Source organism: Candidatus Saganbacteria bacterium (genome assembly GCA_026387835.1).
In the GTDB taxonomy this organism is placed as follows: Bacteria; Margulisbacteria; WOR-1; order JAKLHX01; family JAKLHX01; genus JAPLKZ01.
Window position 1 is genome coordinate 57,672 of record JAPLKZ010000013.1, and the last position, 57,535, is coordinate 115,206.

Annotated in this window: 55 protein-coding genes and 7 tRNA genes (2 of these 62 only partly in view); 43 read left to right on the forward strand and 19 right to left on the reverse strand. The window is 47.4% G+C overall.

Translation table 11 applies throughout. From position 1 onward, the window contains the following. From ppdK to yqeK, 7 genes are all read right to left on the reverse strand, one after another. A protein-coding gene (ppdK, locus tag NTZ10_06900; protein MCX5749948.1) for a pyruvate, phosphate dikinase crosses the window boundary here: on the reverse strand, nucleotides 1-1,674 show its 5' portion. 1,098 nt of this gene lie to the left of the window's left edge; only the first 1,674 of its 2,772 coding nucleotides appear in the window; the start codon lies at nucleotides 1,672-1,674; its stop codon lies off the left edge, out of view. A gap of 137 nt (nucleotides 1,675-1,811) precedes the next feature. Next, nucleotides 1,812-1,884, reverse strand: a tRNA-Ala gene (locus NTZ10_06905). 89 nt (nucleotides 1,885-1,973) lie between these two features. Continuing rightward, a complete protein-coding gene (locus NTZ10_06910; protein ID MCX5749949.1) occupies nucleotides 1,974-2,231 on the reverse strand; it encodes a hypothetical protein in 258 nt (85 codons plus the stop codon). Next, complete coding sequence (locus NTZ10_06915; protein MCX5749950.1) at nucleotides 2,228-2,380, reverse strand: hypothetical protein; 153 nt, start codon at nucleotides 2,378-2,380, stop codon at nucleotides 2,228-2,230. Before NTZ10_06915 ends, NTZ10_06910 begins: the two co-directional genes overlap by 4 nt. 88 nt (nucleotides 2,381-2,468) lie before the next feature. Beyond that, nucleotides 2,469-2,864, reverse strand: a complete 396-nt coding sequence (gene rsfS, locus NTZ10_06920) for a ribosome silencing factor (GenBank protein ID MCX5749951.1) — start codon at nucleotides 2,862-2,864, stop codon at nucleotides 2,469-2,471. Beyond that, nucleotides 2,833-3,810 (reverse strand): LCP family protein, encoded by a 978-nt coding sequence (locus NTZ10_06925; GenBank protein ID MCX5749952.1) that lies wholly within the window; start codon nucleotides 3,808-3,810, stop codon nucleotides 2,833-2,835. The genes rsfS and NTZ10_06925 overlap by 32 nt, the downstream gene beginning before the upstream one ends. Continuing rightward, the gene (gene yqeK, locus NTZ10_06930; protein ID MCX5749953.1) at nucleotides 3,811-4,371 is read right to left on the reverse strand and encodes a bis(5'-nucleosyl)-tetraphosphatase (symmetrical) YqeK; all 561 of its coding nucleotides are present in this window, start codon (nucleotides 4,369-4,371) and stop codon (nucleotides 3,811-3,813) included. A 64-nt stretch (nucleotides 4,372-4,435) separates the two neighbouring features. On the opposite strand from yqeK, the gene NTZ10_06935 reads away from it, so the two are divergent. Both NTZ10_06935 and NTZ10_06940 read left to right on the forward strand, forming a co-directional pair. After that, nucleotides 4,436-5,179 carry an NTP transferase domain-containing protein gene (locus tag NTZ10_06935; GenBank protein ID MCX5749954.1) on the forward strand — a complete coding sequence of 248 codons (744 nt, stop codon included), beginning with the start codon at nucleotides 4,436-4,438 and terminating at the stop codon, nucleotides 5,177-5,179. Between the two features lie 80 nt (nucleotides 5,180-5,259). Next, nucleotides 5,260-6,564, forward strand: coding sequence for a response regulator (locus tag NTZ10_06940; protein MCX5749955.1), 1,305 nt, complete (start codon nucleotides 5,260-5,262; stop codon nucleotides 6,562-6,564). Here NTZ10_06940 and glmM read toward each other — a convergent pair. Further along, nucleotides 6,561-7,916 carry a phosphoglucosamine mutase gene (glmM, locus tag NTZ10_06945; protein MCX5749956.1) on the reverse strand — a complete coding sequence of 452 codons (1,356 nt, stop codon included), beginning with the start codon at nucleotides 7,914-7,916 and terminating at the stop codon, nucleotides 6,561-6,563. The two genes, NTZ10_06940 and glmM, sit on opposite strands and share 4 nt — an antisense overlap. An 83-nt stretch (nucleotides 7,917-7,999) precedes the next feature. Here glmM and amrB point away from each other — a divergent pair, with 83 nt between their 5' ends. The 12 genes from amrB to ruvA all read left to right on the forward strand — a co-directional run bounded on the left by amrB (nucleotide 8,000) and on the right by ruvA (nucleotide 19,019). Next, nucleotides 8,000-8,800, forward strand: coding sequence for an AmmeMemoRadiSam system protein B (gene amrB, locus NTZ10_06950; GenBank protein ID MCX5749957.1), 801 nt, complete (start codon nucleotides 8,000-8,002; stop codon nucleotides 8,798-8,800). Next, nucleotides 8,800-9,312 (forward strand): AmmeMemoRadiSam system protein A, encoded by a 513-nt coding sequence (gene amrA / locus NTZ10_06955; GenBank protein MCX5749958.1) that lies wholly within the window; start codon nucleotides 8,800-8,802, stop codon nucleotides 9,310-9,312. Before amrB ends, amrA begins: the two co-directional genes overlap by 1 nt. A gap of 51 nt (nucleotides 9,313-9,363) precedes the next feature. Next, a complete protein-coding gene (gene argC / locus NTZ10_06960; protein ID MCX5749959.1) occupies nucleotides 9,364-10,416 on the forward strand; it encodes an N-acetyl-gamma-glutamyl-phosphate reductase in 1,053 nt (350 codons plus the stop codon). After that, nucleotides 10,416-11,654 (forward strand): bifunctional glutamate N-acetyltransferase/amino-acid acetyltransferase ArgJ, encoded by a 1,239-nt coding sequence (argJ, locus tag NTZ10_06965; GenBank protein MCX5749960.1) that lies wholly within the window; start codon nucleotides 10,416-10,418, stop codon nucleotides 11,652-11,654. The genes argC and argJ overlap by 1 nt, the downstream gene beginning before the upstream one ends. A 10-nt stretch (nucleotides 11,655-11,664) precedes the next feature. Continuing rightward, entirely contained in the window at nucleotides 11,665-12,528 is an 864-nt protein-coding gene (argB, locus tag NTZ10_06970; GenBank protein MCX5749961.1) for an acetylglutamate kinase, read from the forward strand. Nucleotides 12,529-12,603: 75 nt separating this feature from the next. After that, a complete protein-coding gene (locus NTZ10_06975) occupies nucleotides 12,604-13,440 on the forward strand; it encodes a hypothetical protein (GenBank protein ID MCX5749962.1) in 837 nt (278 codons plus the stop codon). Between the two features lie 51 nt (nucleotides 13,441-13,491). Further along, on the forward strand, nucleotides 13,492-14,931 hold the full coding sequence (locus NTZ10_06980) for an FAD-binding oxidoreductase (protein ID MCX5749963.1): 1,440 nt from the start codon (nucleotides 13,492-13,494) through the stop codon (nucleotides 14,929-14,931). A gap of 171 nt (nucleotides 14,932-15,102) precedes the next feature. Then, complete coding sequence (locus tag NTZ10_06985) at nucleotides 15,103-16,023, forward strand: RluA family pseudouridine synthase (GenBank protein ID MCX5749964.1); 921 nt, start codon at nucleotides 15,103-15,105, stop codon at nucleotides 16,021-16,023. A 141-nt stretch (nucleotides 16,024-16,164) separates the two neighbouring features. Further along, nucleotides 16,165-16,932 carry an SUMF1/EgtB/PvdO family nonheme iron enzyme gene (locus tag NTZ10_06990; protein MCX5749965.1) on the forward strand — a complete coding sequence of 256 codons (768 nt, stop codon included), beginning with the start codon at nucleotides 16,165-16,167 and terminating at the stop codon, nucleotides 16,930-16,932. 304 nt (nucleotides 16,933-17,236) lie between these two features. Next, nucleotides 17,237-17,830, forward strand: coding sequence for a hypothetical protein (locus NTZ10_06995; protein ID MCX5749966.1), 594 nt, complete (start codon nucleotides 17,237-17,239; stop codon nucleotides 17,828-17,830). Nucleotides 17,831-17,934: 104 nt separating this feature from the next. Next, complete coding sequence (ruvC, locus tag NTZ10_07000) at nucleotides 17,935-18,420, forward strand: crossover junction endodeoxyribonuclease RuvC (protein ID MCX5749967.1); 486 nt, start codon at nucleotides 17,935-17,937, stop codon at nucleotides 18,418-18,420. After that, on the forward strand, nucleotides 18,417-19,019 hold the full coding sequence (gene ruvA / locus NTZ10_07005) for a Holliday junction branch migration protein RuvA (protein ID MCX5749968.1): 603 nt from the start codon (nucleotides 18,417-18,419) through the stop codon (nucleotides 19,017-19,019). The genes ruvC and ruvA overlap by 4 nt, the downstream gene beginning before the upstream one ends. Here ruvA and NTZ10_07010 read toward each other — a convergent pair. Further along, the gene (locus tag NTZ10_07010; GenBank protein ID MCX5749969.1) at nucleotides 19,003-19,527 is read right to left on the reverse strand and encodes a YqeG family HAD IIIA-type phosphatase; all 525 of its coding nucleotides are present in this window, start codon (nucleotides 19,525-19,527) and stop codon (nucleotides 19,003-19,005) included. The two genes, ruvA and NTZ10_07010, sit on opposite strands and share 17 nt — an antisense overlap. A gap of 1 nt (nucleotide 19,528) precedes the next feature. Then, on the reverse strand, nucleotides 19,529-20,308 hold the full coding sequence (locus tag NTZ10_07015; GenBank protein MCX5749970.1) for an ABC transporter substrate-binding protein: 780 nt from the start codon (nucleotides 20,306-20,308) through the stop codon (nucleotides 19,529-19,531). A 113-nt stretch (nucleotides 20,309-20,421) separates the two neighbouring features. Between NTZ10_07015 and NTZ10_07020 the strand changes: the two genes are divergently transcribed. Next, nucleotides 20,422-21,543: a hypothetical protein gene (locus NTZ10_07020; GenBank protein MCX5749971.1), complete on the forward strand. Its 1,122-nt coding sequence runs from the start codon at nucleotides 20,422-20,424 to the stop codon at nucleotides 21,541-21,543. 5 nt (nucleotides 21,544-21,548) lie between these two features. On the opposite strand, the gene rsmA is transcribed toward NTZ10_07020, so the two are convergent. The 4 genes from rsmA to lipA are packed head-to-tail and all read right to left on the reverse strand — an operon-like array spanning nucleotide 21,549 to nucleotide 25,448. Further along, entirely contained in the window at nucleotides 21,549-22,382 is an 834-nt protein-coding gene (rsmA, locus tag NTZ10_07025) for a 16S rRNA (adenine(1518)-N(6)/adenine(1519)-N(6))-dimethyltransferase RsmA (protein MCX5749972.1), read from the reverse strand. Nucleotides 22,383-22,416: 34 nt separating this feature from the next. Next, nucleotides 22,417-23,445 carry a 4-hydroxythreonine-4-phosphate dehydrogenase PdxA gene (pdxA, locus tag NTZ10_07030; protein ID MCX5749973.1) on the reverse strand — a complete coding sequence of 343 codons (1,029 nt, stop codon included), beginning with the start codon at nucleotides 23,443-23,445 and terminating at the stop codon, nucleotides 22,417-22,419. Beyond that, complete coding sequence (locus NTZ10_07035; protein MCX5749974.1) at nucleotides 23,435-24,610, reverse strand: LL-diaminopimelate aminotransferase; 1,176 nt, start codon at nucleotides 24,608-24,610, stop codon at nucleotides 23,435-23,437. Before NTZ10_07035 ends, pdxA begins: the two co-directional genes overlap by 11 nt. Beyond that, nucleotides 24,603-25,448, reverse strand: a complete 846-nt coding sequence (gene lipA / locus NTZ10_07040; protein MCX5749975.1) for a lipoyl synthase — start codon at nucleotides 25,446-25,448, stop codon at nucleotides 24,603-24,605. Before lipA ends, NTZ10_07035 begins: the two co-directional genes overlap by 8 nt. A gap of 128 nt (nucleotides 25,449-25,576) precedes the next feature. On the opposite strand from lipA, the gene NTZ10_07045 reads away from it, so the two are divergent. From NTZ10_07045 to NTZ10_07085, 9 genes are all read left to right on the forward strand, one after another. After that, nucleotides 25,577-28,138: a hypothetical protein gene (locus tag NTZ10_07045; GenBank protein ID MCX5749976.1), complete on the forward strand. Its 2,562-nt coding sequence runs from the start codon at nucleotides 25,577-25,579 to the stop codon at nucleotides 28,136-28,138. 55 nt (nucleotides 28,139-28,193) lie between these two features. Further along, nucleotides 28,194-28,928, forward strand: a complete 735-nt coding sequence (locus tag NTZ10_07050; GenBank protein ID MCX5749977.1) for a ZIP family metal transporter — start codon at nucleotides 28,194-28,196, stop codon at nucleotides 28,926-28,928. A 65-nt stretch (nucleotides 28,929-28,993) separates the two neighbouring features. Next, a complete protein-coding gene (gene ilvB, locus NTZ10_07055; GenBank protein MCX5749978.1) occupies nucleotides 28,994-30,667 on the forward strand; it encodes a biosynthetic-type acetolactate synthase large subunit in 1,674 nt (557 codons plus the stop codon). Nucleotides 30,668-30,681: 14 nt separating this feature from the next. Further along, nucleotides 30,682-31,170 (forward strand): acetolactate synthase small subunit, encoded by a 489-nt coding sequence (ilvN, locus tag NTZ10_07060; protein ID MCX5749979.1) that lies wholly within the window; start codon nucleotides 30,682-30,684, stop codon nucleotides 31,168-31,170. 15 nt (nucleotides 31,171-31,185) lie between these two features. After that, nucleotides 31,186-32,187, forward strand: a complete 1,002-nt coding sequence (gene ilvC / locus NTZ10_07065; protein ID MCX5749980.1) for a ketol-acid reductoisomerase — start codon at nucleotides 31,186-31,188, stop codon at nucleotides 32,185-32,187. A gap of 14 nt (nucleotides 32,188-32,201) precedes the next feature. Then, complete coding sequence (gene dxr, locus NTZ10_07070; GenBank protein ID MCX5749981.1) at nucleotides 32,202-33,353, forward strand: 1-deoxy-D-xylulose-5-phosphate reductoisomerase; 1,152 nt, start codon at nucleotides 32,202-32,204, stop codon at nucleotides 33,351-33,353. 7 nt (nucleotides 33,354-33,360) lie between these two features. Further along, nucleotides 33,361-35,061: a threonine--tRNA ligase gene (gene thrS / locus NTZ10_07075; GenBank protein ID MCX5749982.1), complete on the forward strand. Its 1,701-nt coding sequence runs from the start codon at nucleotides 33,361-33,363 to the stop codon at nucleotides 35,059-35,061. Nucleotides 35,062-35,159: 98 nt separating this feature from the next. After that, complete coding sequence (locus NTZ10_07080; protein ID MCX5749983.1) at nucleotides 35,160-35,798, forward strand: hypothetical protein; 639 nt, start codon at nucleotides 35,160-35,162, stop codon at nucleotides 35,796-35,798. A gap of 163 nt (nucleotides 35,799-35,961) precedes the next feature. Beyond that, nucleotides 35,962-36,744: a family 16 glycosylhydrolase gene (locus tag NTZ10_07085; GenBank protein ID MCX5749984.1), complete on the forward strand. Its 783-nt coding sequence runs from the start codon at nucleotides 35,962-35,964 to the stop codon at nucleotides 36,742-36,744. 1 nt (nucleotide 36,745) lies between these two features. Here NTZ10_07085 and leuS read toward each other — a convergent pair whose 3' ends face one another. After that, nucleotides 36,746-39,166, reverse strand: coding sequence for a leucine--tRNA ligase (leuS, locus tag NTZ10_07090; GenBank protein MCX5749985.1), 2,421 nt, complete (start codon nucleotides 39,164-39,166; stop codon nucleotides 36,746-36,748). A 39-nt stretch (nucleotides 39,167-39,205) separates the two neighbouring features. On the opposite strand from leuS, the gene trpB reads away from it, so the two are divergent. After that, a complete protein-coding gene (trpB, locus tag NTZ10_07095; GenBank protein ID MCX5749986.1) occupies nucleotides 39,206-40,381 on the forward strand; it encodes a tryptophan synthase subunit beta in 1,176 nt (391 codons plus the stop codon). 10 nt (nucleotides 40,382-40,391) lie between these two features. On the opposite strand, the gene NTZ10_07100 is transcribed toward trpB, so the two are convergent. The 3 genes from NTZ10_07100 to NTZ10_07110 form a co-directional block, all read right to left on the reverse strand. Further along, nucleotides 40,392-41,840 carry a YcaO-like family protein gene (locus tag NTZ10_07100; GenBank protein MCX5749987.1) on the reverse strand — a complete coding sequence of 483 codons (1,449 nt, stop codon included), beginning with the start codon at nucleotides 41,838-41,840 and terminating at the stop codon, nucleotides 40,392-40,394. Nucleotides 41,841-41,887: 47 nt separating this feature from the next. Then, a complete protein-coding gene (locus NTZ10_07105; GenBank protein ID MCX5749988.1) occupies nucleotides 41,888-42,592 on the reverse strand; it encodes a DNA alkylation repair protein in 705 nt (234 codons plus the stop codon). Nucleotides 42,593-42,612: 20 nt separating this feature from the next. After that, nucleotides 42,613-42,699 (reverse strand) — tRNA-Ser (locus NTZ10_07110). A gap of 324 nt (nucleotides 42,700-43,023) precedes the next feature. Here NTZ10_07110 and NTZ10_07115 point away from each other — a divergent pair. From NTZ10_07115 to NTZ10_07135, 5 genes are all read left to right on the forward strand, one after another. Beyond that, nucleotides 43,024-44,097 (forward strand): TIM barrel protein, encoded by a 1,074-nt coding sequence (locus NTZ10_07115; GenBank protein MCX5749989.1) that lies wholly within the window; start codon nucleotides 43,024-43,026, stop codon nucleotides 44,095-44,097. Nucleotides 44,098-44,165: 68 nt separating this feature from the next. Continuing rightward, complete coding sequence (locus tag NTZ10_07120; protein ID MCX5749990.1) at nucleotides 44,166-45,356, forward strand: Gfo/Idh/MocA family oxidoreductase; 1,191 nt, start codon at nucleotides 44,166-44,168, stop codon at nucleotides 45,354-45,356. 139 nt (nucleotides 45,357-45,495) lie between these two features. Next, nucleotides 45,496-45,714 (forward strand): hypothetical protein, encoded by a 219-nt coding sequence (locus NTZ10_07125; GenBank protein MCX5749991.1) that lies wholly within the window; start codon nucleotides 45,496-45,498, stop codon nucleotides 45,712-45,714. Nucleotides 45,715-45,867: 153 nt separating this feature from the next. Next, on the forward strand, nucleotides 45,868-47,463 hold the full coding sequence (locus tag NTZ10_07130; GenBank protein ID MCX5749992.1) for a glycoside hydrolase family 130 protein: 1,596 nt from the start codon (nucleotides 45,868-45,870) through the stop codon (nucleotides 47,461-47,463). A gap of 212 nt (nucleotides 47,464-47,675) precedes the next feature. After that, on the forward strand, nucleotides 47,676-48,056 hold the full coding sequence (locus NTZ10_07135) for a GxxExxY protein (GenBank protein MCX5749993.1): 381 nt from the start codon (nucleotides 47,676-47,678) through the stop codon (nucleotides 48,054-48,056). A gap of 153 nt (nucleotides 48,057-48,209) precedes the next feature. Here the strand turns inward: NTZ10_07135 and NTZ10_07140 are convergent, their stop codons facing one another. Beyond that, entirely contained in the window at nucleotides 48,210-50,483 is a 2,274-nt protein-coding gene (locus NTZ10_07140) for a glycosyltransferase (protein MCX5749994.1), read from the reverse strand. Between the two features lie 72 nt (nucleotides 50,484-50,555). Between NTZ10_07140 and NTZ10_07145 the strand changes: the two genes are divergently transcribed. The 13 genes from NTZ10_07145 to NTZ10_07205 form a co-directional block, all read left to right on the forward strand. Next, nucleotides 50,556-50,628, forward strand: a tRNA-Lys gene (locus tag NTZ10_07145). Between the two features lie 6 nt (nucleotides 50,629-50,634). Next, nucleotides 50,635-50,710, forward strand: a tRNA-Asp gene (locus NTZ10_07150). A 6-nt stretch (nucleotides 50,711-50,716) separates the two neighbouring features. Further along, nucleotides 50,717-50,789: transfer RNA gene (locus tag NTZ10_07155), tRNA-Phe, on the forward strand. 52 nt (nucleotides 50,790-50,841) lie between these two features. Beyond that, nucleotides 50,842-50,914 (forward strand) — tRNA-Thr (locus tag NTZ10_07160). Between the two features lie 44 nt (nucleotides 50,915-50,958). Next, complete coding sequence (locus NTZ10_07165) at nucleotides 50,959-51,333, forward strand: response regulator (GenBank protein MCX5749995.1); 375 nt, start codon at nucleotides 50,959-50,961, stop codon at nucleotides 51,331-51,333. Nucleotides 51,334-51,345: 12 nt separating this feature from the next. Beyond that, nucleotides 51,346-51,418 (forward strand) — tRNA-Thr (locus NTZ10_07170). A gap of 37 nt (nucleotides 51,419-51,455) precedes the next feature. After that, the gene (locus NTZ10_07175; GenBank protein ID MCX5749996.1) at nucleotides 51,456-52,109 is read left to right on the forward strand and encodes an MBL fold metallo-hydrolase; all 654 of its coding nucleotides are present in this window, start codon (nucleotides 51,456-51,458) and stop codon (nucleotides 52,107-52,109) included. Further along, nucleotides 52,099-53,055: a DNA polymerase III subunit delta gene (holA, locus tag NTZ10_07180; protein MCX5749997.1), complete on the forward strand. Its 957-nt coding sequence runs from the start codon at nucleotides 52,099-52,101 to the stop codon at nucleotides 53,053-53,055. The genes NTZ10_07175 and holA overlap by 11 nt, the downstream gene beginning before the upstream one ends. Nucleotides 53,056-53,059: 4 nt before the next feature. Continuing rightward, a complete protein-coding gene (locus NTZ10_07185; protein MCX5749998.1) occupies nucleotides 53,060-54,748 on the forward strand; it encodes a penicillin-binding protein 2 in 1,689 nt (562 codons plus the stop codon). A 17-nt stretch (nucleotides 54,749-54,765) separates the two neighbouring features. Beyond that, nucleotides 54,766-55,743: a tryptophan--tRNA ligase gene (trpS, locus tag NTZ10_07190; GenBank protein ID MCX5749999.1), complete on the forward strand. Its 978-nt coding sequence runs from the start codon at nucleotides 54,766-54,768 to the stop codon at nucleotides 55,741-55,743. Then, a complete protein-coding gene (locus NTZ10_07195) occupies nucleotides 55,743-56,570 on the forward strand; it encodes a segregation/condensation protein A (protein ID MCX5750000.1) in 828 nt (275 codons plus the stop codon). The genes trpS and NTZ10_07195 overlap by 1 nt, the downstream gene beginning before the upstream one ends. Further along, a complete protein-coding gene (gene scpB / locus NTZ10_07200) occupies nucleotides 56,567-57,127 on the forward strand; it encodes an SMC-Scp complex subunit ScpB (GenBank protein MCX5750001.1) in 561 nt (186 codons plus the stop codon). Before NTZ10_07195 ends, scpB begins: the two co-directional genes overlap by 4 nt. A gap of 17 nt (nucleotides 57,128-57,144) precedes the next feature. Further along, nucleotides 57,145-57,535, forward strand: the 5' portion of a protein-coding gene (locus tag NTZ10_07205; GenBank protein ID MCX5750002.1) for a helix-turn-helix domain-containing protein. 302 nt of this gene lie beyond the right edge of the window; 391 of the gene's 693 nt are visible here — the first part of the coding sequence; it begins with the start codon at nucleotides 57,145-57,147; its stop codon lies beyond the right edge, outside the window.

The following is a 57,535-nucleotide window of genomic DNA, read 5'->3' on the forward strand; positions in this document are numbered from 1 at the left end:
ACTGGATTCTTCGGTCGCATCTATCATCGGCAGTTTGCCGGCATATACATTTCCCTTGGTGCCGTTAAGAGTGATCCAGTCGCCTTCTTTCAGGGTCATTCCGCTGACCGAGATCGTTTTTTTCTGATGATCGATATCCAAAGCGCTGCAGCCGACGATACAGCATTTTCCCCAGCCTCTTGCTACCAATGCGGCGTGAGAGGTCATCCCGCCTCTTGCAGTCAGGATCGCTTCTGCCGCTCTCATTCCTTCGACGTCCTCGGGATTGGTCTCTTCTCTGACCAGGATCACCTTGCTGCCTTTCTTCGCCCATTCGACGGCATCGTTCGCGCTGAAGACGATCACTCCTGCCGCGCCGCCGGGGCCCGCGGGCAGTCCTTTTGCGACAGGTTTGTTCGTCTTTTCGGCGGCAGGATCCACTATAGGATGCAGAAGCTCGTCAAGCTGGGCCGGGGTCACCCTTAAAACAGCCTCTTCCTTTGTTATAAGTTTTTCTTTTACCATATCGACGGCCATCTTCACTGCCGCGGGGCCGTTCCTTTTTCCGATTCGGCATTGCAGCATGAAAAGGGTCCCTTTTTCTATGGTGAACTCAATATCCTGCATATCCCTATAATGTTTTTCAAGCCTTTTCTGGATATCAAACAGTTCTTTGTAGATCCCGGGCATCGCTTTTTCGAGCGTTAAAAGATCTTTGTTATGTTCGCTCTGGCTCACTGTGTTGATAGGGGCGGGGGTCCTGGTCCCCGCGACTACATCCTCTCCCTGCGCGTTGATAAGATATTCTCCGTAGAAGTGCGCGTCTCCGTTGCCGGGGTTCCTTGTAAATGCGACGCCTGTCGCGCAGTCGCTGCCCATGTTGCCGAAAACCATTGTCTGGACACTGACGGCCGTTCCCCATTCATCGGGGATATTCTCGATCTTCCTGTAGGAGATCGCTCTTTTACCGTTCCATGAAGAAAATACCGCTCCTACGCCTCCCCAGAGCTGTTCCATGTGGTCGTCAGGAAATTCTTTTCCGAGAACCTCCTTGACTTTTTTCTTGAAAGATTCGCAGAGCTTTTTCAGGTCTTCCGCGGTCAAATCGGTATCGCTCTTGTAGCCGTTCTGGTTTTTGACCTTCCCCATCATGTGGTCCAGCTGTTTCCTGATACCCATATCGTCTTTAGGCTCGATGCCCGCCGCCTTTTCCATCACTACATCGCTATACATCATTATCAGCCTTCTGTAAGCGTCGTAAACGAACCTTTCGTTCCCGCCGGTCTGTTTGATAAGTCCCGGTATCGTCTTTGAAGTAAGCCCGACGTTAAGGACCGTCTCCATCATCCCCGGCATCGAACTCCTCGCGCCGGAGCGGACGGATACGAGCAGCGGATTTTGCGGATCACCGAATTTCTTTCCCATTATCTTTTCGATCTTTTCGACCGCGGTCTTTACCTGCGCTTCCAGTTTTTTAGGATATTTTTTGCGGTTCTCGTAATAATACGTGCAGACATCGGTCGTTATCGTGAAACCGGGAGGGACAGGAAGTTTAAGTTTAGGATGCCCCGCCATTTCGGCGAGGTTCGCTCCTTTTCCTCCCAGGAGGTTCTTCATCTTTTCATGGCCGTCAGCACGCCCTCCTCCGAAGAAGTAAACGAACTTTTTGGACCCGGACTTTTTTTTAGCAGCCATTGTTTTTCCTTTCCTGTTTTTCCCGCAAAAAAACGCGCAAAGTATCCTTGACCGTTTAAATAGGGGTTTGTTTATGTGCAGTTATTGACTGCGCTTACATTATTATAGCACAAAATTTTCACGGGGCTTGACAGAACTGGACCTGAGGGGGATCGAACCCCTTACCTCTTGCATGCCATACAAGCGCTCTACCAATTGAGCTACAGGCCCATGTAACTGATAACTTATTATTTAACCGGAGATAAGTATTATTAGGAACAAGAATATTTTAACATATTATAGAAAAGTTAGAAGTTTTACTAAATGGAGGCGGATAAAAAAGCGGCTTGTTTTTCCAGGCCAGACACTAGAGTGAAACTAACGATGTCTCCTTCTTTGGTTGTGACCTTAATTTTCAGCTGCTTATTTTCCGGGTCATTTAATTCATCCTCCAACCTTTGTAAACTGACCGCCTCGCCGTTCATTTCAAGCCGTTTGATATTGGATATAGAAGCTTTCTGTGAGGCCGCGAAGATGGCTGTCGGATCGATATTATTTAGGCCTGTAATAGGTATCATTTTATCAGGTTCACCTTTTTTAAATTAACCCTGTATTTCTCATCGACTTTTCCCTGAGAAATATCCTGTATCAGGAAAAACACTTTCCTGATGTCTTCTTTTTTTTGGTCTTCCCTGATCTCGAAAGTACCGAGATTTCTTCTGAACATATTTCACTCCTTTGCCGCTATTTACTTGCAGCAAAGGTCTCTATACCATTTATCGTTTATTAGGAGCACAGACTTGCATGTGATACGATCACACGTGGTAGATTATCCCGCTTTTGCCCCAGAGGTCTTCGAGTTTGTATCTTGAGCGCTCTTCCGTCCCCATGACATGCGCGATGACGCTGATCATGTCGAGTATCATCCAGTTCGAATCCGGCCGGCCCTGCCAGCGCGGAACCCTGACAGAGTTCTTTTCCAGGACTTCATCTATGCCGCCGGCGATTGCGCCTGTCTGGGCTTTTGAAGAAGAGGAGCAGATGACAAAATAATTGCAGACGGATGAACTTTTCCTTACATCTATTATCTCGATATCCTCAGCTTTTTTGTCAACAGCGCCTTTTGCGATGAGTTGCGCGAGCTTTTGAGAGGTGATCTCTTTGGGCCTGTCCGTTCTTTTAGTTGGCTGCCGTCTCTTTCGGGATCTCATTTACCCTCCTTCCTCTAAGGTATTGGTCGACTATAGGGATCACCTTGTCCATTTCAGGCTGCAGGTAATAGATCCCATCGATCCTTGTGGATGTGCCGGGAATAGAGACCACCGCGATATTTCCTATCTCGTAGGACTGCCTTACCATGGACGCAAGTCCCAGGATCTGCGATGTGGATAAATTGGTCTCGACGCACCCCAGCATATCCATCAGCAGCTGGTAGACCTGCACGATATTCTTTGTGCCGGCCATTTCGGTTACAACTTCCTGAAGGAATTTTTGCTGGCGCTTTATGCGCCCAAAATCACCTTTTGCGTCATGCCGGAAGCGCAGGTAGCCTATCGCCTGTTTCCCGTTCAATCTCTGTACTCCGGGCTTGAGGTCTATAAAAAGTCCTCCGGCGTAATCGACATAGTACATCCTCTGGTCCACATCGACCATCACTCCGCCGAGCCTGTCGATTATATTTGCAAGGCCGTCTACTTTTATCTTGATATAGTAGTTGATGGGTACGTTCAGAAAACTTGATGTTGTCGCGCAGGCCAGTTCGGGGCCTCCGAAGGCGTACGCGTGATTTATTTTATCTATCCTGATCCCCGGGATGACGACGAGAGTATCTCTGGGGATCGATACGATGCTTACTGTCTTGCTTTCGGGATCGATATGCATGACCATGATCGTGTCGGACCTGTTGACGCCTTCGGTGGCATCAATGCCAAGAAGCAGGATGTTCATCTCGGGGAACTGTACATTTGAAGGGGACAAAGTAAAAAGCATCTCGAATACCGATATCCGGCTGAGGATAAATGAGGCTGTAAACCCCAGAAAAGCGGAAAGAACTACAAGGATGACAGTGAAGAATATCAGAAGTTTTGTCCAAGCTTTTCCCGAAGAATTTAAGCCGGAACGGGCCGCAATCTCCGGAAAAAGTTGTTTATCTGACATTTATTTTAAGTAATAATTCCTTGTAATGACTGTCCGGCAATAGACGGGCAAATTGTTTTTCAAAAGATATTGTATCATCTCTCCTGCCACAAGCGCAATCGCTTTTTCCATGTTCTTTTTCGCGGCCCCCCTTATTTTTTTTACATGGTGTTGTTTTCTGCCGGGTTCGATATGGTCCGCCAGATAAATGATCTTTTCAAGCTTTGTCATGTTTTCTTTTCCGGCGGTGTGATGGCCGATCGCGGAAAGGACCTCCCTGTCTTTTATCCCAAAATGCTTTCTGGCGATGACCGCGCTCACTTTGTCATGTAAAAGCTTCGGGTTCTGCAGGACGAAGCTGTCCAGTCTCAGTTTTTCTTTTTTTGCGGTTTTCAGCAGTTCACCGGGAGAAAGGGATTTTGCGCAATCATGGAGCAGTCCCGCTATCGTGGCTTTTTTTATGTCCGCGCCGTGGATCCTGGCCAGGCGGACAGCCGTTTTTGAAACTGACAAGCTGTGATCGAAGCGCTCGGCATCCAGAAGACAGCGCAGTTTTTCTTTTAATGATTTTTCTTCAGCCATGCTTTTCAATATAAATATTATACCTCAAGTTGACGTGGATTTACCGAGATCCTATAATTGAAACATGAAAAATATAACGGCGGTGATCCTTGCCGCCGGCAAAGGCACAAGGATGAAGTCCGACATGCCCAAAGTGCTGCACAAGCTTTGCGGAAAACCCCTGTTGAGCTATGTGCTTGGATCAGTCAAAAAACTCGGGATAGCAGCGCCTTACGTAATAGTGGGCTACCAGGCCGGCAAAGTTAAAGCGTTGTACAAAGGCCGCAGCCTCCGTTTTGTCCTGCAGAAAAAGCAGCTGGGCACGGGGCACGCGCTGATGCAGACAAAGCCTTTTTTTGCCGGAAAAAATGTGACGATACTTGTGCTGAACGGGGATATGCCCCTTATCAATGCCGATGTGCTCACAAAGCTGATCAGGCATCACCGTAAAAAAAACGCTTCCGCGACGGTTTTAACCGCCCTGATCGACGATCCATCGGGATACGGGCGAGTGATCAGGGACAAGCGCCTTGACATCGAGAAGATCGTGGAGCAGAAAGACGCGGTCCCCGGGGAGCTTGAGGTGAAAGAAATAAACACCGGGACATACTGTTTTGAAAGCGGGGAAATATTCTCTTCTCTGGACGAGATCAGGCCCGAGAACAGCCAGCACGAATACTACCTCACGGACATAATACAGATACTGAAAAAACACCGTAAAAAAATCTCGGCCTGCTGCATGGATGACCCGTCACTTGCGATAGGCGTGAACACAAAAGAGCACCTTGAAGCCGCGGAAAAGATCATAAAAAGAAAAAGGACCGTTTGATATAAAAGGGCATTATGCGGTCCGCGTGGTATAATTGATGGATAAAAATCGGGTGTCCGCTAAGATCACGGAGATCATTGATGAATAAAATTCTTATCTTTTCAAAAGACCCGTCAGTCTGCCCCGGCATCGAAAATATGCTTAGCGGCAGTTACAACGTGCACAGCGTTTCAGACCTGAACGAAGCTCTCGAGCACATGAGGAACAAGCATTCCGACATCATAGTGATCGACGGCGACTGCGAGGGGATAAACGGCCTTGAAGCCTTTAAGACCATAAAAAGCGTGGTGCCGCACCTGAAGGCAGTGATGATCTCAAAGAAAGGCAATATCAACGAAGCTGTGGCAGCCGCAAAAAAGGGAGTACTCGAACTCATACCCAAACCGCTAAGCAAGGAATCGCTGGAGGGATCGATCGAAAAGATAATTTCAAGGTCGCAGTATCCCGGAAGGATGGTCATTCCTGATGACACGGTCCCATGGCTTGAAGGGACAAGCGCTGTTGTACAGGAGATGTTCGTTAAGATCGAGGAGGCGGCTTTAAGCGAGCAGGATGTGATGCTTATCGGCACTATAGGCGCTTCAAAAAAAATGGTCGGCCGCCTGATCCATGACAATTCCCCTAACAGGAAAAAGAAATTTATTGAACTGAACCTGACGGCTTTTGAAAAGGAGTCTTCAGAATCCATGTTCTGGACGGCCGTGAACGAGCTTCTTGCCGATCATTCATCTGATACAAGGTCCGAGAAAGAGGCCAGCGGCACTATATTCCTGGACGGGTTCGACCTCCTGCCGGTGCATTTTGAGCAGAGCATCCTGGAATTCCTGAAGAACAGGAGCGCTGCCAAGATCGACAAGTCTATCAAGATAATTCTTGGTACGGCCGGCGACATTGCCGTCAGTATGGAAGGCAAGGGAAAGTTGATCGAAGATTTTATAAAGATCCGCATCCCTGAAATAGAGGAAAGAAAAGAAGATATCCCTGCGATGCTCAAAGCATATACCGATAAATTTTGCGCAAGACATGACAAGAACATCAAGGGTTTTTCATCCGACGCGCTTCAACTCATGATGGACTACAGCTGGCCGGGGAACTGCGACGAGCTGAGTTCCGTGGCCGAAGCGGCCGTGCTGAGAGCCAAGGGCGATTACATAGATATTTCCGACCTGCCGGTGGACTCTTCAATGATACTGGGCGCGTCGCTTAAAAAGGCCATGGTCAAAGGGGATTGGGACCTTTCATCCTCAAAAGATATATTCCATAAAAGATTGATAAATACAGTGCTAAAGAGCAGCGGGAACGACACTGATGCCGCCTCAAGGATCCTGGACGTTCCGAAAACTACCATCCTGGACAGCGTCAAAAAGCTCGGGATACGTATCTAGACCAGATCTTTCACCTCATCGACAAGGCGTCTTGTGCTTTCAATATCTTTTCCTTCGGCGATCACGCGCACGACCGGCTCGGTATTCGAGGCCCTGACGTGTATCCAGCCGTCCGGCAGGTCTATCCTTATTCCGTCTGACATATCCATCTTGCATCCTTTGAATTTTTCCCTGACCTTTTCAAGCAATGCTTTTGTGAGGCCGCTGTCGTCAAGAGCGATCTTTTCCTTGATCATATAATACGCCGGTATCTCTTTGATAATAGAAGACAGTTTTTTGCCTCTGGCGGCAAGGCAGTTCAGTATCAGGCCCATCCCCGTGATGCTGTCGCGGCCGTAACCGACCTTGGGATATATTATCCCGCCGTTGCCTTCACCACCGGCAGATGCGTTCGTCTGCTTCATCTTTTCGGAGACATTGACTTCGCCGACCTTTGTCCTTTCGAGCGTTGCCCCGTATCTTTTTGCGGCATCTTCCGTCATCCTGCTTGTCGAAAGATTCGTCACGACGGTCTTTTTCTTGCCGTTCTTTTCCCTTGAAAGGATGAAATCGACAGCAAGCACGAGGGAATACTCTTCTCCAATGGCTTTTCCTTCGTCAGAAACGATCGAGAGCCGGTCCGCGTCGGGATCCTGCGCGAAACCGATATCAGCACCGAATTTTTTTACCATGTCGCACAGCGCTTTGAGATTACCCGGAACGGGCTCGAGGCCTCTTAAAGGATCTTTACCCGGCTGCGTGTTTATCGCGATGATCTCGCAGCCGAGTTTATTTAGAAGCTTTTTTGTAATGACCGATCCGGCGCCGTTGCAGCAGTCGATCGCGACCTTGAAGTTTTTATTCTTGATCAGCTCGACATCGATGCATTTGAGCACAAGCCCGACGTGGCGGTCAAGAGCGCCGACATCTTTATGAAAACAACTGGCCGCGAGATCTCCGGAGCTTACACGCGGGCCTTTTTTCAGGCCTTCATAGATGCCGATAAGTCTTTTTGCCTGCTCTTCGTTCAAAAAGATCCCGTCATCCCTTACGAATTTGAGGCCGTTCCATTCAAGCGGATTGTGGCTCGCGGTTATTATCATCGCGCCACCGGCTTTCTTGTCCCTGACAGTCACCTGCACGGTGGGTGTCGGCGCGATGCCGATATCGATGACCTCTATCCCGTTCCTGCAGAGCTCATTTATCACGATGTCCCTGATAAAACCCTCGGAACTTCTTCCGTCGCTCCCAAGTATCACCGTGCCGCCGCCGATATATGAAGAAAAAGCTTTCGTAAAACCAAGGATCACGTCTTCGGTCAATGATCCTCCTATGGTCCCGCGGACTCCGGATATGCTTACTTTCAGTGTCATGAAGGAATTATAGCAAAAAACCGAGTCCGACTCCAAAAATATCCTTGCAGTTTCCGGAATAGTTTGTATAATATTAAACATAAATGGGAAAAATAGTTTACGGGATGATATCCCCGCATCCCCCGATACTCGTCCCCCAGATAGGAGGACAAAGGATAAAGGATGCGGAAAAGACGAAAAAGGCGCTGGAAGCCGCTTCGAAAAAGCTGAAGACGTTAAATCCTGACACCGTGATCATCATCACTCCTCACGGGGAAATATCACAGACCACGGTGCACGTCTATTCAAGCCATATATTTGAAGGCGACTTCGGCCAGTTCGGGGCATCGCAGGTCAAGGTTTCATGCAAGGGCGACACGGAGCTTGGCCGCCGTATCGTTAAAGAAGCGTCCGCGACAAAGATCTTTTGCGCGGAGATAGCAGAATCATATCTTGACCACGGGATAATGGTCCCGCTCCATTATATTCAATCGGCGGGATTCAAGGGGCGCCTGCTGCCCGTGGCGATATCGTTTTCCTCTCTCAAAGAGCTTTTTGAGTTCGGCAGGATAATGCAGTCGGCGGTAAAAGCTTCCGGAGAAAACGTCGCGATCGTCGCTTCCGCCGACATGTCGCACAGACTTAAGAAAGACTCTCCGAACGGTTACAGCGAAAAAGGTGCGGTGTTCGATAATAAACTTGTCGAGCTCGTAAAAAACAACGATGTAAACGGCATACTTAATTTTGACCCTGTCCTTGCGGAACAGGCCGGCCAGGACGCTCTCTGGTCGATCGCCATTTTGCTCGGTGCTCTTGACGGATTGAGGTGCAGGCATGAACTGCTTTCATACGAAGGGCCGTACGGCGTAGGTTATATGGTCGCGAAATATGAGGTAGATCAGTAATGTTGCATCCTCTGGTTGTCCTTGCAAAAAATGCGATCGCTTCCTATGTCAAAGAAAAGAAGATCATCGATGTTCCCGACACTTTGATCCCCGAGATGAAAGGCCGTGCGGGGACATTCGTATCGGTGCACACTTTAAACGGAGCTCTGCGCGGCTGCATCGGCACGTTCGCTCCCACACGGGAAAATATTGCAAGGGAGATCATCTACAATGCGATATCGGCGGCGACGCAGGACCCGAGATTCCCTCCGATAGAGGCCGATGAACTTGACGGCCTTGATATCTCGGTCGATGTGCTGAGCGAGGCTGTGCCGGTCGGCAGCATTAAAGAGCTTGATGCAAAAAAATACGGCGTGATCGTGAAAGCGGGCAACAGGAAAGGCCTTTTGCTTCCCGATCTCGACGGCGTGGACACTCCCGAGCATCAGATCTCAATATGCAGGAGAAAAGGCGGTATCGGAGAGAGAGAACCGGCCGAGCTGTTCAAATTTACCGTAAAAAGATATCATTGACATAAGAACAGCATCGCGATACTCTCATATATATAAACAGAAAGGACATATATGAACAAAAAGATCAAAGCGGGTCTTATGGGGGCGGCAGGGTATGCCGGCATCGGGATAATCCAGATACTTAATGATCATCCGGAAGCGGAGATATCATGGTTGTCCAGCGAGGAAGCGCACTCGGGCAGGAAAATATCGGATATCCGGCCTTCGCTTGACGGGCTTTGCGACATGACCTGCAATCCTCCGGATATTTCAGGACTAATAGATAAAGCGGATGTCATTTTTTTGGCCGTGCCGAACGGGCTTGCGATGAAATGGGCGCCGAAGATCCTTGAAAAAGGCAGGAAAGTTATCGACATAAGCGCGGATTTCAGGATAAAGGACCTGAAGGAATATTCGAAATGGTACAAGATCGACCATGCAAGCCCCGGCCTTGTCGCTGAAGCGGTCTACGGCCTTCCGGAACTGTTCAAGGACAAGATAAAGACTGCCCGCCTTATCGCGAACCCGGGCTGCTACCCGACAGCTTCAATACTCGGCATAGCGCCGCTTGTGAAGAACAGGCTGGTAAAAACAGAGTCGATAATAATCGATGCGAAAAGCGGGATCTCGGGAGCAGGAGCGGCATTGACGGATATTACGCATTTTCCGGAGTGCAACGAAAATATCAGGGCATACGCGGTCGCTTCGCACCGCCACAATCCCGAGATAGACCGGATCGTCAGCGAAATAGCCGGCAAGAATATCATTACGACATTCACTCCGCACCTGGTGCCGATGAACAGGGGCATCCTTGCGACGATCTACGCGGACCTTGTATCTCCGATGTCCGTCGACGAGGTCATGGCGGCTTTCAGGGACCTGTACAAAGGCGCGGCATTCGTCAGGATACTTGAAAAAGGAAAGCTCCCGGCGACAAAGTATGTGAGCTGTTCAAATTACTGCGATATCAATGCGGTCGTCGACGAAAGGACGAACAGGGTCATTGTGATGAGCGCGATCGATAATCTTGTAAAAGGCGCCGCGGGACAGGCGGTGCAGAACATGAACATAATGTTCGGCTTGGATGAAAGATCCGGGTTAAGGAGGATGCCGGTATACCCGTAATGAAAAAAGGCAAAAGCACTAAAGTCAGGATCAACGAAAAATTTAAGTTGATTGAGGGAGGCATTTGCGCTCCGAAGATGTTCCTTTCCGCAGGAACGGCTTGCGGTATAAAAAAGTCAAATAAAAAAGACATTGCGCTTATCTATACCCCGCACATTGCTTCGGCCGCGGCGGTGTTCACGACAAATAAAGTCAAAGCAGCTCCGATACTTGTTTCTCAAAAAAATATCAAAGGGGGAAAAGCACATGCGGTAATAGTGAACTCCGGCAACGCGAACGCGTGCACGGGCAGGCAGGGAATGAAAGATGCCTGGGAGATGATAAATCAGACCGCCGCGGCGATGAAGATACTACCTTCCCATGTCCTGGTAGCGTCTACCGGAATAATAGGCGTTCCTCTTCCGACGAAGAACATCTCATCCGGTATCTGGACTGTATCAAGGATGATAAAAAGGCATGATCCTGGTGACGCGGCCGAGGCGATCATGACGACAGATACCAGGAAAAAAAGCGTGGCCGTAGAGCTCGTATTCGGAAAGAACAGGAGAGTAAGGATAGGAGGGATCGCGAAAGGCTCCGGAATGATATGCCCTGACATGGCGACGATGATAGCGGTACTGACAACGGACGCGCTCATCGGTCCAAAACCGCTTCAAAAAGCGCTGAAAGAAGCGGTCAGCGATTCTTTCAACATGCTGACCGTTGACAATGATATGAGCACCAACGACTGCGTATTCATTTTAGCCAACGGGCAGAGCGAGAAAGTGACCACGGGTAAAAAGTTCGAGCAATTTGTCAGCGCGTTGAAATATGTCTGCTGCTGCCTTGCAAAAGAGATCGCGCGGGACGGGGAAGGCGCGACAAAACTCATCACGATCAATGTCACGGGAGCACGATCAAAGGAGGACGCGAGAAAGACGGCAAAATCCATTGCGGGTTCCAGCCTTTTTAAATGTGCTGTGTTCGGCACGGACCCGAATTTCGGCAGGATCCTTGCGGCTGCAGGATACTCGGGTGCCGGAATTGATCCCGACAGGATAGAAGTGGACATTGAAGGCGTAAAACTTGTGAAAAATGGCGTGCCGCTCAGGTTTGACGCGCAAAAAGCTGTCGGATGCCTGAAAAAAGATAAAGTCATAATAAATGTGGACCTTAATCAGGGAAAATACAGCGCGACGGCATGGGGCTGCGACATGACGGAAGGTTATATAAAAATAAACGCGCACTATCATACATAGGGAGAGGATCATGTTTGAAAAGCTGATCAAAAGGGCCGAGGTCGTAATAGAAGCGCTTCCGTACCTTCGAAAGTTCTACGGGAAGACGATCGTGATAAAATACGGCGGCAACGCGATGCTTGAAAAGGAACTGAAGGCAAAAGTGGTGCAGGACGTCATCCTGCTCAGGTATGTCGGGATGAACCCTGTCCTGATACATGGCGGCGGTCCGGAAATAAGCAAAGAACTGAAGAAAAAAAAGATCGAGACAAAATTCCTCGAAGGGCTGCGCATCACTGACGAAAAGACCATGGAAGTGGTCGAAAAAGTACTCACGAGGGTGAATTCAAAGATCGTCGCTTTACTAAACAAGGGCGGCCGTATAGCAAGAGGCATCTCCGGGAAAAAAGGGAAAATAATCAGGGCAAGAAAGCATGTCTTTTTCAGGAACAAGCAGAAGATAGACATCGGGTTCGTGGGCGACGTCACGAAAATTGACGCAAAGGCCCTGCGGCAGATGATCACAAAAGGGGCGATCCCCGTCATCTCATCGATCGGATTTGACGGAAAAGGCAGGGTCTACAACATAAACGCGGATTCAGTCGCGGCGGAGATAGCCGCGGCTCTCGGAGCCTCAAAGCTTATACTTCTTACGAATGTTATGGGGGTACTTGATAAGAACGGCAGGCTGATATCACAGATAAACGCTTCAAGGACGAGAAGGCTGATAAAAAAGGGTGTCATCTCCGGCGGCATGATACCAAAGGTCAAGTGCGGGCTGTTCGCGCTTAAAAAAGGCGTCGAAAAAGTCCATATCCTTGACGGGCGCGTCCCGCATGCCATTCTTCTGGAACTCTTTACCGATTTCGGTATCGGGACCATGGTGGAAAGATAAATACGGCCACTGCCTACATTAATATACAAGTTATGTCGGCAATACCTCGATATATATAAATGAGTATATAAAATTATGGAAATATCACGCATAGGAGCAGTGGGCGCGAGCCCTGTATCGTCTGCCCTTCCGTTCAAGGTGGGAATGCCGGGAGAACATATACCCGTCCATACACCCGCGGGGATGGAGATCAGGCAGAGGATATTTCGTGGTTTCGGTATAGAGGTCCTTGACAGCGATGTCAGGTTCTCAAAAGCAGAACTCATTATGATCGAAAAGATCCTTTTGGACCTCAGAAAAAAGAAAAAAAACCATCTTCTTGGCGTCAAAGAGATCGTGAAGAACAAAGAAATGAGAGTAAGGCTTTTGAATAACGCTCTGATACATGCCGGCGGGGCTTATGTGGCCGAACAAAAGCGCATATATCTTTTTGACGAGCTTCCTCAGGAAGAGATCCAGGAAGTCCTTGTCCACGAGATCGGGCACGCGGTAAACCATTTCAATCTTTCTTTCGAAAGGTTCATGGACTTTGTAAGGCAGAGCGGCTGGAACATGACCGAGATGAGAAGGGTGTTCTTCAACAGCAACCGGATGTACCAGTTCGGCGTGAAACCCCTGGAGATACCGAAGGACAAATGGGGGAACGTCTGGAACCGCTTCAGCCTGAACTCTCTCTCGAAGGACCAGGATACTTTCGGAGAGATATTTTTGCAGCTGCCGAGGAACACCGGCGCTCCGTGGGACAAGAACCCCCTTGAAAAGTTCGCGTGGGCTTACGAGTGGTTCTACGATAAAAAGGACAGGTTCAAGCTGATCGCCGAAAAAGCAAAAGAAGAAGGAGACCCCACTTTGAGCGAAGCTTTCAAATTCATGGAAAAAGAAGTCTTTTCGGACGAAGAACAAAAAAATTAAGATCCATGCCGAATATCCTATCTCCAAAATCGGAAATGCTACAATATCCTCATGATAATCAAGACCGATCAGGACACGATAAGACCATTCCTCGAGGATGCTTCAGGCCTGACCGGAGCGCACACGGATAAAGTATTCCTTGCAGAAAATACCGGAGAAGTTTCCGAATTGTTAAAAGAATGCTCTTCAAAAAATATTACCGTTACTGTCTCCGGCGGGGGCACGGGCGTGACAGGAGGCAGGCTTCCGTTTGAAGGAGTCGTTCTCGCGACGGACAGATTGAACAGAATACTTGACCTTAAGCCTGGCTCGATAGTTGTCCAGTCCGGCGTGCCGATAACGGAAATTCATAAAGCAGCCGGTTCTATCGGATATTTTTACCCTCCGGACGCTACGGAATGGACGGCTTTTATCGGGGGGAATATTGCCACAAACGCTTCGGGAGCGAGGACGTTTAAATACGGGGCGACGAGAAAATATATAAAGAGGATAAAAGTTGTCCTGAGTAATGGAGATATTATCGATGTCGAAAGAGGCAGACTATTAGCAAAGAGTAATATTCTCGAAATCCGAAATACGAAATCCGAAATTCGAAACAAATTCGAAATCCCAAATTATAAAATCCCAAATATAAAAAATGCGGCGGGGTATTATTCCAGGAAGAACATGGACCTGATCGATCTGTTCATCGGAAGCGAAGGCACTCTCGGAGTGATCGCTGAAGCGGAATTAAGTTTGCTGAAAAAAGAGGGGTTTGTTTTCGCCTGTTTTTCATTCTTCAACAGATTGAACGACGCGCTCAACTTTGTGGCCGAAGCGAAAAAATGCGATGCGCTCGCGATAGAATTCTTTGATGCCAGGGCTCTGGACCTCTTGCGGACAAAATATCTTAACATGCCGAAAGCCGCTGCCTGCGTGTTCTTTGAGGAAGAGATCACTACGGAAAAAGAAAAAGATTATCTTGAAAGATGGGGAAACCTGCTGGAAAAACACAATGTATCTTTGGACGACGTCTGGACATCGGAGACTCCCGAAAAAGCGCAGGAGTTCAAGGATATGAGACATTCTGTCCCCGAGCTTGTGAACGAGATCGTAAAGAAAAGAGGCTTTCCGAAACTGGGGACGGATATTGCCGTGCCGGACAGGGCTTTTGCCGAAATGTTCGGTCTTTACGAAAAGACTTTGTTGTCCTCGAATATCGACAGCCTGATATTCGGGCATATCGGGGATAACCACCTTCACGTGAATATGCTTCCTAAAGACAGCGATGAGGCCGAAAAGGTCAAGGACATCTATATTTCTTTTGTGAGGAGAGCAATAAGCCTGGGAGGGACCGTTTCGGCCGAGCACGGGATAGGGAAGATCAAGCACAGGTTCCTGAAAGAGATGTATGGCGACAGAGGGATACTGGAAATGACAAGGGTCAAGAAAAGTCTGGACCCGGATCTTATCTTAGGTTTGGGGAATATCTTTCCGAAGGAACTGCTTTAAGCCTTGCCGAGCCTCTTGCGTTTCTTGAGGTTTTCTTTCCTGCGTTTTCTTCTGCGCTTGAGCTCTTTTTGTCTTTCTCTCATATATTACCATTATACATAATGCTTAGGTTATTGTAAAATATGCTTGTCGGGGCGCCCCGATCCGATCGGGGTGCCCGCCATAAAACTTATGCGTGAATATATCGTCCCGAAAGAATACGAACATTTAAGGCTTGATCTTTTTCTCGCGAAAAAGCTCCCGTCGATGAGCAGGTCGTTCGTTCAGAAACTTATAAAAAGCGGTCAGGTGAAGGTCAGGGGGAAGATCGACAGGAAGGCCTCCCGCGAACTTATCCATAACGACACAGTTGAAGTAGATATCCCTCCCATGAAAAGGAATGAATCTGTTCCGGAAGACATCCCTCTGGATATAGTCTATGAGGACGACCAGCTAATCGTGATAAACAAACCTTCCGGGATGGTGGTCCATCCCGCGCACGGCAATAGGACGGGGACCCTTGTTAACGCTTTGCTCCACCACTGCAAAGATCTATCGGGTATAGGTGGCGTAGAACGGCCGGGGATCGTTCACCGACTGGATAAAGACACATCAGGGGTCATGGTCATCGCAAAAACGGATCAAACTCACAGGTATCTTGCGAACCTTTTCAAAAACCGGCAGATCACAAAAAAATATCTCGCGCTGGTACACGGAAATGTTAAAGATGATTCGGGGACTATCATCGCTTCGATAGGCAGAAGCCCGTCCGACAGGAAAAAGATGGCGGTTATCGAGATAAGAAATGAAAAAGACAAGGCATTGAACGCTAATAAACCAAGAAAATGCAAGACAAGGCAGGCGATCACTCATTATCAGGTTCTTAAAAGGAATAAAAGCACTACTTTGCTCGAATTAAAACTTGAGACCGGAAGGACGCACCAGATAAGGGTCCATCTAGCGCACATTCATCATCCGATAGTTGGGGACAAGGTTTATGGTCTTAAGAAGGACAAGGCGGCGGAGATGGCACTTCACAGTTATTATCTAAGCTTTGTGCATCCGGTCACTGGGGAGCTTGTTGAGTTCAAGAGAGAGAAAGAGCTGAAGTAAAAAAACAACCTTGTTCCATCTCCCTGTAACTTCACATGTTCCCATGCTTTTCTAAACAAAACCGAAAATCCCTGAAATTTCGCAAAAGATATGACGATAGATATATAGACGGGAATTAACAAAAAAAAGGAGAAATGAAAAATGGCAATAGGAACGGTCATTGGCAGAATGAGAGTATCGAGTTTAACAGCAGGAAGGATGACATTAACGCCGATAGGAAGAAAGACGCATGTAAACCTTCCCGAAATGGTAAGGGTCGCCGGCGGGAAGTTCTCAATGGGCAGCACAAGATTTACTGATGCCCAGCCCCTAAGGCAGGTCACATTAAGGGATTTTGCGATAGGCAAATATCCTGTGACGAACGGTGAATACCTTGGTTTTCTTCAGGCAATGAATAGAGAAATACCTCAACTTGTAGCTAGCACAAAATTTGCGTTACATCCTGTAGTAGATGTTTCATGGAACAACGCAACCGAATACTGCAAATTTCTAATGGAAACAACGGGCAGGAAGTTTGGTTTGCTTACAGAAGCACAGTGGGAATATGCGGCAGGAGGGACAGGAGGAAGAACATATCCGTGGGGAAATGAATGGGACGCGAGCAAAGCCGTATTCAATACATCTGGAACGCAACCTGTTAGCACGCATCCTGAAGGAGCAAGCTGGTGCGGTGCTATGCACATGTCAGGGAATGTATGGGAATGGGTACAGGATTGGTATGCAAATGGATATGACGCAAAAGCTTTAACGAATCCTACAGGGCCGGACAGTGGTACTTATAAGGTGTTGCGCGGCGGTTCCTGGTATAACAGCGATTCTAATAGGCTGGATGCTGCGTACCGGATCTGCAACTTACCGGAGTTTCAGTACTACAATATCGGTTTCCGCCTCGCCGAGGACTTAAAATAATTAGTCCTTATGCCTTTGTCCCTTTACGCCTTTTCCGGCGTAAAAAAATTTGGGTGTGCAGAATAAATGATTGAATCGGCTAATTCGATCACAAAAACATATGACTTGATCAGATGGCTGATGCCTGTAGTTTCAAAATTCCCGAAATGCAAAAGGAAAAAAATGACACTACTTTGTATTCTATAGCCACATAGTTTATTCCAAAATCAAGTGAAATTCACTAATAAAAATGACGACAAATATATGAAGTCAAAAAGACCTAATACACTAATGACCTTTAATAAGATGAAAGGGAGAAAAAGAAATGAACGCTACTAATCCAAGTCTATTAGCAAAGATCGTTCCATGTAGAGCCGCGGCGATATCAAGGGCGATGAATTTCGCGGCCCAGGGAAAAATTCCAAATTTAGAACTGTCCGGGATAACAAGACTTAGACAAAGTGGATATCAATACCTTCATTTCACAAGTTTTTCACGTGTTGCTCAAGGAAATCCTCGTCCAGCTGTGTCGGTCTGCGCAAGAACTTTGGATCAAGGTAAAGACATCACTATTAATCAAATATCGTTCCAGCACGCATTGGCGGCCCTTGATGTTCTTGGGTTACTAGCATGGAGCCCGAGACGTGCTAAAGCCATTTCAGAAAGACTTTCTGCTTTTCCAGATCCTAATTATGTAATGTCACGAAGTGTCCCGAATATGTGGCTGGAAGATAATCATGATATCAAGATCATGCTTTTGGGCGGACAAGTTTCATTTAAGGCGACTTATCATCAGTGGGATTCAGGACATTATGATAAAAGATTTACACATACAAATCTTTTTAATGCAATAATAATAGCGGCCGGCCGGCAGCTCGTTCTAAATCTAGATAAGAACGAACTTTTCACTCCGGCGTAGCTACTCGCAGTTCTTTTCAACAGATTCTTTTTGGAGCGGTATAGCTGCTATTTGGACACAGGACTTATGCTTAATTACCACAGATAGCGTGTTATAATCTCTCCATGCGGACACTCGGAATAGACCCGGGAACGGCCACGACGGGATTCGGGGTCATCGATGAGAACGATAATAAACTTTCACTGGTAGATTATGGCTGTATAAAAACATCCCCTAAAAACACAGCTTCTGACAGGCTGAAATCAATTTCCTCCGAGTTAAAAAAGATCATCGATAAATTTAAACCCGAAAATGTGGCTGTGGAGCAGTTGTTCTTCGCGGCTAATTCCAAAACCGCGATAAAAGTAGGAGAGGCGAGGGGGGTCATTTTGCTGACTGCGGCTCAAGCCGGCGTGAAAATATCGGAGTATACGCCGCTTCAAGTCAAACAAGCCCTAACAGGGTACGGAAGGGCTGACAAAAAACAGATACAATATATGGTCAAAAATTTGCTAAAATGCAAGGAAATACCGAAGCCGGACGATGCGGCGGATGCTCTGGCAATAGCGATCTGCCACATTAATTCCAGAAAGCTGAAGGAGCTGAGATGATAGGACATATCGAGGGGATATTTGAAGGAGCTGAGAACGATAAGATCACTGTCGATGTCAACGGTATCGGTTATGAAATAACCGTCACAAATTCTGTGCTCCGTAAGCTCCCGAAGAAAGGCGAAAAGATAAAAGTCATTACATATCTTAACGTCAGAGAAGACCTGATGCAGCTTTTCGGATTCTCTTCCAAGGAGGAAAAAGGCCTGTTCGGCCATCTGCTTTCCGTATCCGGCATAGGGCCGAAGGGGGCGATGAACATGGTTTCTTCTTTCGACATCAACAGGCTCGTCGTCGCAATAACAAAAGGCGATGTCGGGCTTCTTACCTCCGCGCAGGGGGTTGGCAAGAAAACGGCCGAAAGGGTCATTGTCGAATTAAGGGAAAAGCTCGGAAAGATCTATATGCTTGAGACCGAGAGCGGTTCGTCCACGCAGGCCCTTGAAAACCCGGTCATAAAAGATGCCGCGTCAGCGCTGATGGTTCTGGGCTATTCCGCGAAAGAAGCAAAGCAGGCGATAATGGAAAGCGGAGCCGACCTTTCGGGGAACATGCAGATCGAAGAGATAATCAAGCGGTCGCTCAAGGCCTTGGCCTGAGCTTAAGAAGTCTTATCAAAAAATTATCCAGCAGCCTCATCGGCATCCTGAACAATGAAGTCTCTTCGGAAAGAGGGTTTACCAGTATCGTATACATCCCGAGGATATTGCCTCCCAGCATGTCGGTGATCAACTGGTCGCCGATCACGGCTGTATCGCCGGCTGACACATCCAGCACCTTCATAGCGTTATAGAACGCGAAAGGAAGTGGCTTAAATGACAGGGCGTTGCCATCGATCTGCAGGGTCTTTATTATGTATTTCACCCTGGGCAGCCTGCTCCCGTTCGAAGCAAGATATATTTTGAAACCTTTTTCTTTTGCCTTTTCCACCCAGGCGTATATTGTCATAGGGACACTGTAATCCCTGCGCGGGATCAGCGTGTCGTCAAGATCGATTATCAAAGCCCTTATGCCGCGCCTGTAAAGCCGGTCAAGGTCGATCCTGTATACCGAATCCACGTATTCTTTGGGACGGAAATAATCCGCCAGCCCCTTTTTTTCTTCCATTTCAGTTCTCAAGTCCCGGTATTTTCTTTATATAGAACAGATTAACAGTCAGGGAAAGTTCTTGCAAGTATTTGTTCAGGGACCTGAGGCGTTTTGTGATCTCTTTAGCCTCTGCCGTCGGCAGTGAGTCGATAGCATCGAGAGAAGAATCGACCTTCCCGTCCCTGAGAAAGAAAAAGTTCGCTTCCCCGGCTGAGCCGAACAGGTCAAACAGCAGTCTTTTTGACGAAACAGCTTCGGCTGTCGGCATGTCCGGTTTTGGGAGGAGTTTATATCCTATCAAGAACATGTGGTATTTTCCGGAAGACAGATAATCCTCCCACTTCTCGCCTTCGCTGTACTTTATCTGCTTGAGTTCGATCCTGACCCCGATCTTTTTAAGGTCGTTTTGAATGGAGTTTGCTATCTCTATTGTCTTTACCCCGTCGGTGTGGGCAAGCATAAGACCGGAAAGCCTTTTGTCTTTCTTTAAGTATCCCGCTTTTTTGAGCAGTGATGCCGATGCATTGAGGTTAAGAGGATATCCTTTTAAGACACCGTCATATCCGTCCATGCCTTTCGGGATCACGCCGGTCGGAACGTTGTCGTCCCTGATGATCTCTTTGCAAATATATTTACGGTCGACGGCGTATTGGAAAGCCTTCCTGACGGAGCTGCCATTCCTGTCGCCGAAAACATCTTTGTTCGTGTTAAATCCCAAGAACCAGACACCGTCATAGCCGGCAGCCAGGCAGCTGGAGCACATCAAGACAAATGTTAATGCTGTTAATATCTTTCTCATCGGTAAAATATTAACATATTATTGGAACAACTTTTGCCCGGTCCTTGCGGACCTCGGTAGAATCTCAAAAAAGGCCGGACGGGCGGCCAAGGTAAAAATAATGATAGAATAATATGGATTTGAAAGTAAGGGGAAATAAAATGAAGAACACCCGTTTTATTACAGTCATGACGATCTGCGGTCTCGCTTTTTTCAGCGCTGCGGCGTTTTCTCTTGAGAGCGCTGACGGGCTTATGGCCCTCAAGAGGATAGAATATAAACCACAGCAGTTAAAACAAGTGAGTTACGCGAAAGCAGCCGACAGCAGCGTAAAAATTGACGGTGAGATCTTTTTCTATTTCCAGAAATATCTGACACAGACGAGCACCGTTTCATATAATAAATTTGATATCTCCCGCGCGTACATCAATTTCAAAAAAGACCTTTCAGAAGGTGCGGCAGTCAGACTGACACTGGATGCCAGCCGGCTGAACCAGGCGACGGACCCGCAGTCTAAAGGCCAATCCCTGCTCGATTTTCTTAAATATGCTTACTTTGATCTCCCTCTGCTCAATAACCAGAACCTGACAATATCGACAAAGATGGGTCTTCAGCAGACCGCGTGGATACAGTGGGTGGAAAAAGCGTGGAACAACAGATACATCGCGAAAGTATTTACCGACGACGAGGAACTCATGCCTTCTGCCGATTTCGGAATAGGATTTCAGGGTGTGTTAAAGGCGGTCAATACTGAATACTGCATGACACTGACAAACGGTTCCGGCTACAAGGATCAGGAGACAACTGCCGGCAAAGATGTGTCCCTGAGGCTTAATAAAGATGTGTTCTCAGACCAGCAGAGAGGCAGCGTTTCGCTCGGAGGCTACGTCGTGCTGTCCGACAGGTTCTCTGCCTACTCGGATGAGATCAGGTATGGCGGCCTGCTCGGGTACAGGAGCGCTTCCAAGACAAATATCTACGCGGAATATGCCGGCGGTAAAAAGAGCGGGAAAGACATCTCGGGATGTTCCGTAGCGGGCTCCGTTTATTTTGTTCCCGAAGTCTCACTGATCGGCAGGTATGATTATTTCAAGCCTGATATCTCCGCGGCAAACAACGAGGTCCAAAAGACGATAGCAGGCCTCTCTTTTGAACTGATCAAAGAGATCAGGCTCGCCATTGACGTCCAGTCAACACAAACAGGAGCTTCAGCTCCTGAAAGGGCGATATATCTTAACAGCGAGATCAAATATTAGGTAACTCAGGTGAGAGAGTCTGATAGTCTCGCGAATTCCGCGATAGACAGCGTCTCGCCCCTTCTTTTGCCGTCGATGCCGGCTTGAGAGAGAGCCCTGTCGACTTTCTGAGGTTCAAATTTAGTAAGCAGACAATTTCTCAGTGTCTTTCGTCTTTGTGAAAATGAGGTCCTGACCACTTCAAAGAACGATCTCTCATCCTTTACATCAACAAAAGGTTTTTCTCTGATAGTTAAAAGTATTATCGCCGACCCTACTTCCGGTTGCGGCAGGAAAGAGGACTTTGGGATATACGAAACGATCTTCGGCTCGGTATGATAATTCACAAAAACGGTGAAACTTCCGTATTCCTTTGTCCCGGGTTTAGCCGTCATCCTTTGCGCAAATTCTCTTTGGACGGTCAGTATCGCGAGCGAGATCTGTTCTTTGTTCTCAAGTATTTTCTCGATCACGGGAGTTGTGATGTAATAAGGGACGTTGGCGACGATTTTAGTATTGGAAAAGGAAGACAGCAATGTTCCAAGGTCAGCTTTTAAGAAATCATCATTAATCAACTCCACATTTTCATGACCGGCAAGATATTCTTTCGCGGCTTCAATAATAGTTCTGTCAATTTCGAAGGTAATCACTTTCTTTGCGGTTTTTGCCAGCTCTTTTGTCAGAATGCCGGTGCCTGTTCCGATCTCGATCACCGTGTCAGACGATCGGATGTCGCCCGCTTTTACTATCCTGTCCAGAGCGGCTTTATCGACAAGAAGGTTCTGGCCAAGCGAACGTTTTAAACGGATGTCGTATTTATTAAGGAGATGCTTAGTTTGTCCGGAAAAAGATTGTTCCATGCATTTTGAATTTCGCGCTTCGAATTTCGAATTTTTACTCTTTCTTCTTCAACACCATCATTGTAGCGACTTTTATGGCCTGGACCATGCTCCCTGGATTTGCCCAGCCTTTGCCGGCGATGTCAAAACCGGTCCCGTGGTCCACGGAGGTCCTTATTATCGGAAGTCCTATGGTGACATTGACAGATCTGTTGAATGACAGGAGCTTTAAAGGTATCAGTCCCTGATCATGGTACATTGCAACAACTATATCGAACATTCCTATGTTTGCGAGATAAAATATAGCATCTGCGGATATCGGACCTTTTACGTCTATGCCAAGCTTCTTTGCTTCTTCCACCGCGGGCCGTATTATCTTTTCTTCTTCCTGGCCGAATATCCCGCCTTCACCTGCATGAGGGTTGAGTCCGGCAACTCCTATCTTGGGTGATTTACCCAGCAGCCTGTGAAGCTCTTTATCGACAAGCTTAATGAGGTTCAGTATCTTTTTCTTGTCCAGCTCTTTCGGGACCTGGGACAGGGGAATGTGCGTCGTCACAAGCGCGACCCGGATGGAATCCGAAAGGAACATCATGGCATAATTTGTCGTGCCGGTCTTTTTTGCCAGGAGTTCGGTGTGCCCGTCGAATTTATAGCCCGCTTTGTGCACTGCTTCTTTATTTATCGGGGCTGTCGCTATAGCGTGGACTTTTCCTTCAAGCGCAAGATCGACGGCTCTTTCCACATATTTTATAGCCGCTCTGCCGGCTTCCGCGGAGATCTTCCCGATCTTAAGCTTTGAGACCTCCACGTTGTCCATGTCGAGGATATTGATCATTCCGGCCTGGAAGTTCCCGTTGTCTATCCTTTTTATCTCGTTAAGCACGAGAGGTGATACCTTTGCAACTTTCATCGCGTTCTTCATCACCGACGCGTCCCCGATGACGACAGGCCTGCAGAGCCTGTTTATCTCTGCCGTCGAAAGGGCTTTGATGATTATCTCAGGGCCTATGCCCGCGGGGTCTCCCATCGTGACCGCGATTATCGGCCGTTTGTCCAGATCGGCTTTGTTCTTATTTGTCATATTTTATACCTGCCTTTTCCATTCTGTTTATTGCTTCGGTGATCCGTTCTTTTGTGTCGATAAGAGCGATCCTGACATAACCTTCTCCGAGATCGCCAAAACCTATCCCCGGAGACACCACCACACCGGCTTTTTTAAGAAGTTCCATAAAAAAACTTGTGGAATTATAACCTTTAGGCACTTCGATCCATACATACATAGAGCCCTTCGGGCTTTCGATCTTCCAGCCGAGTTTCTGAAGCCCTGCTATCAGGACATCTCTTCTTTCCTGGTATTTCTGTCTTGTCTCGTCAAGATAGGATTTTGGAAGCTGCATCGCGGCAATACCGGCTTTTTGGGTCGCGGCAAAAAGACCGTAATCAAGATTGGTCTTCATCTTCCGCAGACTCGCAATAAGTTCGCGATTGCCAACGACAAACCCGATCCTCCAGCCCGCCATGCTGAAAGTCTTTGAAAGAGTGTGGAACTCTATGGCGATGTCTTTTGCCCCGTGGACCTCAAGCAGACTATGCGGTTTGTTCCCGTTAAAATATATTTCGGCATACGCGAAGTCGTGGATCAAAATGATGCTGTGTTTTTTACAGAAAGCGACCGCTTTTTCAAAGAACTCAAGCGGAGCCACGGCGCCGGTCGGGTTTGTGGGATAACTCAGGAACATCATCCTTGCTTTGTTCGCGATGGCTTCGTCTATTACGGTCAGGTCCGGGACATAACCCGTCTTTTCGCTTGTCGGCATCACTATAAGTGTTCCGCCGGCAAGGAGCGTCCCCCTGAAATGCGCCGGATATGCCGGAAGAGGGACCAGTGTCGTATCGCCCTGTTCTATGAACGCGAAAGCAAGATGGACTAAACCTTCCTTTGAACCGATGAGAGGTATTATTTCCTTGTCAGCATCGATATCGATCTTGTATTGTTCGCGGCACCACTTTACAGACGCATGCCTGAACTCAGGAAGGCCGTCAAAACTTGGATACCTGTGATTTATTGGTTCATCGAGAGCATTTTTCATTGCCTCAACGACAGCCGGAGGTGTGGGGAAGTCCGGGCTTGCCATGCTGAGGTCTATGAGGTCTTTTCCCTTAGCGCGCTCTTCCTGTTTCAATTTATCGGTCGTGTCGAACACGTAAGTGGGGAGATCCCTTAATCTTTTTGCTTCTTCAAACATGTGCTTCGCTCGCTTTGTATGAACTTCTGACAAAAGGTCCGGAAAAAACTTTTTTGAAACCCATGCGTTCCCCTATATCTTTATAATCATCGAAATCAGATGGTTTTATATATTCCAAGACTTCGACCTGTTCTTTTGAAGGCTGAAGGTACTGACCTATGGTCAAAATATCACAATCAACTTCGCGCAAATCTTCCATCAGCGCGATAACTTCTTCCTTCGTTTCTCCTAATCCTAACATAATCCCGCTCTTTGTGTAAAGCGAGGGATCCCTGTCTTTTACAGCCCTCAGGAGTGAAAGCGACCTTCCGTAATCCGCCTGGGATCTTACAGCAGGGTAAAGTCTTTTAACAGTTTCGAGGTTATGGTTGATGATATTTGGCTTAATATCGATGATCTTGCCGATGCACCCTTCATTTCCTTTAAAATCAGGGACCAATACTTCTATTTTGGTCCCGGGGAGCAGGCTTCTGATCTCACGGATAGTTCTGACAAATTGATCCGCTCCTCCGTCTTCAAGATCGTCACGGGTGACAGAAGTTATTACTACATATTTTAGTCCGAGCCTTTTTGCCGCATCAGCAACCTTTTTAGGTTCATCTTCATCGGGCGGTGAAGCATGCCCGTGACTGACCGCGCAAAATCCGCAATTCCTTGTGCAGATATTTCCAAGGATCATAAAAGTGACCGTTCTGTTCAGATAACATTCCCCGATGTTCGGACACTTCGCGCTTTCACATACCGTATGTACGGAGTCATCGTCCAGAAGACTGTGGATCTCTCTGATGTTCTGTGATTTTGGAGTACGTTTAATGAGCCACTGCGGCAAGGTTTCCATACTGATATTATACCCAAAATGGATGCAAGTTTTGTTATATGCCTGCCGATATATTATAAAGTCGTTTGATATTAATTAATACCGAAAGTTTGCCTGTTGGGTTCGGCATTATTATTTATGGAGGGTATATGGACGGAGCAAAGCCTGCAGATCTGAATGTTAAACCGGAGTTGGCTCAATCACTCATTGGCAAGCCGCAGTTTACAAGAGAACCAATTACTGCACCTGTCCCCATAGAAAGACCGGACATGAAAGTGGTCGAACAGCCAGTGGTCCCCGAGTTCCGGTGGGCTCAGTATGTTCCGAGTATTCCAAAGGACAAGATAGATGAAATAGACAGTGTAGTAGCGGCAGAAGAAAAGAAAATGAAAGGTGCCGGGATAGATACAGAAAAACTTAAAAAGGAAATGGGGCTCGGCCCCCTTCAATGGAAAATGTTCTGTGAAAGCCTGGCGAGTCCGAAGTTACTTGCACAGGACAAAGAATTATTTCAGAAATACCTGAAAGCCCTGACAGGTGACGGTTCGGGACTAAGTGTTTTGACGGAAAAAATATCCGGGCGTATTGCAGACGTGTTTTTCGATGCTTTGGAGAAATATTCCGGCAAAGAGGACCCGGGAAAAAGGCTAAAGAATTTTGATGCCATGTTTGAACTGGTCACATATTTCACAAGCAGGGAACAGGCCCAGATGCTGAGCGGTTTAGACGAAAGGATATCAAAACTGCTTACTGAACAGAATAAGTCCTTGTTTAATTTTATTAATAACCGTGACCTGAAAAGAAAAGAAAAAGTCCGCGAGATTTTGGAAGCTTATAAAAACGCTTTTAACGGCGGAATATTCGGGACACGGGAAAGAGCCGACAATTTCAGGGCAATGTCGATGCTTAATATGTTCGCATTGCTTAAAGATGTTGATCAGACAGCTATGTCGTTTGATAAAGAATTCGGCAAGTATGAGGATATCAAAGAAATTGCGACAAGGATATTATCTCTTTCAAACGAAGCGAATTCTGCTTCAAAGTTAGACGACTATGCCGTGCGGGGTAAGTTCCTGGAAGATTACCAGGAGCTGATAGGGAAATATTATGCCGAACTATGCAAGGAAAAGCCGGATCATGAAAGGGTACGCAAGTTGGGGATGATAGCCGCGCAAAGCGACGAGTTGTTTTTTAATCTCAGCATACTGTTTAAAGAAAGAGACAAAATAATCAGTATAGTCGCGAAAAATTTCCCTTCTGTAAAATCCGATCAGAAACACTCCGTCTTTGTATGCGCGACTTCAGCACTTCCTGACAAGGTCATCGGGATCGATATCAAGGGGACCCTTGAAGGCATCAAGTTAGAAGACGGGACCACTCTCCTGGATTACGTAAAGAGCAACAGCAGGTTCATTGTCTTTTCGGATGATTACAAAGATGATGAAAGCCGTCTTGCTTTTATCGGCGGCGGCAGCGCAGGATGCTACGCCGGGGCAGGCGTGATAATGATCAACGCAAAAGCATTAAAAGCGTTGAAAGACACGGGGAAAATAAAAACAGAGCTTGTCATGATCTTAAGCCATGAAACCAGGCACGCGGCAGACGACAGGCGTTTAAGCGTAGATTCTGATGCGAGATTTTCAACGATCACGGAACTGAACGCATACAAATTCGAGCTCAAAATAATGCAGCAATTGATGACGGCAGACGAGAGGGAACATGTTGAAGCTTTGGTAAAAGGGGCCGGAGAAATAGTGGCGCTATTCAAACAGGGGCACGATATCGACCTGAACGTTTATCCGACGAAGACCCCTGCATTCATAGCATTCGAAATGACATCCCGGCTTTCCCTTGCAGGTATAATATCAAAGAAAGAAAGGAATGGTTTTCAGGCGATATTCGATGATGCCCTTCTGGGAAAGGTAAAGCTTGAGGATGTGGCGGATAAAAGATTTCAAGATGTAACGCTGAAAATCATCTATTTTCTAAGACCGGTACTCGCGGGGAAGGATTACAAGAGCGCAATAATCGCGTTAAAAACCCCCCCGGTCGACAGTAAAGCAGAACAAGGTAAAAATCAGATAGACGATAATGATGTCTTAAACTTTCTCGTCAAGGAAACGAATAAAATTATCGGTAATTGCGCTTCTTTGTGCTTAAGTGCCGGAGTCTTGACGGAAGCAGAGGCGGAAAAGACAATTGCTCCTATTTATGACGTGATCTTTAACGGTGCAAAACTGGAAAATATAAATAATGAGGGATTTTGCCGGATGTTCATGATGTTTTTGCCAATGTCTTATTCGGAGATCAAGACAAAAAATTATAAGGAAGCTATTGCAGGATTGATAAAAAACGGGAAAACCGACAAGTCGATAATGATAGACATAGTTAAACAGGCGGTGAAGAGAAATAATCTCACCAATGAGGTAATAGAGTTTCTCTCAAAAAGAGCGACCGGCGGAGAAAAGATCAATGAAGAAACGATAAAAATAATTTTGGGATTGAACCTGGGCTTGATAGACCTCTTTCAGATCAAAGATGAGAATTTCCGATCGTTGACATTGAGGCTGTTCAAGAGTTCAAGGATAAAAGGGGAAATAAAAAATTATAATGAAGCGGTAGAATTTTTACATGAAAAATATCCGAAAATTAAGGATGACTCAGAATTATTTATTGCTTTTTTAAGAGAAGTATATAAGTCGCATCAATAAGGCCATGCCGGAATTGTTGTCATTCTCTCGATTATATAATAGAATTAATCATCAGATGGCAACACTTCTCTGGATAATCGGGGCGACGGTCGTAGACAGCCTGATGGGGCTTGCGGGAATCGTAAGCCTCTGGATGCGGCCGGACACTCTGAACAGGTTCATTAAATTCTTCATAGCTTTTTCTGCGGGAGTGCTTATCGGCGGGGCATTTTTCCATCTTCTTGTGGAATCTCTTTCCCTGCTTTCACCAAATCTAACTTTTCTAACAACTGTCATCGGTTTTCTCCTATTCTTCGTCTTTGAAGAATATCTGCACTGGCACCTTTGCGAAGAATGCGAGATACACCCCTACAGTTATCTGATGATAGTGGGGGATAGCATACATAATATAATTGACGGTCTTGTCATAGCGGGAGCTTTCATCGTTAGCGTCCCTCTCGGAGTGGTGACGACAATAATGATCCTTGGTCATGAGATCCCGCAGGAGCTCGGAGTGTTCGCGATACTGGTTTCCGGTGGCATTAAGAACACAAAAGCAATAGCTTACAGCTTCTTCGCGCAGTGTTCATGCGTGCTGGGCGGTATCATCGGGTTCATGTTCATGCAGAGGATCACGGTCCTTTCTTCATTCCTTCTACCGTTCGCTGCAGGAGGATTTATTTACATTGCCGCTTCCGACCTTATTCCGGGTATGCACAAGACCGAAGGTTTTGGTAAAGTCACCTCGTTCATCTGGCTTTGTCTCGGCATTGCGTTCATGATCGCGGCAAAAGCCCTGTTCGGGGCATGATCTCCTCTAAGTTGAACTGAATATTCATATCTGATAAAATATATCAAATAAGCAAGGAAACTACTATGGAACTCACGGGCGCGCAGGCGCTGCTTGAATCGTTAAAGAAAGAGGGGGTCGAGGTCATCTTCGGACTTCCCGGAGGACAGGTACTGCCTCTTTATGACGCGCTGTACAGTGAAAAAGGTATCAGGCATATCCTTGTCAGGCACGAACAGGGTGCGGGGCATGCTGCGGACGGCTACGCCAGGGCAAGCGGAAAAGTCGGGGTCTGCCTGGCTACTTCAGGTCCCGGCGCGACGAATCTTGTCACGGCGATCGCGAATGCGCACATGGATTCTATCCCGATGGTCGCTATCACAGGGCAGGTCGGTACCGCTTTCCTCGGAAAAGATTCTTTCCAGGAAGCGGATATCACGGGAATAACGCTTCCCATTACAAAACATAGTTACCTTGTGAAGGATGCTTCTCAAATTCCTTATATCGTCAAGGAAGCGTTCCATATCGCATCTACAGGAAGACCGGGCCCGGTCCTGATAGATATACCCAAAGATATTCAGATAAAAAAGATAGAATTCAATTATCCGGAGAAATTAGATCTGGATTCATATAAGCCGACATATCACGGCCATCCGAAGCAGATATCCATCGCTTCAAAACTGATCGACTCGGCGCAAAAGCCGATGATATATGCGGGAGGCGGTGTCATCATGGCGGGAGCTGAAAAAGAACTGCTTGAGCTCGCGACAAAAATATCGGCGCCTGTCACGACAACTTTGATGGGAAAAGGCGCTTTCCCGGAGACTCATCCGCTCTCTCTCGGAATGCTTGGGATGCACGGGACGGTCTATGCCAACTACGCGGTCACGGAATGCGATGTTCTCATCGCGATCGGCGCGAGGTTCGATGACAGGGTCACCGGCCACATAGACCATTTTGCGCCGAATGCCAAGATCATCCATATCGATATCGATCCCGCTGAAATAGGGAAAAATGTTTCCGTTGACATCCCCATAGTCGGCGATGTCAAGAATGTCCTTACGGCTCTAAACAAGCACGTCAAGCAAAAAGAAGCGCATTCGCCATGGATCGCGCAGGTCATGGGATGGAAAGAAAAGCATCCGCTCTGCTATAAAGACGACGGAACGCTGAAGCCGCAGGCAGTCATAGAGAAAATATACGAAGTCACAAAGGGCGAAGCGATAATCTGCACTGAAGTCGGGCAGAACCAGATGTGGGCGGCGCAATATTATAAATATACCAAGCCGAGGACATTTATTTCTTCCGGCGGTCTTGGTACGATGGGATTTGGGTTCCCTGCTGCTATAGGAGCGCAGGTCGCGTGTCCTGACAAGATAGTCATCGATATAGCGGGCGACGGAAGCATACAGATGAACATACAGGAGTTAAATACAGCGGTAAATAATAAATTGCCGGTCATTATCGCTATTTTGAATAACCGTTATCTGGGGATGGTCCGCCAGTGGCAGGAACTTTTGCACGGCAGAAGATATTCGCACACGGATCTGGAAGACAATCCCGATTTTGTCAAGATCGCGCAGGCTTACGGAGCGAACGCGATAAGGGTCGAAAAGCTCGAAGACGTCGGGCCGGCCCTGAAAAAAGCCATTGCTTCAAGAGACAAGCCGACCGTCATCGAGTTTGTTGTTACCAGGGAAGAGAATGTTTTTCCGTTCGTTCCCGCGGGACAGCCGATAAATGAAATGATAGTCGATTAACACGGAAGAAAATGATGAAAAAACATACAATAGCGGTGATCGTCAACAATAGAGCCGGGGTCCTGTCAAGGGTTTCCGGGCTTTTCAGCAGGCGCGGATACAACATCCACAGTCTTGCGGTGGGAACTACGGAGGATGAGGACCTTTCAAGGATGACGATCGTTGTCGAGGGCGACGATGAAGTCCTGGAACAGATCACAAAACAGCTTTATAAGATAATAGAAGTGGTAAGGGTTTACGAGCTTTCAAACATAAATGCCGTCGACAGGGAACTTGTCATGATAAAAGTCGCGGCCAGTGATATCACGAGACCGGAGATCCAGCAGATAGTCGATATCTTCAGGGCAAAGGTAGTCGATCTAGGGGAGACCGCGCTTATCATAGAGGCGACCGGAGATTCGAAGAAGATCGACGCGCTCGAAGAGCTGCTTAAAAAGTTTGGTATAAGGGAGATGGTAAGGACAGGGAAGATCTCGCTGGCGAGAAGCGAAGAAACAAAATAAAGAAAGGGGAAAGAAATGGCGAAAGTTTATTATGATAAGGATGCGGACCTCAAGTTGTTGAAGGGAAAGACAGTTGCGATAATCGGTTACGGCAGCCAGGGCGGGGCACAGGGGAGCAATCTTAGGGACAGCGGCGTGGATGTTATCGTGGCCGAGCTTCCCGGGACACCTAACTACGAGCGTGCAAAAAAAGACAAGATGAAGATCATGACTGCAGATGAAGCGGCGAAACAGGCAGATATCATACAGATCCTTGTGCCTGATGAACTTCAGTCAAGGGTCTATAAGGAATCCATAGAGAAGCACCTGAAAAAAGGGAAAGTGCTTGTATTCTCACATGGGTTCAACATCCATTTTCACCAGATAATCCCGCCCAAGGATGTCGATGTCATAATGATCGCGCCCAAAGGGCCGGGACCTCTTGTCAGAAAATTGTATGTTGATGGCGGCGGAGTGCCGGCTTTGATAGCGGTGTTCCAGGATGCTTCAGGGAAAGCAAAAAAGATAGCTCTCGCGCATGCCAAGGGCATCGGAGCGACACGCGCCGGAGTGCTTGAGACGACATTCAAGGAAGAAACGGAGACCGACCTTTTCGGGGAGCAGGCGGTCCTTTGTGGCGGATGCACGGCGCTTGTGATCGCGGGGTTCGAGACGCTGGTCAACGCGGGCTACCAGCCCGAGATAGCTTATTTTGAATGCATGCACGAACTGAAGCTGATAGTCGACCTGATGTATGAAAAAGGTATGTCCGGGATGAGGGCGGCGATCAGCAACACGGCCGAGTACGGTGATTTCACAGTCGGGCCGTTCGTCATCGATGAGTCGGTCAGACAGAGGATGCAGTACGTGCTTTCAAGGATCCAGACTGGAGCTTTCGCCAAAGAATGGATACTTGAGAACCAGGCGGGAAGGCCGGTATTCCTGGCGCACAGAAGAAGAGGCATCGAACATCTGATAGAAAAAGTCGGCAAAGAGCTCCGCAAGATGATGAGCTGGATACCGAAGACGAACGCTTAAGAGATCGTACTGCAGTGAAAAAACGCATCGCAGTACTGGGTTCAACAGGATCTATCGGAAAGCAGGTACTGGAAGCAGTATCTGCCTTTCCTTCTTTATTTACCATAAACGGGCTTGCCACTAAAGGTTATCTCGATATTTTCAAAAAGCAGATAAAAGAATTTAAACCAAAGCATGCTATTGTCAACGATGAGAAAGGATTGATAAAAATTGCTACAGATCCCGGCACGGATATCGTAGTGATGTCGATCGTCGGGACAGCGGGACTTCCGGCAACCATAGCCGCAATAAAAAAAGGAAAGACGATCCTTCTTGCAAGCAAAGAAATACTTGTTGCTGCCGGGGATATTGTGATGCCTCTGGCAAAGAAGTACAGAGCTAAGATTCTTCCTCTGGATAGCGAGCACAGCGCGGTATTTCAGTGTCTTGGAGGAAAATCCGAAATCCGAAGCACGAAATCCCCCTCGACTTCGCTCGGGGCAAGCGAAAAAAATTCAAAATTCAAAATTCAAAACAACAGAATAAAAAAAATAATCCTCACTGCATCAGGCGGGCCGTTCAGGGCATATTCAAAAGCCCAACTGAAAAAAGTGACCGCAAAACAGGCCCTGGCGCATCCTACATGGAAGATGGGGCCGAAAATAACGATAGATTCTGCTACGCTGATGAACAAAGGACTTGAGGTCATTGAAGCGCATCATCTTTTCGGGGTTCCTTATGACAAGATCGAGGTCGTCGTTCATCCGCAGAGCATAATCCATTCGATGGTGGAATTCACCGACGGCTCTATTCTTGCTCAGATGGGAGCCCCTGATATGAGGACTCCGATACAGTATGCGCTTCATTATCCTGACAGGGCACCGAAGAGCTTTGAGACCATCGATATTTCAAAAGCCGGCCAATTAACATTTGAAAAACCGGACGCGGATAGGTTTCCGTGTCTAAAGATTGCATATCAAGCGGGAAAAACAGGCGGGACCATGCCGGCCGTGATGTCCGCGGCGAACGATACTGCGGTCGAGATGTTCCTTAAAGGCAAGATCAGGTTCACGGATATTCCGAAGATAGTTTTATCGGTAATGAAAAAGCATGAGTTTATCAGAAAACCTTCACTTGCTCAGATACTCAAAGCGGAGAAATGGGCGAGAACTGAAGCGGGTGTATAATATACCTATGGACAAAGGACAATTAGAAGTATTGCGCCATTCCACCTCCCACATAATGGCGATGGCGGTAAAGGAACTTTTTCCGGAAGCAAAGCTGGCTATAGGCCCCGCGATAGAAGAAGGTTTTTATTATGATTTTGAGATCCCCAGCGTACTTACACCGGAAGACCTCAAGAAGATCGAAGACAAGATGAAAGAAATAATCAAAAGGGACATTAAATTCGAGCGGATCGAGATGGACAAGGGAAAAGCGATAAAAGAGATGGAAAAACTCGGGGAAAAATATAAAGTAGAGCTTTTAAAAGAAATTGAAGGTGACAAGGTTACTTTTTATAGGAATGCGGGCTTTACAGATCTTTGCAGAGGGCCGCATATCGAATCTACGGGAAAAGCAAAAGCTTTCAAGCTGCTCAAACTTGCAGGAGCATACTGGAGAGGAAGCGAAAAGAATAAAATGCTCCAGAGGATTTACGGGACATCTTTTGACACGGAAAAAGAACTTGAAGATCATATTAAAAGGATGGAAGAAGCCGAGAAAAGAGACCACAGGCGTCTCGGAAAAGAGCTTGATCTTTTTAATATCTACCATGAAGAAGCGGGAGCCGGACTTGTGTTTTATCATCCGAAAGGCGCAGTCTTAAGGGGGGTGATAGAGGATTACCTGAAAGCAGAGCACAGAAAACGCGGCTACCAGACGGTCATCATCCCTCATATTGCGAAAATGGATCTCTGGCAGACATCAGGCCACGCGGATTATTACAAAGACAACATGTATTTCATGGATATCGACGAACAAAAGTATGTGCTGAAACCGATGAACTGCCCGGGACATATTTTGATATACAAAAGGAAACTGAACAGCTACCGTGACCTGCCGGTAAGGTTTTTCGAACTTGGGACAGTATACAGGCATGAAAGGTCCGGCGTGCTCCACGGACTTCTAAGGGTCCGCGGTTTCACGCAGGATGACGCGCATATCTTCTGCAGGCCGGACCAGCTGCAGGATGAGATCAAAAAAGTGATCGACTTTGCTTTTGACATGCTTAGGAAGTTCGGTTTCGAGGAGTTCGAAGTCTATCTTTCCACAAGGCCGGAAGGATCGGTCGGTTCCGACGACAACTGGAACCACGCGACTGCCGCCCTTGAAGAAGCGTTGAAAAGCAAAAAAATAAAGTATGAGGTCGATCCCGGTGCTGGAGTTTTTTACGGACCGAAGATCGATGTTAAGCTGAAAGACGCGATAGGCCGCGCGTGGCAGGGGCCGACCATCCAGGTGGACTTCAACCTTCCCGAAAGGTTCGACCTTTCATATATAGGCGAGGACGGGGCAAAACACCGGCCGGTCATGATCCATAGAGTAGTGTTAGGTAGCATGGAACGCTTTATCGGGGCTTTGACCGAACATTATGCCGGAGCATTCCCGTTCTGGCTAGCTCCGGTCCAAGTCATCATTCTCCCGATATCGGACAGGCATATCAATTATGCTGAAGAGGTTATCAGGAAATTAGGCGATCAGGATATCAGGGCTGAACTTGACGCTAGAAGAGAGAAGATAGGACTAAAAATCAGAGAAGCCCAGCTACAGAAGGTCCCGTACATGCTCGTGATAGGCGACAAGGAAGTCGAAGCAAAGACTGTTGCTGTCCGCTCCAGGGAAAAAGGCGACCTGGGCGCAAAACCCCTGGAAGAGTTCATCCGCTCGATATAATTTACTGCCGGAACAATTCATTTTCAGTTATTTTCAAAATAAGTGAAATTTATCCATGAAATCTACGATACTCTAATAGAACGACTTAAGGAGAAAAAATGACACAACAAATGAGGATCGAACGCAGTTTAATACTTCGCCCGATCGCGATGACGCTGACAAGGATGATAATGGGACAGCCCAAAACGCTCGGTAGGAAATGGTTCGAAGGTGTCGGTGAGGGTCATGTGGCGACAGGCACCACAGGCGGCCGCACTACTTTTGATCTTCCGTTGCTGTTCAAGCCCGATACACCCTTAAAAGATGTAAAACCGGCAGTCTCAGGACTGTGCTTTGACCAGGCATCAAAACTTCTGAACAGAGGAAGAGCTGTTTTTACCGCGAGAGGAAATTACACGCAGGCAGCAATGGATACATACAGGGCGGAGTTCCTTGCACTTCCGCATGAGGGATCTGACGAAAGGCTTTTTGCGCTGTTCATGATGATGGCCGCATTCCCGTTCACACTAGATAATATGATTGCAGAAACAGGTTCTAATGTCATGATCGGAACGATAAGACCACTGGAAGGCCCGAGGGTAGTTCTTGATTTTGAAAGGCACAAAGGGAAAGTCGATGTGCAATCCGTTGCAAACATGTTCCTTGCGCACTTGAATATCATCTCAGGCATCGAGCCTAAACTCGTAGAAAGAACGGATGGCGATCCTTTGCTTAGACTTGTTTTTCCGAAAGAATAGGGCAGAGCTACTGTTTTATTACGATATTAATTAATCTTCTGTTTGCAAAGATTATCTTTACGATCTCTTTGTTTTCAATGTTCTGTTTGATTTTTTCCGACATGAGGGCTTTTTTTACTGAAATTCTCCATTATTTTAACGATATATAAATAGAGGGCAAAAAATGGGCGAGATCAACAGAACAGAGACTAAACAAAACGTTGCAGCGCAGGCAGGAAAAACAAACGAAAGAACAATTAACCTGCCCGATGAAAAAAGCAGGAGTTCGATGTCCGGGCCGGTCATCGATGACGGACTGGACAGGTTCGACCGCGACATCTGGAGTAAGGCCCACGGCTGGGCAAACGGAGCCCCGTTCAATAACGGGTGGAGATCGGACCATGTGGCGTTCGAGAACGGCAGGATGGTTCTGACGCTCGACAACACCGCGAGTTCAGGAAAACCGTACACTTCCGGTGAATACAGGACAAAAGACTTTTACGGATACGGCACGCTTGAGGCAAGCATCAAAGCGGCTGCGGGCGAAGGCATAATGGGGGGGTCATTGTTCTTCTGCACCGGCCCTTACGACAATAACCCGTGGGACGAGATAGACATCGAGATCATCAAAGGGAAAATGCAGGTCAATTATATTACTAACGGTAACGGGAACAACGAAAGAACGATCGAGCTTGGATTTGATCCTTCAAAAGCTTTTCACACGTATAAAATAGAATGGCGGCCTGACATGATCATCTGGTCGGTCGACGAAAAAGAGGTGCACAGAGAGAACGGTTCCCGCAGTCCTCTTCCGAAGACCCCCGGAAGGATCATCGCTAATTTGTGGACAGGTAAAGATGTTGACGGTTGGCTGGGGAAGTTTGAATACAGATCCCCGTTGAGAGCCGAATATGACTGGATAAAATACACGCCTTTTAAAGACAAGACGTCCGGCTGCAATAAATAGTTTATTTTACGACTATATTTATCAGTCTTCTGTTTGCGAAGATTATCTTCACGATCTCTTTATCCCCGATATTCTGTTTGATCTTTTCCAGTGCTAAGGCTTTTTCTCTTGCTTCTTTTTCGCTTATATCAGCCGGAACGGTCATCTTGTCGCGCAGCTTGCCGTTCACCTGAATCGGGATCTCGATCTCTGTATCTTTGGCAAGAGTACTGTCAAAAGACGGCCATGCCTGATCAGATATGCTGCCTTTTCCCCCTGCAACACTCCAGAGCTCTTCGGCGATATGAGGAGCGAAAGGGGAAAGAAGAAGGATCAGTTTCTGTGCAGCCTCCGGGCTAAGTTCCTGTCCCTGTAAAGTATTTGACAGCTCCATTATCTTTGCGATCGCGGTGTTGAACGAGAATTTCTCTATGTCTTCGGTCACGCATTTGATGGTTTTATGGAGTTTTTGGACAGCTTCTTTGTCTGCTGCCGGCAGGACATTTCCTGCATTCTTGTTTTGCACAAGTTTCCAGATCCTGTTAAGGAACCTGTAGCAGCCTTCCACCCCGGCGTCGCTCCATTCAAGTTCCCTTTCAGGCGGTGAAGCAAATAATATGAATAGTCTTGCCGTGTCGGCCCCGTATCTTTCGATTATATAGTCAGGGTCTATTACGTTGCCTTTTGACTTGCTCATCTTTGCTCCGTCTTTTACGACCATGCCTTGAGTCAGAAGATTTTTGAACGGTTCATCTACCGGTACGAGTTTCAGGTCAAACAGGACTTTAGTAAAGAACCGTGAATAGAGAAGATGCAGTATCGCGTGTTCTATTCCACCGATATATTGATCGACAGGGAACCAGTATTTCAGGTCATCAGAGTTGAAAGGCTTGCCGGTCTCTTTCGGGTTCACGTACCTGAAGAAATACCATGAGGAGCAGTTGAAAGTGTCCAGAGTGTCCGTTTCTCTTTTTCCCGGTCCGCCGCACTTCGGGCATTTTGTGTTGACAAAATCTTTGACTTTAGAAAGAGGGGATCCTCCTTCACCTGTGAATTTAACTTCGTACGGAAGTTTAACCGGCAAGTCTTTCTCGGGAACAGGGACTGCTCCGCATTTTTTGCAATATACAATTGGTATCGGGGCTCCCCAATACCTCTGCCGTGAAATCAGCCAGTCCCGCATCTTGAAGTTGACTTCCCTTTTTCCGCTGCCATTATCTATAAGCCAGTCGGTTATTGCTTTTATCGCATCGTTGCTTTTTAGCCCGTTGAACCGGTCGGAATTTACCATGATGCCTTCATCAACAAAAGCGCATTCCATATCGTTAAAGGGCGCACGACCGTGCGCCCCTACAGGGGCAATTACTTCTTTAATTGGCAGGTTGAATGTTTTTGCGAACTCAAAATCTCTCTGATCATGTGCGGGCACCGCCATCACTGCTCCTGTCCCGTACTCCATCAGAACATAATCTGATGTCCATACGGGGATCTTTTCCCCTGTCGCCGGATTGACCGCGTATGCACCGGTGAACTCCCCTGTCTTTTCCGTGGCTTTTTCGCGTGACGAAGCGGACTCTTTCTTAACGCTATCTATATATGTAAGGACGGCTTTTTCCTGCTTTGTCCCTTTTGAAAGCTCTTTTGTGTATGGATGTTCGGGAGCAAGAGTCATATATGTCACCCCGAACAGAGTGTCGGGCCTTGTGGTGAACACCTCCAACTCTTTGTCCGAGCCGTCGATCTTGAATTTGATGCTCATTCCTTCTGACCTGCCGATCCAGTTGCGCTGCATGATCTTGACGCTGTCAGGCCAGCCAGCAAGTTTTTCGATGTCATCGAGAAGCCTTTGAGCGTATGCTGTTATTTTGAAGAACCATTGCTCCAGGTCCTTTTCGCCGACAACGGACTCACACCTCCAGCATTTGCCGTCCTTGACCTGCTCGTTGGCCAGTACGGTCTCGCATTTAGGGCACCAGTTGACGAGAGATTTCTTCTTGTAGGCGAGCCCCGCTTCGTAGAACTTGATGAATATCCACTGCGTCCATTTATAATAATCTTCTTTGCTGGTAGTGACCTCCCTGCTCCAGTCATAAGAAAGCCCGAGCCGCTTGAGCTGGGACTTCATCTGAATTATGCACTTTTCCGTCCAGTCCTTTGGATGCGAATTGTTCTTTATCGCGGCGTTCTCAGCGGGCATGCCGAAAGCATCCCAGCCGATCGGGTGAAGCACGTTGAACCCTTTCATCTTTTTATAGCGCGCGATGATGTCGCCGATGGCATAATTGCGCACGTGGCCCATGTGGATCGCGCCGGAAGGATAGGGGAACATAACAAGGTCGTAAAATTTAGGTTTCCCTGACTTGTTCGGCACCTCGAATGATCTGTTCTTTTCCCAGAAGGACTGCCATCTGGATTCGATATCTTTGTGGTTATAATCGGGCATATAAATAAGTATAATCCATCATGATATAATAATCAAAATATGTATAACTTGCCAGATAAAAACGGATATTTCGGGAAATACGGAGGGACATTTGTACCTGAAACACTGATGCCGTGCGTCGAAGAACTCAAAGAAGCATATTACTCGTTAAAACATGACCAAAGCCTTAAAAAAGAAATAGGTCATTATCTCAGGGATTTTGCAGGCAGACCGACCCCTCTTTATCTTGCACAAAACCTTTCAAGAAAACACGGTTTCAAGATCTATCTGAAAAGGGAAGACCTATGCCACACCGGAGCGCACAAGATAAATAATTGCATCGGGCAGATCCTTCTCGCAAGAAAAATGGGAAAGAAAAGGATAATAGCAGAGACCGGGGCCGGCCAGCACGGCGTCGCGACAGCGACTGTTGCGGCTTTGTTCGGTCTGAAATGCATCGTCTATATGGGCTCTGAGGATATCAGGCGGCAGGCTTTGAACGTTTACAGGATGGAGCTTCTCGGCGCGGAGGTAAGGCCGGTAAAGACGGGCAGCAGGACTTTAAAAGAGGCGATAAACGAAGCGCTCCGCGACTGGATGGCGAACGTGAAAGACACTTATTATCTCATCGGTTCATGCGTCGGCCCGCATCCATATCCGATGATGGTCAGGGATTTCCAGAAAGTGATAGGGGAGGAAACAAAAAAACAGGTCAAAGCCGCGGAGGACAGACTACCTGATATCGCAGCCGCGTGCGTCGGCGGCGGCAGCAATTCCATCGGGATGTTCTATCCGTTCATCGACGACGCTTCAGTCAGGCTGGTCGGACTTGAGGCCGGCGGCAGGAGCATGAAGATCGGCGAAAACGGGGCGGCACTCGCAAAAGGAAAGACCGGGATACTCCACGGGTCAAAAAGCTATGTCCTGCAGACGGCAGACGGTCAGATCGCGGGTACGCATTCTATCTCAGCGGGGCTGGACTATCCGGGCGTCGGGCCCGAGCACGCGTATTTGAAAGACTGCGGAAGAGTGAAATATGAAAGTATCAGTGATAAAGAAGCCGCGGCCGCTTTTGAATATCTGGCAAAAGAAGAGGGAATAATCCCCGCGCTTGAATCCGCCCACGCGGTAGCTTACCTGAAAAAATTGTCCGGGAAACTATCAAAAGATAAGATAGTCGTGATATGCCTGTCGGGACGCGGCGATAAAGATATCGATATGACAAGGAAAAGATGAATGCCGTCCTCTAAACGGTCCTTCTAAACTTATCCAGCCCCTGGATCTTAAGCAAATTGTTGACCATTCCCACGGCATCCTTTTTCAGGTCCGATACGGAAGATGCCAATTCGATGTAATCTTTTTTGTAGATCAGATCAGAGCCGGGGATGGAGGCAAAAACATTATAATAATCCTTGGTGACGGGGTTGTTCTTTACCGTTTCGGCGAAGTGTCTTATTGAAGCCGCGGAATCGCCCGCTTCATGGTACACTTCGCTGATCGCATACCTCGGCTCCTTGATCTCCATATTTATCATCACGCGCATACCGGGCACACAAACGCGGACAGCCGGGATGTCCAATTTGAGATGGGTCTTGTCGATGACAACGGTCTTGTATCCGGATTTTTCCAGTATCCCCATAATATAGAGTATCTCTTCCTTTATATCAGGCTTGCACGCGCTGGGGACCTCATCCATCGTGACGCTTTTTTTACTTTTCAGGAGCATCTCCGTGTTATATAAAGGAAGGAAACCCGTATGTTTTTTAGGCAGCGCGGACATGACCTCTTTCCAGTTGACATTCAGCTCTTCCTGAGAAACGCACATAAGGGAAAAACCCTCAAAATATTCTGCCAGGGCCCTGATCAGCGCTTTTTGCGGGTCCGTGCTAGCCCCCTGGCCGACCCCCTGATAAGTAAGTTTGTCTTTGTCCTGTTCGCGGATGCCGTAAGCTATGAAGGTCGGCACTTTGAAATCAAAAGAGATGTCCTTTATTGTGAATTTGATCCCGTTCTTCTGAGAATTTTCCAGAACTCTTGTCACAAGAAGATTATTGATGCTTTCAAGCTTCAGGTCATTTCCCGGTTCCATGTCCATGAAAAGACGGCAGATGTTCTCCCTTTCTATGACCTCGCAAAGGGCCTGCAGTATAGCCTCTTCCATCGTGTTGCCGGCTGCGAGCCCGTTGGACCCGACCACCATGTTATGCCAGTTCACCGGATAATAGAACGGTTTCCGGTCGTTAAGGCACGTGCCCAGGACCCATTTAAGAGGTATGTCCTTTATTTCCCTGAGCAGTTCATCGCGGTCTTTCAGGTCGATGAAATTGCAGAGGAAATATGATTCGTCAACTGTCTGGATATCCCCCTTTTTGATCTCGTTAAAGCTTTTCAGGCAATATCCCTCATAATGTTCATAATCAAAATGCAGCCACGAATACCGTTCCGCGAATTCCATGACCGCGCTGGCCTTTGATTGTTCCGGAGTGAGGCCCTTGCCGCTGGTCTTAAGTTTGTCGCTTATGCTTGAAAAAGAATAAGCGCCTTCAATGGCGTCTTTCCTGGGTTCGATCCTGAAACTTGACAGGTCAAGCATTGTTTCCAGATGTTTTAAGGCGTTTTCTATTGTCGAGGAAGGGTCCGTGACCTTGTCCTGGTCAAGCGTGTATTTTTTCGGGCAACTTTTAAGTTCGATCACCATAGGTCATTTCAATTATATATGTTCGCTGTCTTTATTCAAGAGGATCAAACGGTCCCGGATAGATAAGCTTTCCTTGTCTTTTCAGGGAACTTTTCTATCGCGTACCTCAGCATGGTTCGAGGCATCTTCTTGTAATGCCCCTTTAAAAAATCCTCTTCTGTCTTTTGTGAGCATCTTTTTCCCGTCTCACGAAGCATCCAGCCGACGGCTTTGTGTATGAGGTCGTGCCCGTCATTTAAAAGGACCTTTGCGACCTTCAGGGTTTCTTTCGGATCGCCTCTTTTAATATAGTTAAAGGTCGATAATATCGAGATCCTTCTTTCCCAGAGAGAGCTTGATCGCGCAAATTTATACAGGAGGCTTTTATCCTTGTCAGAAAGATATTCACCTACTATCTGTTCCGCAGTAAGGTCTATCAGGTCCCAGTTGTTGATGAACCTCGTGTTATTAATGTATATATTAAATATCTTCTGCTTTTCGGCCTTGTCTGCCTTGCTATACTTCAAAACCAATATCAAAAGAGTGGTTAACCTTTCCTCATGATATTTGGAATGAAGAAGCTTTATGCAGTCGGGCAACGTGATATCTCTGAACTTTTTTACAATGTTTCTGACATCCGGCACAACGATACCAAGGAAAACGTCTCCTTCCCCGTACTGCCCGGGCCCGGTCTTGAAGAACCCTGCCAGTATCTTTGCCTTTTGCGGGGAAGCGCAGTCGCGAAGGTCTTTTTTCAGTTTTGAAAGCATGATGAAATTATTGTTAAAATCGGAAGGAGCAGGATTTGAACCTGCGGTGCGCTTGCACGCACAGTAGTTTTCAAGACTACCGCCATAAACCACTCGGCCATCCTTCCATGTCCCGCTCGCTTGCCCCGAGCCTGTCGAGGGGGCCACCTCTCCGTAAAATATTGTATCACGGCTGTAGGTGCGTAGGATATCAGCACGACCTCCGGCAAATGACCAAATAATCCCGTTCCCGCGACATTTTTTGGAAAAATCAAAATTGAGTGAAATTTCAAAAAATACCTGTCGAGAAGAATATGGCAAGAAATAACAGGCATGTAAAAAATACATCGCCGGTGAACAAAGAAAAAACTGAAAGGAGGACTGGAAATACAAAAAAATTGAAGTTTCATAAATGTCCGGGGGCGAAAATATTTAAAGTAAGGAGATAACAGATGATAGCAGTAAAAGGTTCCACAACAGTCCCGAAATTAGGATTACTGACCGTTCCCCTGCATTTTAAAGAATGCAAGCCAAGGCTCACCGGTATTCAAGATGCGGCAAGATTTGCAAAGAGCGCGGGATACGATACCCTTCAGGTAGCGATGTTCCCGACAGTAAGCAAAGACGGTACCATAAGGGATTTTTCCGCTATGACAGCTGATCCCAAGTTCCTTTTGGACAAAGCGAATGCTGCCGAGATCACGGAAGGATTAGCTGCAATAAAGGCTGAAACAGGAGTAGGCATCGATTCTGTATGCTTCTGCGCCAACCCGCTTGGCAACCTTGAAGACAGAGAACATTTAAAGGCGGTTATCGATGCAGGTGCAGTTCTGGGAGCAAGGTCCGTGGTTACTTTCATAGGTAATCCGTTCCCATTAGCCGGCAAACCTCTTTCCGGTGCAGATCTGAGAAAGTTCTTTGTTGATAAGCTGGCGACCGACTATGCGCCGCTGGTCAATCAGACAACGCAACTCGGTCTCGAGTTCGACGTTGAAGACTGCCCGATGTACTTCACGATGTCACCCAACGGATCGACACCGATCACGAACATGTTCTTCACTCCCGCACTGAAAAGATTAGTTCTAAGTGTATTGCCGGACATAAAGATCCACTTTGATGGGTCGCACACAAGGAATTACCGCGGTGCGAGGGAAGAGAACCCGGCTGCTTCAAGGACAATAGCCGAGATCATTGCAGAATTCGGCGATGCTTTCGGGCAATCGATCCACCTGAAGGACGGAGTTGATGATCCTAAGGGAATGGCTGATCATCTGGGAGCCGGCGACATGTTCGAGCCGAACACTCACACACAGGGATTATGGATCGCAAGAGCACCGGGCAGGGGAGCAATCGACTGGCTGCACTTTGAAATGGCAATGAAAGCATTTGCCCCACGGTCAACGGCAAGGATAGTAGAGCTGGAAGATACAAGCGCGTCTTCAAGGGCGGACAACGAACAGTTGTTCATCGGTGTCGCACAGTTCTACAGAAATATATTTGAACAGGTTTACGGGTCCAAAGGCTGATCTGACAATCAGGGCGGTCGCCTCGGCGACCGCCCAGGTTCCGGAATAAGAAGAAAGGAGAAAAGAAGATGCCAATAAGTACGACCGAAGTAGCAAACAGCAATTACAGAGTTAGAGTCGGGATAGTCGGCGGAGGAAGGGGTTTTATCGGTGGAGCTCATAAGGTTGCGATAGGCATGGGCAATAGAGAACTTGTCGCAGGAGCATTGCACCAGAACCCCACAATAGCCGAATCAGAAGCTAAGGTTTGGGGTCTTAAGCGCGGATATCCTAATTATGAACAGATGATCAGGGAAGAAGCTTTGCTTCCCGCGGAGCAAAAGATCCAATATCTTACGATAGTTACCCCTAACGTCACACACTTTGGAATAGCAAAAATGGCCCTTGAGAACGGGATCCCGGTGTTCTGCGAGAAGCCGCTGACGTTCGACCTCGCGCAGGCAATCGCACTTCAAAGGCTCGCGAAAGAAAAGAACCTTCCTTTTGGCGTGGCATACACGTACACGGGTTTCTGGGCGACAATGAAGGCAAGGGACCTGGTTATGAGCGGAGCTCTCGGTAACATAACAAGTGCCGACAGCTGGTACAATCAGGGCTGGCTGGACAAGGCGCTTGAATCAGCAGAGATGGCCAATGTCGGCGGTCATCAGCAGGCTGAATGGCGCACTGACCCGGCAAGAGCAGGCATTTCATGCTGCGGCGGTGATATCGGCACCCATGCGTTTCAGAATATCCGTTTCATAACAGGGCTTGAAGCTCTGAGCGTATACGGATTCCTGAGAAAAGTCGTTCCGGGCCGAAAGCTGGACGATGAATTCCTGGCAGTAGCAAATCTCAGTAACGGCGTACAGGCGACAGTCAGAGCATCGCAGATAAGGAGCGGAAAACAGAACGATGTGGGTTTTATGATCAGCGGCACAAAAGGCACGCTCACTTGGGACATGCAGAGTTTCACGGAGCTCAGCCTTGAGGGCCAGGGGCCTAAACAGATATTCAGACAGGGGGATGAAGTGTCTGCAGCGCAGGCGCCTTTTGTCGGTCTTCCCGGTGCACACTGGCATGCACACTATGATGCGTTCGCGGCTCTCCATACAACAATGGAAGCACGCGTAAGGGCTCTCAATGGAGAGGCAGCGTCGATCTATCCGCACCCAACGGTCGCGGACGGAGTGGCAGGGATGGCGTTCATCAAGGCAACGGTCGAAAGCAACGAGAGAGGTCATATAGTTGCACCTGTTGAACAGAACCCGACGAATTGATCGATAGTCCGATAATATTAGGCGGGCCGCAAGCGGCCCGCCTTTTCTTTTTCATAGGTCCGCCTTGCTTGATTTGACCTGCCTTTTGCAATACAATAGAAATAAAGAAGCATTAATTATTCCGGAGGGGGTGAGTTTGATGAAGAAAATGATAGCGATGATCGCCGTTTTGATGTTCGTTGCGGTTGTTTATACCGGGTGCGCACCGTCAACAGAAAAAAAGACCGAGACAACAACAACGACAACAATGTCAACAACAGAAACTACAGTGGTAACAAAGGAAGCAGCAGCCAAACCGGCAGCAAAAACAGGAAAACATTTAAGGCACAAGAAACACAGCAAACACAGAATGAAATAATAATTTTTTACCAGACTTAAAACAAGAAGCCGCTGGCAGAAACGTCAGCGGTTTTTTTGTTTTGTTAGATAAGTTATTCACTAGACCAAAAAACTGAACTATGTATATGTTCGATACTTGCTATTTCACATAAATAGATTAATATAGAAATATATGAACATATTACCCTTTTTAAAGAAACCCTCGACGGGTTCGGCATATGAAGACGAACGAAATATCTATGTCGGCAACCTGAGCCTGGATGACCGGCCGGCAAGCGATCTGAAAGACCTGAGCGGCTTTTTCAAGAGAATACTTCACAAGAGGATAGACAGGTTCTGTCCCGACAAAAGAAAGGTCATCACCAGATTTCTCGAAATAAGTGACGCGGCCCATCTGGGATCCATCATTAAAAGGGCTCTCGATCTTGATAAGGGCCGGATATCGGCAAAACTCCGCGAGGTCATGGCCGAATTTTCCAAAAGGCATAGATCCATCGAGAATATATTTATGCGGAATTACCTGAAAGTCGCGGCTGCCGCCGAGTCCATATCACCCTCCCCGTCAAAAGAAAAAAAGCTTCTCATAGGATCCCTTTTCACTATGGAATATTCTTATGAATCAACAAGCCTGTTCAATCCTTCTGTTGTGCTGTATCCAAAGCAGAACGGCCTTAAAAAGGGGCAGGTCAGGGTCGTTTTCTGTTTCAGGGCCACAGGGGAGGGGCATATCTCATCGATCATCTTCAGGAGCGCGGTGATAGATAAGAACAATGACATCTATCTTGAGCCGATAAGCCGCTTTGCCTCGACCCCCGCAGTTAACATGGACCCTACATACGAGAAGAAGATCTTCGCTGAAAAATTAAAAGACATAGGTTCGCTGGACGAAACAGCGGCGGCGATACTCGGCCGTCTCCCGGATAATTTTTCGTATAACGAACTTATGAACGAGATAAAAGACTTTCTCCCTTCAGGATCAAATGACGTCGGCATGGCATCTAAGCTTTCTCCGGTCAAGATGAAGTGGCTTGCCGACTGTAATTATGAGGTCTCATTTCCGCCTGATCAGCTGATATCCGAGAGAGTTTTATTCCCTGTCTCACCTACCGAAAGCAACGGAATGGAGGATGCCAGGTTCGTGCGTTTTACGCGGGACAGCGGAGATTTTATTTATTACGCGACGTATACGGCATATAACGGCATCTCTATTCTGCCGCAGATACTTGAGACAAAAGATTTTCATCATTTCAAGATGTCAACACTGAACGGGCCTTTTGCAAAAGACAAAGGCATGGCGCTTTTTCCCAGAAAAATAAACGGCAGATACGCGATGATATCAAGGTCCGACGGTGAAAATCTTTTTCTGATGTATTCCGATAATCTGAATTTCTGGTACGAAGCAGTAAAGATGCAGGAACCGAGCCGGACATGGGAGATGGTCAAGATAGGCAACTGCGGCTCTCCGATAGAGACAAAGGAAGGCTGGCTGCTTTTGACGCATGGCATCGGTCCGATGAGAAAATACTGCATAGGGATAGAACTTCTTGACCTGAACGACCCGTCAAAGGTGATCGCGAAGATGGAAGAGCCCCTTTTAAGCCCCACGGAAGAAGAGCGGGACGGTTACGTGCCGAATGTCGTATATAGCTGCGGTTCTATCCTTATCCGCGATAAGCTGATCATCCCGTATGCCGAATCCGATTCGGTCTCAAGCATAGCGGTGATAAGGCTTAATGAACTTCTTGATAAACTCTTGAAAAAGCGCTGACTGCTATTAACTTCCACGTTTCGCTATTGAACACCTTACTGGTGTTGAAAAAATCAACAGTATTGATGGGATAAGTTGTCACGAATTGTCTCACGAATGAGTTTATCGCGAATAACGCCAATAAGAATTTTGCTAATTGTCGCGAATTATCACTAATCACACGAATCGGGCGGGGAAATTGCTGGTAGGTCCATCATAGGAGGAAATTAATTATGGGCGCAAAACTTATCCATGCCGAATTGAGCTATAAGTTGGTCGGGGTTCTTTACAAAGTATATAACGAGCTTGGCGGCGGGTATCAGGAAAAAATATATCAATCTGCGGTCAGAAAAGAGTTGAAAAAAAGCGGGATAAATTTTACCGAACAATTGGGAATAGATCTGTTATATGACGACAAAAAAATAGGCAGATATTTTCTTGATTTTGTCATTGAGAACAAAATCGTGCTGGAGCTCAAGGTTGTCCCAAGATTTTCACCCCGCGACATAATGCAGGTGCTCGGTTATCTTAAACAGACCGGACTGGAGCTCGGCATTCTTGCCAGCATGAACAGAAATGGCATTATTATGAAACGTATACTGAAAGGAAATTAGCGTTATTCGTGTAAATTCGAGTTAATAAGTGAGATCTCTATTCGTGTGATTCGTGATACAGACAATTCGTGAAAGATTCGTGATAAATAGGCCTACACACAATTCTCATAATCTGCACTTAACTCATCCTCCATTGCGAAAGTGAGAAGAACTTTACTCCAAGTTCTCCAGCTCGTATTCTTCCATCATCGCAAGTAGTGCAAGAAGGAAAGATACCGTGCTCTCGGCTCCCTGGTTCATGCTGGCGCCGCCCTGCATAAGGCCGTCGGAGCATCCTTTTGAGGCCATATCATACATGGGAACTCCCAGATCGTTCTCTCCAAGGAACCAGTCGAACGCCTGTTTCATCTTCTTCAGGTATCCGGTGTCATGCGTCACCCTGTAGGCCGATTGCAGCGCCATTACCATCGAAGCGGCATCTATGGACTGCTGGTCAAACTGGGCTTTTTTGCCGCCTTTGGTGAACCAGCCGTTACTTCCCACGACTGAAAGGATGCCGTCCTTAAAAACGATCTTTTCCAAAAAGGCCAGAGATTCTTTCGCGGTCTTCAGCAGTTTTTCGTCTTTAAGGATACTATAAGCATTAAACAGCGACATGGGCATGATCGCGTTATCATAGCAAAGGATATCCTCGAACCATTTCCACTGATCGCCCGCATGCTTCTGATATGCACCCTCCAGGTCATTTATTATTTTTTTCAACAGCTCATATGCCTGTTCGTCCGAATTAAATATCCTCAGGTAGCACACTATCCCCAGGGCAGCAAAGGCTTTGCCTCTAAGATTAAGCTTAGGGATAATATTGAACGATTTCTTGATCATTTCCGCGGCAAAAGACCTGTAGGCCTCGTTCTTTGTCCTCCAGATAAGAAACCCAAGCGACCAGATCGCCCTGCCGTTACTGTCGTCCGAGCCCTTTTCCTCCAGATGGTTCCTTTTATAATCTATAAAATTGGCAAAGCCGCCGTCTTCTTTCTGCATGTACTTGACAAAACTGCAATAGATGGAAAGCAGGTCCTCGGCTTCTTTGTCCTCCAGAAGAGATGCCGCCCACGCGGCAAGCATTATCGCTCTTGCGTTATCGTCAAGGCAGTAGCCGGTGCTCCTGTCAGGCACGAGATATTTTGCGTGCTGGATCATCCCCGTATCATCGGTCAGCCTTTTTATGTGGGTCAGGTCAAAGGCCGGCAATCCCATCACCGACGTTGACTTGGGGTAATGCGAAAAGACCGGTTTCTTTTCGGAGGAGACTTTTGAAAGGAGCTCCGCGTATTTTGCTGATATCTTCTTCCATGTCATCTGCCTTCCGGACTCATAAGCTTTTTTTTGCAGGGCCTTGAGTTTTTTTTCGTTCATTAAGAGGTCCCTGAGTATCTCCGAGAGTTTTTCTGAGTCGTTAAAATCAAACAAATATCCCCTGCCGCCTGACAGCATCTCTTCGGCGTACCAGTAGGGGGTGGAGATTATCGCATTGCCGGCGCCGATCGCGTACGAAAGAGTGCCGCTGACGACCTGAGCTTTGTTCATATAAGGAGTGATATAGATGTCAGATGCCGAAAGCCAAGCGTAAAGCTCTTCTATTGTCACGAACCTGTCATCGAAAATGACATAAGGCCTGAGGTTCAGCTTGCCGACAAGCTTGATAAGGCTTTCCCTGTATCTCTCTCCCTGTTCTTTTTGGACATGAGGATGGGTCTTTCCCAGTATCACGTAAGTGAGGTCGGGAAAATCTTTTATCACGGAAGGCAGTGACTTTATGACCGTCTCTATCCCCTTGTTGGGGGCTAAAAGGCCGAACGTCAGTATCATCTTTTTGCCTTCAAGCTTGAAGCGTTTTTTATAATGTGAGGAGTCAAGAGAAGTGAAATCCGGCGTCCCGTGAAGTATCAGCTCTATTTTTTCGCCCGGCGCGTTATAGACATCTTTCAGCAGTTCAATGCTTTTTCTGCTCATGACGACGATATTGTTGGAGCGCTGGATGATCTCCGACATTATCCTCTTCTGGTTGGCGTTGGGATTTTGAAGCACGGTATGAAGTGTCGTGATAAGCGGCACGTTAAGCCTTGACAGAAGAGAAAGTATATATATTCCATCCCATCCGCCGAATATGCCGAATTCATGCTGCAGGCAGACAACCTGGGCGTTGCTGGTGTTTATTATGTTGGCGGCATCAAGATAATCCTTCTGCCTGTTCTGGTTGATAGAAAAGATCACTTCTTTGGGATAATCGTAGATCCGGCCCTCGTCATTTAAAGCGATGGCAAAGATGCTTGACTTATCGGACAGCCTTTCGGTGACGGCGTTGCACAGGTCGCTGGTGAAGGTGGCGATGCCGCATATGCGCGGAAGATAGTTCCCGATGAACGCGACATTAAGTTTTTTCTTGCAGTGGAACATGATCTTGGCCTTTTGTATCCTTGAATCCAATTATATACTAATAATGGGAGGATAAACTCAAAACTCCGGTTTTGGCTATGTTATAATTATTTTTGTATACCTGAGCCACTAGCTCATCTGGTAGAGCACTTGCCTTTTAAGCAAGTGGTGCCGCGTTCGAGTCGCGGGTGGCTCAAATTATGGGCCCGTGGTGTAGCCTGGTCTAACACGCATGCCTGTCACGCATGAGATCGAGGGTTCAAATCCCTTCGGGCCCGTTTGTTGGCGGGTTAGCTCAGTTGGTAGAGCAGTAGCCTGAAAAGCTATGTGTCCTCAGTTCAATTCTGAGACCCGCCAAATTATCTTTTTTGCTGTGGGCTTGCGCCGAGCGAGTGAAGCGAGTCGAGGCGCCGACGTAGCTCAGCTGGTAGAGCAGCTGTTTCGTAAACAGCAGGTCGTCAGTTCAATCCTGACCGTCGGCTTTAATAAGTTTTATGTTAGAATATGCTATCTGAAAGGAAGAAATATGTCAAAAAAAATACTTGTGATCGATGATGAAAATGATGTGGTGGAGATACTCAAGACGATCCTTGAGCATGAAAAATATGAAGTGATAAGCAGTTACGGCGGTGAAGACGGGCTTAAAAAAGCGATAGCATCTAAGCCCGACCTCATAATCACGGACATAATGATGCCGGGGATGGACGGTTTCGAGTTCGTGCAAAAGCTTAAAGAGAACATGGAGACGTTCAATATCCCCGTGATCATGCTGACCGCAAAGGACCAGGGAGTTGACAGGGAAAAAGGCCTGGCGCTCGGCGTGATAGCTTACATAGTAAAACTGTTCGATCTTGAAGAGCTTATATCCACGGTAAAAGACGCAGTCGAAAAGAAAAAATGAATGAGCCGAAGCGCTGGCGTAGCTCAGCTGGTAGAGCAGCGGTTTTGTAAACCGCAGGTCGTCAGTTCAATCCTGACCGCCAGCTTTTTTAAAGTCCAAGCTTAATCCTTACAGTTAAGAATATGAAAATCCATACCATTATTGTCGGCCCGATACAAACGAACTGCTCTATCATATTTGATGAAGGTTCAAAAGAGGGCATCATAATAGATCCCGGAGAAGAAGCCGAAAAAATACTGTCTTTTGTCAACGGCAATTCACTGAAGATCACATCGATAATCGCGACCCACGGCCATTTCGACCATGTGACAGCCGTGTCGGAACTGAAAGAAAAGCTAAAGGCACCTTTCTCTGTACATAAAAAAGATGCGTTTTTATTGTCGGAAGCGGTTGCTCCTTTCGCGGCGATGCTGGGTTTTAAGGCCGGACGGGCAAAGATCGACAGGCTTTTGAAGGACCATGACTTGATAGAGTTCAAAAATAACCAGTTCGAGGTCATACACACTCCGGGCCATACGCAGGGTTCGGTCTGTTTCTATAATAGAAAGGGAAACGTCCTTTTTTCAGGCGACACGCTTTTCAAGGGAGATGTCGGAAGGACGGACCTTCCCGGAGGGTCTACCCGCCAGATAACGCAGTCCGTAAAGAAAAGGCTTTTCGTGTTGCCTGATGAAACGTTTGTAATACCGGGGCACGGTCAGACAACAAATATCTTGAGCGAGAAGAACGATCCTTATTTAAAAGGGCTGATATACGGAGAGAACAGTGGGCAGTAAGAACATCTTCTTCTTTTACGGTGACGAAGATTATTTGATGGAAGAAGAGATCGACAGGCTGAAAAGCATGATGACAACAGAAACCGTCAACATAGCAGTGGAGCGCTTCACGCCGGACGACTGTGATCCCATGAACCTTTTACAGGTCATATTTACTCCTTCGCTCTTTCAAAACGAACGTTTGATCGTGGTGTCGGGATACGGCGAAGAAGATTACCTGGAAATATTAAACGGCGCGGAAAACATCCCTTCGGGCATCATATTGGTCATCACAGAGAAAAAAACCGATAAAAGGACAAAGTTCTTCAAGGAAGTCCAGAAAAGAGCTGTAGTGAAAGAGTTCAAGGCTTTTGCGCAGTGGGAGACGGCAAAGATTATCTCCCGGATCATCTCAAGATCATCGGCTTCTAGCAAAAAGATGGATGAAAAAACAGCTGCTTTGCTGAACGAGGTGTCAGGGCCTTCGCTCAGGCAGCTCGCTTCCGAGATCGAGAAACTCTCCACTTACGCCGGAGGAAGAGACAGTATAACTTCAGAGGACGTGAGGCGCCTCGCGGTATCGGGAGAGCTCGGGGCTTTTGCCGTAGAGAACGCGCTGGCTTCAAGAGATATCAAAGGCGCGTTAAGTGCTTTGACGGTCCTGATGAGGTCAAAAGAACGGGCCGAAGCGATACTGGGAAGGATCGCTTCAAGGATCAGGACCTATCTGATGATAAAAAGCCTGCAAAGCGCGGGAAGATCAAGGGACGAGATCATAAAGAGGATGGGGATGAACCCTTATTATTTTGAAAGATGCGAAGACGGCGCGTCGTCTTACTGCTTGGACGAACTTTGCGCGGCGGTCAACAAGCTGTCAAAAGCCGATCTCGACCTTAAGACCACAATGAAGCCCGCGGATGTCGTCATGCAGCTGCTGATCACGGATATACTGGCAAAAGGGGACTGAACACATGGAAAACAAAAGGGCCGTATATCTATTAATGGCATTTATCTTCTTTTTTCTCTGCATCGCGGCAAAACTGTCGTACCTGCAGTTGTTCAGGCACGCCGATTTTGAAGAAATGTCGCTTGATCAGCACATGAGGATAATCGAACTGTCACCGGACAGGGGGGATATCTGCGACAGGAACGGAAATATCCTGGCCACATCGGTCGACAGGTGGTCGGTCTATGTAAGGCCGAAAGCGATAAAGGACAAGGGCGCCATAATAAGGCAATTGTCGGAGATATTTCCCGAAGAAAAAGCTTTGATATCGGCAAAGATGAACGGGACGGCCAATTTCTGGCTTAAAAGAAAAGCCGATAAAATATTTTCAGATAAAGTCCGGGCTTTAGGATGCACGGGGATAGACATAACGATGGAAAAGAAAAGGATCTATCCCAAAGGGAAGCTTGCCTCGCAGCTTATAGGGTTTGCCGGGCTCGACAATCAGGGATTATCCGGGATAGAGATAGGATTTGAAGACAGTCTGAAGGGAAAAGCGGGCAGGCTGCTTTTTGAAAAAGATATGGCGGGAAGGCAGATCGCTACCGGTAGTTTCAGACAGCTTGAGATGCCGGAAGAAGGCATGAACGTCTATCTCACGATCGATGAAGCGATCCAGCACATCGCGCAGGTGTCATTGAAAGAAGCCGTAACGGGCAGCGGGGCTGTTTCCGGTTCGATCATTGTTGTCGATGTCAGGACCGGGGAAATACTGGCGATAGCCGGTTATCCGGATTTTGACCCGAACGATTATTCAAAATATCCGGACGAGAGCAGAAAACTGCCTCCCGTGACGAATATCTATGAACCGGGCTCTACTTTCAAGATAATAACGGCCTGCGCCGGAATAGAAGAAAATGTCGTAAGTCCGGATTCTGTCATCCCGACGCCGGCGCAGATAAAAGTCGAGGGAATAAAAGTGAACAATTCCCATCCCGTAAGATATTACGGAAAAAAATCCAAGACTTTTGCTGACGTGATCGCCGAATCCATCAACACCGGTACTTCATATGTCGGACTAAAGCTGGGGTTTGGCAGGTTCTATAAATACATAACCGCTTTTGGCTTCGGTACAAAGACCGGGATAGATTATCCCGGTGAAGTGAGAGGTTTTGTCAGATCACCGGAAAACCGGGAAAGCGGGGATGTCGTCACATACACTTTCGGGCAATCGATCGCCGTCACGCCTATCCAGCTCGTCTATGCTATCGCCGCGATAGCCAATGATGGTATCAGGGTAAAGCCAAAGATAATAAAGAGGATCGAAAGTCCCGATAAGAACGTGATCCGCTCGGACGTCCCGGAGGAATTAGGCAGGGTCATCTCAAAAGAGACCGTAAAAAAAGTAAATGAACTTATGAAAGGCGTCGTTTACATGGACCACGGGACAGGGCACAAGGCAAAGATGGCGCAGTTTACGGTCGCCGCAAAGAGCGGCACCGCACAAATATCCGTCCCCGGGAAAGGATATCTCAAGGGCCGGTTCGTAGCTTCTTTCGTGGGATTCATCCCTGCGGACAGACCGAGGATCGCGATGCTGATAATAATAAACAAGCCGAGCACGTCGAACTGGGGGGCGGTCGTCGCGGCGCCGGTATTTAAAGAAGTCGGAGAATTTGCCCTGAGATATTTGAACGTAGCTCCTGACCTGTGATATACTTTATTTGAAAAATGTCCAGAATTTTATCGGGAATACAGCCTTCCGGAAAGCTCCATCTCGGGAACCTGATAGGAGCGCTTTCAAACTGGGTCAAACTTCAGCATGAGCACGAATCTTTTTTTGAGATAGCCGATCTCCACGCTCTGACGACCGGATATCTCGATATCTCGGAACTGAAGGACAATATAAAAGAGCTTGCGATCGACATGGTTTCTGCTGGACTTGACCCCAATGTCTGTTCAATATTCATCCAGTCAGAGATCCCGGAGCACAGCGAGCTCCATCTGCTCTTCTCGATGATAACTCCTATTTCCTGGCTTGAAAGGGTCCCGACGTATAAGAGCAAGATAGAGGAATTAAAAGGTGTTGACCTCGGAACGTACGGATTTTTGGGATATCCCGTGCTTCAGGCGGCGGACATCCTAATATATAAAGCCGACCTTGTACCTGTCGGCCAGGACCAGCTTCCTCATCTCGAGCTGACAAGGGAGATCGCAAGAAGGTTCAACAATCTTTACGGGAATGTTTTCCCTGAGCCGAAGGAACAGATGACGAATGTTCCTGTTATGCCCGGACTTGACGGACTGAAAATGAGCAAAAGTTACGGGAACACGATAGCTATCTCCGACCCTCCTGAAACGATAAGGCGGAAAGTCAGCACGATGATAACAGATCCCGCCAGGATCAAAAAGGACGATCCGGGGCACCCGGAAGTCTGCGCGGTTTTTTCTTATCACAAGATCTATTCTCTGCCTGATGCGGCGTCGATCGCTTCATCGTGCAAAAAAGGTTCGATAGGCTGCGTAGAATGCAAAAAGGCGCTCGCGGAGAAGATAATCAGCTCGCTGTCGCAGATACATAAAAAAAGAAAAGAACTTGAATCCGACCCGAAAAAAATAGATGCTATCCTTGAAAAAGGACGCTTAAAAGCTTCAAAGGTCGCCAAGGCGACACTGGACGAGGCAAAACACGCGATGGGGCTTAAGTGATGGAAAACATAGATATCCAAAATATCCCTCCGGGGTTACAGACGGTCAAAATGCCGGATATCACAACGATACCGTCAGATATGCTTGAAGCGCATGAAGGCACCGGCGCTTTTACCGTGACGCTTCCGATCTTTGAAGGGCATTTTGACGCCCTTCTTGACATGTTAGAAAAAAAGAAGATGGATATCTGCGATATCAGCCTGACCGATATCACGCGCCAGTACCTGGAATACCTTTCCCTGGCGCAGTCCCTCAACCTGTCTTTTGCTTCGGAGTTCCTGGTCATTGCCGCATATCTGTTGGAACAAAAATCGAGGGCCGTGCTGCCGAAAGAGGAAGAAGAGCAGGAAGAAGAGGAAAAGATCGGGACATCTCTGGTGGACCATCTGATGCAGTACAGGGTGTTCAAGAGCATCTCGCAATCGTTGAAAGAGAAAAAAGAACTGTTCTCCAGGATATTCCACCGTTCCAAGGGAGAGCAGGGTCCTTCGGGCGAGAGGAATTACGTTTTGAGGGACCTCGGAGTGGAAGACCTGGTCAGCGCTTTCAGGAAGATCTGGCTTGAAGTCAGGGAACGCGGCGAAGAATTCGAAATAGCGGATGATGTGATGACCGTCGGTGACAAGATAAAGGAGATAACCGGACTTCTTTCGGCTGCGACAGAAGGGGTTGTCTTTGAAGCGCTGTTCAGGACAAAGACAAGGCTTGAAGTGATAATAACGTTCCTGGCGCTGCTTGAGATGATAAGATCAAAGGCCGTTATCATAAAGCAGGAAAAGATGTTCGGGCAGATAATGATAATACCGGCGGGAGTGGAGTCTTTATGAGCGGCGTAAACAGCCGGACAAAGGATATAATCGAATCCCTTCTGTTCATATCCAAAAGACCGCTTTCCGCCGATGAGATGGACGAGATCTGCGGTCTCGGCAAAGAAGAGATAGAAAAAAACCTGGGCGAATTGACGGAGGAATACGCCTCAAGGGGCCTGCAGATAATAAAACTGGCGCACGGATATGTGCTTGCGACAAGACCAGAGTACAGCAGCTTCATCGAAAAATATCTTAACAGCCCTCTTTCGATAAGCCTGTCCCCCCAGGCGATCGAGGCGCTTTCGATAATCGCCTACAAGCAGCCGGTCACAAAGCTCGAGGTGGAAAATATCAGGGGTGTCATGTGTGACGCGGTGATAAACACCCTGCTTGAAAAACGCCTGATAAAAGAAGCGGGAAGATCTGACCAGGTCGGGAGACCCATCCTTTACGTGACGACGATAGAGTTCCTGAAGCATTTCGGGCTTCACGACCTCGGCGAGCTCCCGAAGGTCGATCTTGAAGAGATCGCGGCACAGACGCATATCATGTCCGACGCGCAGCCCGGACTTTAAGCAGGACGGTAACGTAAATGAAAGAAGAAAAAAACCGTATCGGCAGGGTATTAAAGAGCGCAAGGCTTGAAAAAGGCATCACGCTGGAAAAAGCCTCAAAGGACACCAAGATAACCCAGAAATATCTGAAGTCGATCGAAGATGAACAGTTCTTGAATATTCCCGGAGAGGTGGTGCTGAAAGGTTTCCTGAGGATCTATGCGGATTACCTTAAGATAGATCCGGGCCCGTTGATAAGCGAGCTTTCGAAAAAGATCAAGAAAGAACCGAAGGCTGAGATAAAAGATCAGCCCGTACAAAAAAAAGCCGATATTATTCCTCTTCTGAAAAACGCCATGATAGTGCTGTCGGCGGTTGCCGCGGCAGTGGTCATTATAATGGTGCTGAGGTCTCTTATACTGGTATCGG

Bases quoted from the DNA above. Each gene is read 5' to 3' on its own strand.
- NTZ10_06915 (MCX5749950.1), bottom strand. From the start codon at position 2,380: ATGTTCAGAAGAAATCTCGGTACTTTCGAGATCAGGGAAGACCAAAAA.
- NTZ10_07130 (MCX5749992.1), top strand. From the start codon at position 45,868: ATGAACATATTACCCTTTTTAAAGAAACCCTCGACGGGTTCGGCATAT.
- rsmA (MCX5749972.1), bottom strand. From the start codon at position 22,382: ATGGAACAATCTTTTTCCGGACAAACTAAGCATCTCCTTAATAAATAC.
- NTZ10_06985 (MCX5749964.1), top strand. From the start codon at position 15,103: ATGCGTGAATATATCGTCCCGAAAGAATACGAACATTTAAGGCTTGAT.
- NTZ10_07125 (MCX5749991.1), top strand. From the start codon at position 45,496: ATGAAGAAAATGATAGCGATGATCGCCGTTTTGATGTTCGTTGCGGTT.
- NTZ10_06990 (MCX5749965.1), top strand. From the start codon at position 16,165: ATGGCAATAGGAACGGTCATTGGCAGAATGAGAGTATCGAGTTTAACA.
- NTZ10_06910 (MCX5749949.1), bottom strand. From the start codon at position 2,231: ATGATACCTATTACAGGCCTAAATAATATCGATCCGACAGCCATCTTC.
- rsfS (MCX5749951.1), bottom strand. From the start codon at position 2,864: ATGAGATCCCGAAAGAGACGGCAGCCAACTAAAAGAACGGACAGGCCC.
- argB (MCX5749961.1), top strand. From the start codon at position 11,665: ATGTTTGAAAAGCTGATCAAAAGGGCCGAGGTCGTAATAGAAGCGCTT.
- trpS (MCX5749999.1), top strand. From the start codon at position 54,766: ATGTCCAGAATTTTATCGGGAATACAGCCTTCCGGAAAGCTCCATCTC.
- thrS (MCX5749982.1), top strand. From the start codon at position 33,361: ATGGACAAAGGACAATTAGAAGTATTGCGCCATTCCACCTCCCACATA.
- NTZ10_07115 (MCX5749989.1), top strand. From the start codon at position 43,024: ATGATAGCAGTAAAAGGTTCCACAACAGTCCCGAAATTAGGATTACTG.
- NTZ10_06980 (MCX5749963.1), top strand. From the start codon at position 13,492: ATGATAATCAAGACCGATCAGGACACGATAAGACCATTCCTCGAGGAT.
- NTZ10_07175 (MCX5749996.1), top strand. From the start codon at position 51,456: ATGAAAATCCATACCATTATTGTCGGCCCGATACAAACGAACTGCTCT.
- NTZ10_07165 (MCX5749995.1), top strand. From the start codon at position 50,959: ATGTCAAAAAAAATACTTGTGATCGATGATGAAAATGATGTGGTGGAG.
- NTZ10_07010 (MCX5749969.1), bottom strand. From the start codon at position 19,527: ATGGAAGAAAAAAAGGGGCTGGCGGATTATTTCCGTCCCAAAGAATAC.
- NTZ10_07045 (MCX5749976.1), top strand. From the start codon at position 25,577: ATGGACGGAGCAAAGCCTGCAGATCTGAATGTTAAACCGGAGTTGGCT.
- NTZ10_07020 (MCX5749971.1), top strand. From the start codon at position 20,422: ATGGATTTGAAAGTAAGGGGAAATAAAATGAAGAACACCCGTTTTATT.
- trpB (MCX5749986.1), top strand. From the start codon at position 39,206: ATGTATAACTTGCCAGATAAAAACGGATATTTCGGGAAATACGGAGGG.
- amrB (MCX5749957.1), top strand. From the start codon at position 8,000: ATGGGAAAAATAGTTTACGGGATGATATCCCCGCATCCCCCGATACTC.
- NTZ10_06940 (MCX5749955.1), top strand. From the start codon at position 5,260: ATGAATAAAATTCTTATCTTTTCAAAAGACCCGTCAGTCTGCCCCGGC.
- ilvC (MCX5749980.1), top strand. From the start codon at position 31,186: ATGGCGAAAGTTTATTATGATAAGGATGCGGACCTCAAGTTGTTGAAG.
- NTZ10_07015 (MCX5749970.1), bottom strand. From the start codon at position 20,308: ATGAGAAAGATATTAACAGCATTAACATTTGTCTTGATGTGCTCCAGC.
- NTZ10_06935 (MCX5749954.1), top strand. From the start codon at position 4,436: ATGAAAAATATAACGGCGGTGATCCTTGCCGCCGGCAAAGGCACAAGG.
- NTZ10_07085 (MCX5749984.1), top strand. From the start codon at position 35,962: ATGGGCGAGATCAACAGAACAGAGACTAAACAAAACGTTGCAGCGCAG.
- ruvA (MCX5749968.1), top strand. From the start codon at position 18,417: ATGATAGGACATATCGAGGGGATATTTGAAGGAGCTGAGAACGATAAG.
- NTZ10_07050 (MCX5749977.1), top strand. From the start codon at position 28,194: ATGGCAACACTTCTCTGGATAATCGGGGCGACGGTCGTAGACAGCCTG.
- scpB (MCX5750001.1), top strand. From the start codon at position 56,567: ATGAGCGGCGTAAACAGCCGGACAAAGGATATAATCGAATCCCTTCTG.
- NTZ10_07120 (MCX5749990.1), top strand. From the start codon at position 44,166: ATGCCAATAAGTACGACCGAAGTAGCAAACAGCAATTACAGAGTTAGA.
- NTZ10_07195 (MCX5750000.1), top strand. From the start codon at position 55,743: ATGGAAAACATAGATATCCAAAATATCCCTCCGGGGTTACAGACGGTC.
- NTZ10_06975 (MCX5749962.1), top strand. From the start codon at position 12,604: ATGGAAATATCACGCATAGGAGCAGTGGGCGCGAGCCCTGTATCGTCT.
- ilvB (MCX5749978.1), top strand. From the start codon at position 28,994: ATGGAACTCACGGGCGCGCAGGCGCTGCTTGAATCGTTAAAGAAAGAG.
- argC (MCX5749959.1), top strand. From the start codon at position 9,364: ATGAACAAAAAGATCAAAGCGGGTCTTATGGGGGCGGCAGGGTATGCC.
- ruvC (MCX5749967.1), top strand. From the start codon at position 17,935: ATGCGGACACTCGGAATAGACCCGGGAACGGCCACGACGGGATTCGGG.
- pdxA (MCX5749973.1), bottom strand. From the start codon at position 23,445: ATGACAAATAAGAACAAAGCCGATCTGGACAAACGGCCGATAATCGCG.
- NTZ10_07105 (MCX5749988.1), bottom strand. From the start codon at position 42,592: ATGCTTTCAAAACTGAAAAAAGACCTTCGCGACTGCGCTTCCCCGCAA.
- NTZ10_07080 (MCX5749983.1), top strand. From the start codon at position 35,160: ATGACACAACAAATGAGGATCGAACGCAGTTTAATACTTCGCCCGATC.
- amrA (MCX5749958.1), top strand. From the start codon at position 8,800: ATGTTGCATCCTCTGGTTGTCCTTGCAAAAAATGCGATCGCTTCCTAT.
- NTZ10_07135 (MCX5749993.1), top strand. From the start codon at position 47,676: ATGGGCGCAAAACTTATCCATGCCGAATTGAGCTATAAGTTGGTCGGG.
- NTZ10_07185 (MCX5749998.1), top strand. From the start codon at position 53,060: ATGGAAAACAAAAGGGCCGTATATCTATTAATGGCATTTATCTTCTTT.
- lipA (MCX5749975.1), bottom strand. From the start codon at position 25,448: ATGGAAACCTTGCCGCAGTGGCTCATTAAACGTACTCCAAAATCACAG.
- argJ (MCX5749960.1), top strand. From the start codon at position 10,416: ATGAAAAAAGGCAAAAGCACTAAAGTCAGGATCAACGAAAAATTTAAG.
- leuS (MCX5749985.1), bottom strand. From the start codon at position 39,166: ATGCCCGATTATAACCACAAAGATATCGAATCCAGATGGCAGTCCTTC.
- NTZ10_06925 (MCX5749952.1), bottom strand. From the start codon at position 3,810: ATGTCAGATAAACAACTTTTTCCGGAGATTGCGGCCCGTTCCGGCTTA.
- ilvN (MCX5749979.1), top strand. From the start codon at position 30,682: ATGAAAAAACATACAATAGCGGTGATCGTCAACAATAGAGCCGGGGTC.
- yqeK (MCX5749953.1), bottom strand. From the start codon at position 4,371: ATGGCTGAAGAAAAATCATTAAAAGAAAAACTGCGCTGTCTTCTGGAT.
- NTZ10_07035 (MCX5749974.1), bottom strand. From the start codon at position 24,610: ATGTTTGAAGAAGCAAAAAGATTAAGGGATCTCCCCACTTACGTGTTC.
- NTZ10_06995 (MCX5749966.1), top strand. From the start codon at position 17,237: ATGAACGCTACTAATCCAAGTCTATTAGCAAAGATCGTTCCATGTAGA.
- glmM (MCX5749956.1), bottom strand. From the start codon at position 7,916: ATGACACTGAAAGTAAGCATATCCGGAGTCCGCGGGACCATAGGAGGA.